Here is a 56,284-nt window from a genome sequence, read left to right as displayed (position 1 = left end):
CTCCCAATTTAAAGTCTTTTTTAATTAGCTTGTCATTACAATATAAGTCTGCCATTTAAACACCCCTAACGTCTGCTGTTGTCTTTGTAGCGTTTGCTACTTCAACTCCGGCAACTTCGGGACTAGCTGGGAGAGTCTGTTCCTGCCTCTGCTGAAATAGTAGATACAATGATACCGTCCAAACGTTCTGGTAATAGCAAGAGAGCGTCTGCAACAACACTTTCGTATGATAGTGAGTCGTTCTTAGGTTCGTGAGCAATTCCAACGAGTCCTGTTTGATCGGTTGTAAAGTTGAATGCTTGTGAGAGTGATCCACCGTTCAAATGTTGCAAAGTATAAGTTTAGGTTTTGTGAAGCTGTAACGTAAATTGTACCTGCTGGAACGTTGTTACTCATGATTAAAGTATTTACACCAAGGAAATTTTGAATGTAAGTCATACCGAATACTGTTTGAACTGTTACAGGTGCTGAACCAATGTAATCATAAAAATCAATAGGGTTGACTAATGCAACAGAGGTAACGTCCTCGGTCCTCGAATGCAACTGCGAGTTGACCCAAGCCTTTTGCAAGTGATTGTTGAAAGCTGCTCCTGTTGCCTTACCAGTTCCGTTTGCAAATTCGTCGAACAATTCTTTCTTGATATTCTTTTGAATTGCTTGAGTAGTTCGGAGTCTGTGTCTGCAACGCACCTTGAAATCCACTTGATTGAATTGCTTCCGCAGTTACATTCTTGCGCCATTTGTTAAAGGTTAATTCCTTAGTGTCTGATAGTTCTTTTTTGACTTCTGATAATGGAATAACTTCGCCTCTGCAACCTTTTCGTCTGCAAGAGTAACTGTTGACTTGTAAATCTTCACTGTTGATCCTAATGCAAGAGCTTGTTTGCGTGTGATACCGAGAACTTTCATTAATGTTGTAAGTCCCTCGTGAATTGTTCTACGAAATCAACTGATTGTGGAATTAACTGTCTTTTGTAACTGTCTTTTCGTCTACTGCCATGGTGTCCATGACCTCCTAATTATTTATATTCGGGGAATAGGTTCATATTCTCCGCAATTTTTCTTGTCGTTCTTGTGGATCAACGATTGCCATAATTTCATCACGTGTGATCGTGGAACGTTGACCCGAAATTCTTGGTGTTGCTCCCTTTGTTAGTTCCTTGGTTGTTTCGTCTTTGATTGATTGAATGAACTAACCAATTTACCAACGTGGTTTTTGTGCTGTCGGCTTGATCGGTTGTAACCAAGTCTAATGCCCTCGTCGCTTGCTGTGATCCCTTGTTCTTGAACATTGAACTAGCGGTATCACGCATTCGATAAGTTGCAAGTTCCGCCTTTGCTTTGTCTGCCTCGGCTTGTACTTGCTGTAATTGATACTTTGTTTCTCGTCGGAGTTCATTTTTGCTAACTTCTTAGCCTCGTCAACTTCGTGTTGTCGTTCTTTTCCGCTCTGTCCAACTTTTGTTGAACAATTGCGTTGACCTCCTCATCAGTGTATTTTTTCCACCGGTCTTTTCTTGATCGTCGTTGTTATCTTTGTGATCGTCTGTCTTATTTTCTTCCGGTGTTGCAACCCCTGTGTTTCGGTCTTGTTTGTTCAACTCTTCGGTTGATTGAGTATCTGTTTGGTTATCCATAAATAAATTCTCCTATCCATTAGCTTTTAACGTGGATCAATGCTTGCACATTCCATATCTTTTAAAGTGATAAATGCTTGCACTTTGCTACACCATAGCTTTTTACGTCTTCAATGCTTGGACGTACAAAAAAAGCACTCAACCGTTTTGGTTGAATGCTTAATATTTGATACTTACAAAATCATATCTTTTGGATCAGTAGGTTTGAACGGTTGTTTGTTCAAAATTGCTTTTTCCATTTCGCTACATGCTTTTTCAATGTCGTTGTCAACGGAATAATTCGACGCCTTTCGCATTGGAAATATCTACATTTAATTTATTAGAATTTGCGTCAACTTTGCTACTTGTATCATTTTTTCGTTCCTTTGGTGTTGGTGGTTCGTTCTCCTCATCATCAACAGGAACTGTCGAGCAGCGACAATTGGGATGTACAGGAATATCTGGGGCGGGATTATCTCCACCTCCCATCAATTCAAATACTTTATTGTCTAGCGGTTTGCATACAGAACATGCTGTCGGTTCCGCAATCCATTTTACTTTGTCAAAATCATTTTCCATATACAAAATACGACTGTATTGGTCCGCAACCCTGGCTGACTCAGTTCTAGCAATCCGAGAAGCAGCATAACTAGCATTCTTTACCTTATCATCAATCAGCGACCGGAGCCGTGAACTCATTGATCAGCATTCATACCCATTACCAAACTACGTGTAATGATATTGTCTAGTTCGTTTTTCAACACGTCTTGGTTCGTCCAAATTCTGTCCGAGAACTTTGCTCCGTGATATGAACTATATATCAACGTTTCCATTCTCCGTTCTGTCATCTTTGGAACCGTCTCACCAAGTATTCCCGCTTGTCGTACACGCTCGTCCTTTAATTCAGTAACAAGTCGTTCACGAAGTTTGTCGCTTAACTCGTCTGTTTCCGCCAAGAGATCAACGCCAATTTGACTTTTAAGCATTTCCAAACGATTAATTCGCATAGTCGCATTGTAAATCCTCAACCTTTCATTTGCTTCGTCAGAGAAGTCTTGCTCCTCCACCATCTTTTTTGCGGTGTCTTGAAATCCTTTAACATCAAAGTTGGAGACTCGTTTTTTTCGCTTCATCTATACTGATACCCTCTTTGTTTGCATATCGTGTATAAAATTGAGATATATCTTTATCTATTTTGTCTAATGATTTGTTATAGATTTCATCTATCTGCTTGTCAAAATCAATGTCTTGTTTTTGTTGTTGATCTATCCACTCACGCTCTCGCTTTTCCCAATATCCCATAATTATTCACCTTGTTCACTGGTTGTTGAATTGTTAAATCCGTAATCAGTTGCAGGGTTATTGTTAACTGCGTTTCTTGTTTGTTCGTTTTGTTCTTCTTGAATGCGAGTTATTTCCGCCTTAGGATCACTGACAACTGACAGCGTAGACAATGCGGTTTCAAGTGAGGTAATGCCGATCAAGTTCTTTGCTGTTTCTGCTTCCTCTGCGACGTTGTTCGGAATATTACGGGTAAATCTGAACGTTATGTCCATTGGTTCGCCATAGGGCAATTGAACTCCTAATACTGAAAACATTTCACGTAAGTTCTGTGTAAATTTACGTTCTTTGTTAACAGCAAGGTTACTCATTGATTGCATTTTGTATGCTAACGCCGTTCCCGAGGTTGAACTCCCGAATACGTCATCACTAATATTCGCAATCATACTAATTTGATAAATCATTGTCGTTAGTCGATTGAGGATATTTTCTTGATTACCGTCTGCGTCTGGTTTCTCGAGGAACTTTGCGTCAACGTCGTATTCTTCACTAGCGTTTTTAGTCACGATCAAACGGTTCTGTTTGATATTGAGTTGTTCTTCCTCCGTCAAATCAAAGTTCTTTAGGAACAAATAAGCGTGTGCAAAGTAATCAATATCATCTAGCTTGGCACTAAATGCCTTGTCGTATGCGTGAATTAATGTAATGACTGGATCAAACACTCCCATGCGTTCCTCATTATCGAAGAACTCGACCGCAGGCACTTTGCCTTTGAACACCAATAGTTTTGAGTCTGTGATCCTAATATCATCAATATAAGTGAACGAGTCGGCTCTATTTGAATAGTATGCCGTTCCTGTAATCTCGTTCTTTGCATTCTTGCCATATGTAACAAAGGCAATAGGCTTTTTGTTGATCGTGTCATCATAAATCATGAACGACTGATCCGGAGAGAGAACGGCTGTTTTTAGTTCGCTGTTCTCGTTGTTGTATGCCAACATGAACGCTTTGCCGTAGATACTCGACTGCTTGGAAACCTCTGCAAGTTTGTCAACGAATGAATTATTTCTGATCCACGCTTGTAGAACTTTGTCCTTGTCTTGATCGTCCACTTTGATAGTTGGTGGAATACCAATAAAATAACCATTCAATGTGTCAACGAGGTTCTTTGGAAAGTTGACAATCAAATGGTTGTTATCTTGCATATTTTGAGCTATCTCGTCATCAAAGGCTTTGGTTTGCCCTTTATATTCTCGTAGCTTGTCTTTGTACTGCTCTTCGTAGTTTGTTCTGTGATAGTTGATGAAACTTCGTAAATCTTCCCGAGTGAACTCTTCGTCTACTGGAAAGAGGTACTCGTCGTTATCACTGACAATTCCTCTTTGTAATAGCATTTGCTACCTCCTAAAATAATAAGTTCCTGTGGACTTTCGCTTGAACCTTTCCCTTGCCGTTGATTTCTTCGACAGCATATCTCGTTGCGTCTGCCCAATGGTTGAAAAGGTCAACAGGCTTGTTTGTGTACTCTCCTGTTTTCTTGTCCTTTTGCCATGTGTAGTTCTCTAGTCCCTCAATGACTTTTTGACAGCGGTCATCAACGATCAACTCGTACTGTTGCATGAATTGAATACCTTGAATGATTGAGTCTTTGCCTTTGTTGGACTTCCGAACACGTTCAATTCCGTTACGCCGTAGTTCATCAATACTCTTTGGTTCTGCGGCGTCGGCTGTGATTACTTCTTTTGAATATCCCATTGACTTGATTACGTCGGCTATTTGATTGTTCATCATTCCCGTTTTGCTGTATTCCTCAATGAAATACATTTTTTTGTTCTTGTCGTCCACCTTTACATGAATAAAGAACGACGGGTCATTCGTATAACCGAAATCAAGTCCGAACATGCTCGGAACGCTTTGTAGTTCGGGAGAGTCACTGTTCAAGCGACGAACTTCGTAATTAGGAAAGATTAGTTTGTCGAGTGTTGCAAACTCTCCAAGAGCATATATTCGATACCAAACGGGGTTTGTTGTTTTGAACTTCTCGATATTTCTCCGAGTTTGATCGTCAACAAACTTGTTATCTTTGTAGCTCGATTGATGAATGATCGTGTCCGGCTGTTTATTTTTGAAGAAATACTGATAAACCCAATTAGCTTTTGATACCGGGTTGAACATTAGAAATATTTGCTTGTTAGAGTGTTTCCTTTCACGTACACGCAATGTAAGTTGCTCGTAGTCCTCTTGACTGAACTCGGTTGCCTCTTCCATTACAACGTCCGACAGTCCCTTGATTGACTTAATCTTTTCTTGATCGTCCATGCCTTTGAAAAGGAACATTGCTCCATTCGGCAAAGTGATCTCGAAATTTGTCTTGTTGATCTTGCAATAAGGCAACAACTTCCATTCGGATAGTCGAATAACAACGTCCTCATAGATTGAGTCACGTAATCGACTCCCAACCTTTCGGAGGAACAATACTTTGCGAGGGTGTTTCCATTCTTTCAAGGCTTTCAATACTACCTTTTGAACAACGCCGTGTGACTTTCCACTTGCTGCTCCCCCGTACCAAACCTCTGTAAAGTGTTCATAGTCATTCAAACTGTCAAAGACTGATCGGTTGAACTCTTTTTCGGGGTGCATGAATTTAATATCAATTGTCATCTTCTGGATAATCTCCAATATCAATTTCAATATTGGTTCGGTTCGTTGTGTTGACGTTATCAGTAAACAAGGCATGTCGTTTCCCGATCAACTCCGCAGCCTTGATCCTGTCTTTTGCTGTGACAGGCACGTTCTCGTACAAACCTTTTGCGGTTGCCACCGTTTCCTTTGTCTGTCCTCGCATGGTCTTTGATAGGAACTCCATTACTTCGGTTGCGTCGGCAATGCTTTCACTGTGCATTGAGTCCACCTGCTCTTGTATAGCCGATTTAATGTCATCTTTTGTAAGCAATCTATTTGCCTGTTGTCTTGCCGATTTCTCTGCGTAACCGGCTCTTAACGCTGCCTGTGTTGCATTTAAATCTTTGATGTATTCATCAACGAATTTCTTTTGTTGTGCATTCAAACTCAACTAGCACCACCTCCTTAGTAATGAAATTGAGCAACAAAAAAACACCACTCGAATGAGTGATGTTTCTTCAAGTCGCTACTACTCTACTTTTTGACCTTGCGGTCTATGCGAGCCTCGGGAATCGAACCCGAGCATAGAAATGTGATAAGAAAAAAGGTGTTGGTATTTTTAGGAGGAAACCGCCAGTACTCGCCTAATAAAAACAGTAACCGTTATCATAAGTTACTGCGTGAAACTTGTCGTTTTTTTTAAAGGTCGTTCTGCAGTTAGAGACAGGCTGTTTTTGTGTTATAAATTATTTTCTTTCAAATTTTTCTATACTATCAATTTACCCCATTGACAAGGTTCATAAATACCCTTTTTTGTGCAATTATTTGTCTATAATTTCAGGGCTAATCAGCCCTTTCTCAATAGCTAAAAGTTCAAGCATTTTATATCTCTTGTTGTAAATGGTTCTAACAGAATAATGTAACCTATCCGCAATCTCATACCACCCTAGGTAATCACTATTGACAAATCGCATATTGTAAATCATTAACTGCTCATCACTCATCTTGTCAATAGCCCGTTCACAATCATCTTTTAAATTAAATAGGCGTTGAAGTTCTTTATCTTCGTCTTTTTTTATTGTCAAAGTTTCTTGTGGCTTTATGATGATGCTTGATCTACCACCCTCTGGATTTCCGTTACTTTCAGTCCAAGGATGTTCAATAGCAACAACTCTCACAGCAATGTTGGTATTAACTTGTTGATACTCTTTAAAGTCCTCTTCAAGCTCAAGCAATCTACTCTTACTTAATTGTTTAATGGTTATTCCCCTCGTCCTTAATGAACACACCATTTAAAGTCTTCCCTTTACGATTCTTGATCGTATCAACTGCAAGTTCCAAGCAATCTTTTAAATCGAATCCTGTTTGTTGACAGAGGATAATCATGACAACCATCACATCACCAATCGAATCCGGGAAACCTGAGTTAGCATTTGAGAAATCATGATTCTTATATGCTTCCTTTAACTCATCAATCTCTTCTTGCAGCTTATTCAATTGTTTCGCTGGGTCATTATTATCTAAGCCACGTTCTTTTGACCATTCTTGTACTGCTTTAATTAAATCGTTGTCCATTAGTCTTCTACCCTTTCTAACATTGGTTCGTATGCTGGGTTAATTGATAACCATTCCTCTTTGGTATTTTTAACCGGACGATAAAAACATAATGGAGCCCAAATTAATTTGTTGTTGATATCGTCATGGTAAATAACGCTGTTCGTATTAGTGTCATGAACAATATACAGTTTATTAGGAAAAACAGCAGTTCCCATTACCACGTTATTAATGTCGGCCATAAAATCAAACTCTTTTGTGTGCTCCATTGTCATGTACTTTGCTTGTAAACTCCCGATACCGTGAGTTTCTGGCATGAGCAACTTACCTATTGCATGTATAGGGCTATCGTAAGCTTTTCCAAGTTCTTTTAGTTCCTTTAGTTCGCCTTCCGTGTAATTTAATTTTAATTTATATTTCATCGTCTTCCTCCACTTCATCGTCTTCCACCTCTTCCATAAATGGCACAAATTTTGGATCAATAGCTGTAACTCTAATTCTCATTCGAGCTATTTCATCATCAATAGTTTGGTAATCCTCTAACTGTTGCTCTAAATATTTTAATGTTGTTTTCCTTAGCTTTTCCATATGTTACCTATCCAACCTTTTTCCCTTCAAACATATCAAGGCAGAAGTAAGTGTCTTTGAGTAGATTTCTAACTTGTTTTAAAGTTAAAAATTTATTCTCTTTCGGAATAGAAACATCATTGCAATTTGTTCCAAGAACGGGAACACCATCAATACCGTCCTTAAATAAATATATATCTTTCCCTGTTTCTTGAGTGAGAGTTGGTTTTAATTTCCAGAGGTACCGTGGATTAAAAAAAACACCGTCACCTCTCCAGTAATCAACCATATCAAAAATTATCTGTTCTGGTGTCTGTGATTGCATATATTTATCTTTCAAATACGTTTGGTTTTCTCGATCATATAAAACATCTAAAACATCATCAAAATCATTTTTTTGATTTTTTTGCCATTCAAGTTCTTCAATCTCTTCTTCGGTCCACCCTGTAATAGTTCTCATCAGTCAACCGCCTCCAATCTATCTAGTGCTAGGATATGTAACCAAAATTCTGGACGTATACAGTCCTCGGATAATTCAATCGGTCTACCAACTAATGCATAACCCGTTGTATATGGCAGTAAGTAGCCGTAAATATATCCGTCATGAAAATACGGGTCTGATTTGTCTAGCCAATACAAGTCATCTATATCTTCATCAGTTAGTTTTAATCTGTATTCTTGCGGTTTAATCATTCTTCCACCTCCAACTTTCTGCCACACATAGGACAATAATTAATAGGAGTTGTAAAGCGTTCCCAATTCATGCACTCATTTTCAACCCGATCAGTGATTATATTTTCATCTATAACCACTGAAGTGTAATTAATGTCAGATGAATCATCAGAAACAATACCAAAAGGCTTTGAGTTCATTGGGTCACAATATTCACATGCTACTGGATTTAGTTCCACGATAGCCTCATCACAAGCCTGCACGCCTCTTTTATATTCGCCACTAGTTTTCAAAAGATTCTTTGATATGACTTCACGGGCAATTTGAATTGATTTAATTGCACTATTTTCCATGTATTCGTTCCCTTCTTAATTGTTCAATTTTTTCTTGTTTCAATCTCCTTTTTTTATCGACGTATTTTTGATAGGTCTTTGCCCGCCGTACACGTTTCCAAGCAATATCATTGATCAATTTAAATCGCATAGCCTTATCAAATTCAGTTTTGTTGATTTCATACAAATCAATGATTGTACGTTTTGGCGTGCCACTGTCTAATTCTTTTTGTATGTAATCCCATCTGAAATTTTTTGCTCGTTCACTCATTTCATTTCCAATGCGATCTTCCGCCCTAATCTTCATCAATGTTGGGTGGTTTTCTGGCACGTTTCGCATGTTTCCAAATTCTTCTTCTAATTCTATTACCCATTCAACAATTTTGTTCATGAATTAACTAGAACGGCAAAATAATATCAATTATTAATTCGTTCTTTTCCCTTTCTGTGAGATGTCGTCTTGCTAATGCGAATTCATTCGGTAATTGCATCTCATGCTTTATTACATATGCAATTGTTTTTTCTATGCTGTGTTGTTGATCTTCAAAAATCCTAGACATATGTTCTTTGTAAATACTTTTAAAGTTCAAGTTGGTTTCTCCTTTCAAAGGCTTGTTCATCTCTTTTGATACGTTCCATTTGCTTGCATAATTCTTCATCGCTGATCCGTAGTGCATCAGCAATTTCAATATTCGTGTATCCATTTGCTTTCATTTGGTAAATTGCCAAGGGGATATTTTTCATATGGTTGATTTTCCTTTGTGTGGCGGTGTCAATGGTTGCATTACATTCTCAATTTCAACAATTGGAATACCTGTATCTGTTTTTAAGATGTTGTCTGTTTCATCAAAAAATATTTGTCCATCAACAACCGTTATTTTTCTAGGTAACTCATTTTTTATCTTTCTTCATGTCATTCACCTAAAACGGTAAATCATCGTCTGTGATATCAGCTTGTTGTGTGGACTCGTTTTCATATGTTCCGTTTTTATTCATGCCGTTAACTTCTTCATATGTCTTTTGTTTTGACTCGCTTCCTTGCGTTGTCCACTCGGTTGGTTTTGCTGATGGCTGTGCATTGCTTGGTTGTCGTTGCTCTTTATTTGCTGGTTGGTTATTGCTTGATTTTGGTTCAAGTAATGAAAAGTTCTCTGCTAACACCTCAGTAATAAATACTCTATTTCCTTGATCGTTCTCATAGTTCCTGGTTTGAATACGACCATCAATCCCCACTAATGAACCCTTGTGGGTAAAATTAGCAAAATTTTCCGCTGCTTTTCTCCACATAACACAATTAATAAAGTCCGCCTCACGTTCTCCGTCTGCGTTTGTATATGTTCTATTAACGGCGACGGTAAAACTTGCTACGGCGTGCCCATTTGCTGTGTAACGCAAATCTGGATCTTTCGTTAATCTTCCTGTAATCACTGCTCTATTAATCATCTGAATCACGTCCTTTTTGTATTTGGTTCGCTGTTTTTACAATCAAAGCTAATTCATCAAGTGTTATCGGTTTCCCAGTGTGTAGAAAAAAGCACTGTCGTAAACTTCTTCAATAAAACGTTGGCTTTCATCAACTGTTAATTTTTTCAATTGTTACCTCCACCCTTGGTTGTTCGTCATAATCCTTTGTTGCGTTGATCTCGACAATTTGACCATCATCAAACCATGCGCATTTGAGACCATCAAAAACCGATTTAATATAATTATCCAAGTCTGATTTAATTGCTGGCTTGACTTCGTGGCTTGCTCGCCGTTCGTGTTCTTTATTTGATATTGACTTTTGAATGCTTCTATAAAAATGCAATTCCACTTTTAAGGGTTCACCCCGTTCAAAAAGTTGCTCATTATTAAATTCTTTTCGATATTGTTCTTCGATGTTTTTTTTATATTCTGCATATTTTGGTGGGGTGTATGTTCCCCGTCTCGTGATTCTCGGCCTTTGTGCTGCGACTGGTTCACCCTCAATCGTCATTTTTAAAAACATTCTCTTTAATCTCCTTCAAAAGCCAATTCATATTGAGCAGTTCTCCATCAATTTGTTTATGCACCGTTTCAAGCTCTGAAATAGCCATAATTAAATGTTCCTCAATATCCGTATTACCTCGATAATCAGAAACATCGTTTAAAAGTTGGTGATACCGTCCATATATGACTTTTAAATATTTGATTTGACTTAGGATAGGATCGTGAATAATCAAAAGTTGATTATTTGCATAAGCAAGACTGTCTCTTTCCACGTTTTGAATTATTGGTAGCTCTGATATAAATTTTTCTGTTTCCATTTCTAAACCTCCCTCATGTCTTTACCATCAAACACAATTACGTTCTCAGGCTTTTTGGTAAGCAATCGACTTATAATCTTTCCGTTGTACATTCGTTGTAATTCACTACCTGTGTTGTTTGTTGTAATGATGTTTGCTTTGTTTTTTCGATAATCAGCAATTCGGAATAATACTTCTTGTGTAAATCTCGTTGCGGGTTGTATCTCTTTACCCGATGCAAAACTTGTTTCGCTTCCTAAATCATCAAGTACTAATACATCGCATTTTTCAATACATTTTTCGATTCGATAAACGTCATGTTTTTCAATATTGTATTTATCTGTAACGGCTTGACGTTCTAAATTGATCAACATTTCAACACTTACAAACAAACATGAAATGTCAGTTTCCAAGGACTTTAATCCGTTCAAAATGCTAACTGCCAACATGGTTTTGCCTCTTCCGGCTTTACCAGTGAATAGGTAGTTCGATGTATTGCCTTTATATATTTCATTTGCGATATTTCGAGCCTGTAAGAGTTCTTGTTCTTGCTCCGGTGTATCTGCATCAAAGTCATCAAAAACGCTTTTCAGATCATCAATATCACTAACAAGCGAACTGTTAAACATTCGATATTTCTCTTGTGCTTTATATCTTTTGGTTATGTTAATCTCGTCTTGTTTTCGTCTTTCGTCCATATCGATATTCTTCACGTTATCCCAATCAATGTTGATATCTTTTTTCTTGAGGTCTGCCAACAGTTCACTCATGATTGTTCCTAAGTTTTCCATTTCGCCCTCCTAGTATGGTAATTTGTCCGATTCATCAACAGAGTATGGTTCATTCTTTGTTTTCGGTTTTTGTTCTGCCTTTACATTGCTTAATGTGAACAAGCTATGATCAAGCCAGTTTTTTAAAATCCCATCTGCATAATTCCAAGATAGTTTATTGCTAAGGGCTGCCTTTTCAATTGCGAGTTGAACAATCTCATTGGCTTCAATTTCATTAGTTCCTTGATTAACGAAGTCATTGATTCGATATTCTATGTTTTGCTGCACTAATGGATTTAGTACCCCAATGTTTTGTTGATACACTGTAAGAGTTTTTTGAAAAGCAACAGCAGGTGGCCCTATTTCTTTACTCTGCTTTTGTTTACTTTTCTTTTCTTTCCTTTCCTTTACTTTACTTTGTGTACTAATGTCAACATTTACCCCACTTGAACTGGGGTTATTGTCAACATTAACTACGCTTGAAACTAGGTTATTGTCATCATTAACTAAATAACGTAATTTTGGTTGTTCTTTTCGTCTTTTTGTAGCTTCTAAAAACGTTGCTTGAACTCTCTTGCTTGTGAGAATTTGATACTCCTCAAATGCTTCTTCGCTGAATGTGTCGTACGAAATTAGTCTATTGATTAGTTGATCCATTTTTTCAATAGTCATTCCGTCAATTCGATTTACCAATTGCATTTGACTCAACCTATCCCACTTCAGAAAATAACCATTCCGATAGATAGCCGATAAGAGGTAAAGAAAAGCAACAACACCCTCACTTCCAAACTCCCCCATGATTGCTTCGACTTTTTCATTTGTTGGAAAATCAACGTCGAGTGGAAAGTAATCCATGCCATTTTTAATAGGTCTTGCCATCTCGTCCTCCTAATTAATAAGGTTTTCCATGCTTGTAATTTCCCCTAGTGTTGCAGTTTTTCGACAATAAGCACATTTACCACAACGTATTGGTACTTCAAATCCGCTCTTTACTTTTTCAAATCTTGGCTGAAGTGTTTCAATCTCTTCTTGGGCCTCTGCTAGTCGCTTCTTAGGAATCGAGATAACAGCCTTTGCGGGTATTTCTTGTTTACTTACTGCAATAATATAAGGTGTACACATGACTCCATATTGTTGATAAATTAATTGCTGGTATACATACATTTGCAACGGATAATTATATTCGTCCATAAATGATTGCCACATACGTTTTTCTTCGTTCCAATATTTACGGTCTATTTCCCTAGTTGTTTTTAAATCAAGAAATATTTTGCGGTCTAGGTTCAAACAATCAATTTTGCCTTTCCAATTAACGCCTTCAATTTGGCCTTTAACGATTGCCTCTTTTTTGCCCTGATAAAGATTGTTAAACATTGGATCATCAGTAAGCGTTGCAATCATTGAGTCAGCAACCTGATAATCTTTTAACAGTGTGCCCCGCTTTGTGAACATGTCACCTTCGTGTTGTTTAATGAAATTCTCGTGAGCCGTATGGCTTTCAAAGTAAGAATGCAAGTAATTGCCAACCAATAGAGCTTTTTGGTTTATATCTGGTTTGTATATATCATTTAGTTGTGCCACAGTTGCAGCTTCACATTTTTCGAAGTTCTTGAAAAATGTTGCCGATTGATAATACCTATCTGATTCAATTGAATAATATGTTTCTTTATTCAGAGTCTTTTGAATTGGTTGTTGAGTCATTGACGTTTGCCTCCGTTGCATTTCCATTGATCAGCTGACTAACATCAGTTGCGGGCTCTTGTTCTTGTGCTTCAATATCTTTGATGTCGTTTGTGCTGATTGTTGTTGCCTGCTCGTCGCTCTCGTAAGCTTTTTGCATTTCCACACTCATCGGTCCCCATTTACTGATTAAGTTTCTTAGAACCGTTTTGAGTGCCATTGCGTCAAAGTTAGTTGCCCAAACACCACTCGGTTTTGACTTTCCACTCATTTTTGAAAAATTTTGTCTGTGGTCATCAATTTGTTTACGTGTCCAGTACACAGTTTTTTCGAAGCCACTAGTTAACTCAAAGTAACCAACGTATCCAACGGGTTTTTCAGAGGAATCACGATCCTTAAAATGAGGTTCATAATCCAATTGCTCGGTTAACGGGTTGTAACTTTGAAACTCGTCTTCATACACTGCGACGGCGTTCAGATGTTTGTACTGCCCGGTTCTCTGTGCCAATTGGATATATCCTTTGTAACCCATCTGAGGTTGTGCCTTACCGCCATATGGAACTAACCACATGTATCCCAAGTCTTGATTAATTGGCAAGTCTAAACTGGCTGCCACCATAGCCGAGGCAACAACGCTCATTTGATCAACATTCTTCAAAGATTGATTACTATTCACAACATTAATAAGTGATGTAACAAATTGAGCTGATTTGTTACCTAACACAGATTCAAATTTTTCAACGATCTTTGGTTCTTTTACTAATGTCTGGATTGGTAATTTTGCTAAATTGTTTACCATTTTTTTATCCCCTTTTTCTTATTGTGTTAAAATGAACATATGATTTTTTTGAAGTATTCCTGTCCTTTGCCATTGCAGTGGCAAGGGACTTTTTTTGTTCCCAATACAAGTTGTAAATATCTTTTGTTGGTACTCTCTCAAAGCCCCAACGACCGACGTTTACAACTCTCGGGTATCTTGTTGAACAACACTTTGTAATTGCTGTGTATGCCAAGCCCGTTTTGATTGAGGCTTGTCGGCAACTCTCGAAAATTCCTTGTATAATTCCGTTCTCGTCGAACCAAACTATTGAGGTATCTTTTACCGAGTAACCAAACTCGTATGCTTTTCGTCTGCGTTGATTTTCACTTATCGTGATCCATTCCAAATTGTCTGCTCTGTTGTCTTTGGTGTTTCCGTTTAAGTGATCCACAACAAGCACTTTGTCTGTTTCCGGCTTGATGCAAAACAACTCGGCAACTAACCTGTGAACGTCAAAGGTTCTGATTTTTCCGTTGTCATCTCGAAAGGACGTTTTCAAGTAAGCAGTCCGTCGTCCGGGTTTTGACAACTTCCGAATTTGTCCGGTTACTGTACTTTTGACTCTTCCAAGGTTTGAAACCTCATATCGTTCAAAATTAGGCACTTTTTTCCATTGCTCCATATCTACCACCCGTTCTCTTCGTCGCAAGGTTCTGCACCGGGGTAATATGGTTCGCTTTCTTCCTCTGTTTGAGTTAGTGATCCGTAGGCTGTTTCATCTTGTAGCCATTCATCAAACCTGTTCATGTGTTTGCCCCTCTTTCTTGTAAATGTTTTCTCTGAAATTCTTATCTCCTGCTTTGTTTTCTGGTTCGTCGTGATCCATTCCGTAAAAATCTGTAATATTTTCAATAATTCCTTTGAACGACTTGTACTTTGTAAATAAATAAGTGATTAAACTTGATACTCCTGCGATCACAATTGCATTACTGATTAGCTGTTCGAGTGTGACTTTTATCATGTTTCCTCCTGTTGTTGTCGTTCCTGTTCCCACATTTTTTAATGATTGAGCATAAATTCGTCTAGCTCTTTTTTGTAATACCTAACAACACCTTTTACCGTGTGACTTGGTAAACCCTCCAAGATAAAACCGTCAAATGTGTTGTTTGAAACGTTCATATATTTAACTGCTTCGTATTTCTTCATATATGTTTTTGCAATCAGTCCGTTATCTCTTTTAAAATCGGCAACTGCCTTTCCAACAACTCCATATACTGATTTCATCAATTCGTGCTCTTGCTGTTCGGTCAAAGTTATTTCCATCATTCGGCCTCCTGTTGCAAGTAGTAAGTTTCCATTACCGAGATTCCAGATTTTATTTCATTGATAAGTTCCAAGCTTGTACAATCTCGCTTGCGATCCGTGTTGTATACCGGTCTTCCTGTAAACAATGCGTCCACATACTCACCTACAATCTCCTGTGCTGTCGAAAAATTCTCGTACGTCACTTTCATAATCATTCCTCCTATCTAGAAATAACTGAGTTATTTTCCAGAAACTTATTAATAAAATATTGTTGGCCCTTACCAGTAACTTTTGGAGTTTTTGTTACTACCGTGACTCCGTCTGAATTAACATGGCTTGACTCTTTAATCTTGAATAAGCCTAAGTCCATCGATTTTTGAGTTGGAGAATTATAATCTGCGCCTTTGCGTTTGATTAAGTACCCGTTATCTCTCATCCATTGGAATAAACGTCTTGCACCAGTATCAACACCATTACCTTTGATGATTTTGGCAAGATCACCAACTAAGATAGTGGTATGTGATGTTGCTACCGAATCTGCAAATATTGCCTTAGGTTTCATCACTTCTAACTGTTCCTGTTGGTCTGCCGCCAAACGTAAAGCTTCAGCCATTGTCGATGGAATTTTGAAACCACCTGTTTTGATTTGCTCTTCCATCTTGTTAAAGGCCTCAATATATTGCATCTTGAATCTAAGAGCTTTTTTGCCTGTGAATCCCATAGCTAATAATGTGAAGCCGTCTCGATTCATGTAATACATTGGGTATTGTTTTCCGCGATTTTCATGTGTAGATTTTAAAAATATTTGGCTGCTCAAAACTGAGCTGTCAGATTCCAATAGATGTTCGATGTCACGAATTATATTTTTATGTTCTTTATTAAACGTTTCTGCAACTTGTAAACTGCTAGTTACTGCTTGTTGATCTTTCATAATTACTAAATCGTTCATTTTTTATTTTTCCCTTCCTAAAACTTTTGATTCGCAATTATATTTTTCAATCAATGAATCCGTTCTTTATTGGGAACGTCCTTTGTAAAAAAAATCCCGAGCTCATCCCTTGAGAATCCAAGAATAGTGGCCATTTTAGCTAATTCATCAGCACCAATCGATACGAAACCATTTTCACGTTTTGCATAGGGTGTTCTTGTGCTCCAGCCCATGCGACTCGCCATTTGATCTTGTGTGATTCCTCTTGCAATTCGTTCTGCTTTTAATCTTCTCAAATTGATTGTCATTGTCAATCACCTCCGTTCTCTTTCGAGTACGATACTTACTATAAAGGGTATGTTCTCGTTTGTCAACACTTTTTGCTAAATTAAATACATAAAGATGTTTTATTCCTATGTATTGTATTCTTTTGGGAACGATGATATAATAGAAACATGTTAAGGAAACATAGTATTTAAATAGTTTTAGGAGAAAATTATGAGAACTAACGATGAAATTATGAATATATTAGATGATTTAAAATCAAAACAAAATTTATCTATAAGTGAAATAGCACGCAGAACCGGTATGGCTAAATCAGCTGTTTCCAGATATTTTAATAGAACAAGAGAATTCCCTTTAAATCGCGTAAATGATTTTGCCAAAGCATTTCATATAGAACCTGATTATTTATTGAATATCGATAACTCTCAATCTCCTAAGCATAAAACTGCAATGATTCCTATACTAGGCGAAATTGCATGTGGAGATCCAATAACTGCAGAAGAAAATATAGAAGGATATTTGGAGGAGCCTGAGGACTCGCTCCCAAGTGGTACCGTATTCTATCTAGTTGCTAAAGGTCATTCAATGGAGCCTACCATCCCTAATGGCTCCAATGTCTTAATTAGAGAGCAACCAGAAGTTGAGGACGATGAAATAGCTGCAGTCCTAGTTAATAGTGATACAGAAGCAACTTTGAAACGGGTTAAACATTCTGGGAACATTGTAATGCTTATGCCAGATAACAAGGACTATGATCCAATTATAGTAACCAAAGACAGCCCTGCTCGTATTCTTGGCAAAGCAATCAGATATACAACTGAACTGTAGTTTAATGTCCAAACACTGATGACAATAAAAGCTGACTATTGGGAGGAATTACAAATTATGAAAAGAGAAGAAAATAAGAAAAAACCTTTCTATAAGAAATGGTGGTTCTGGTTAATCGTTGCATTTGCAATTATTATTGTAGGAAATACAATCTCCGACAGTGGAAATAAAACAACACCTGAAAGTACAAAGACCGAAAAAACTACCCCGAAAGCTAATACAAAAGAAACAAAAGAGGCAGAAAAGAAAGTAAAAAACTTCTTTAAATCTGATGATTCTAAAAAAGAAGATAATGTACCAGCTGAATATAAATCAGCACTAAATAAAGCTAAAACATATTCGAACCTTATGTATATGTCGAAACAAGGTATTTATGACCAACTAACTTCTGAGTACGGAGATAAATTTTCTGCCGAAGCAGCACAATATGCTGTAGATAATCTAAAGGCTGACTACAATAAAAATGCACTTAAAAAAGCTAAATCTTATCAAAAAGACCAAGATATGTCATCTGAAGGCATTAGAGATCAATTAACATCAGAATATGGCGAAAAGTTTACACAATCTGAGGCGGATTACGCAGTACAGCATTTAAACGACTAGGAGCAAATAATGACAAAACTACTATGGAAGACTTTTATATTTATAATCAGCTTTATAATAATTGTTAGAGTTTTATTTGATCCATCAATGTTATTTTACACAATTCCTTTTATTATAATATTAGCAGTAATATTATTGGGATTATATAAATTTGGAAGGCCCTATTTTGATAAGATGCTTGGATTTTTAAAAGTAAAAACTCCAGAATTAACAAAAAATGTATCTCAAAAAACCACAGGATACATTAAAGAAAAAAGCACTGAAAAGAAAAATAAAAAACTGGATTTAGATAAATTAGAAGAAATGCATAAACTTGTTGAAAAAGGTGTTTTAACACAAGAAGAATTTAACAAGAAAAAAGAGGAAATGCTATAAATTCTCATTAAATAAGCCACCCTAGGCTTATTTATTTTTACTCAAATTACGTTTTTGGAGGTGTAATTATGGCTCAAATATACAAAAAGCAAGGTTCTTGGGCTTTTCACGTTTACTACAAAGATGATCAAGGAAAACGCAAATAGCCCTCTTCAAACACAAGAGGACGCAATGAACGATAAACTACTACCAAAGAAAAAAACACAAGGTGTAGTAGTGTTTGAATTAGAAAACACAAATAAAGTAACAGTTAAATTTTCTAATTCTGATTTCAAGAATATTGGATCAAAAACTTATAATGTTCAATAGCATTTAATTGTTCATGTCGTTTCTTCCCTGTTCCCACGGTGGGAGACTAAAATATGACGAAAATAAAAAAATACACAAAAAAAGACGGATCAACCGCCTACAAATTTAATATTTATTTAGGTATTGATCCGAAAACCGGAAAGAGCAAAAGAACAAATCGACATTTTGCAACTCTCAAAGAAGCAAAAGTTGAATTAAAAAAACTAGAGTATCAAGCGACACAAGGAATTATAGAACATAAAGAAACAAATATAACCTTTGAAGAGGTTTATAATGAATGGTTCGAGGGGTATGTGAATACTGTTCGTGAAAGTACGTGGTACAAAAAGAAAAAGATTTTTGAAAATCACATATTACCGGCATTTGGCAAATATCGAATTAGATCAATCACTACTGCTCAAATACAAAGTGAGCTAAACAAATGGTTTAAGTCGACTACCAACAATTTCAAACCTTGGTTTTATTACACCAGTGCTATTTTCAAATATGCTATTCAGCAACAGTACATTACTGACAACCCAGCTAAAAGAGTTATCATGCCACGAAAAACTGAACATATTGAAAAAGAACCAAACTTTTGGAATAAAGATGAGTTGAAAACCTTTTTCGATTTTATTGATTCAAAAAAAGAGTTAGAACGTTACACATTGTTTAGAATACTTGCATTCACTGGTATTAGACGTGGTGAATGTTTAGCATTAACGTGGAATGACTTTAACAACACCGAAAACATTTTGCAAATCAACAAAACACTGACGCAAGGTATTGGAGGAAAGCAGATAATTCAAGACACAAAGACAATTAAGGGAACTCGTACCATTCCCCTAGATACAACCACAATTAAATATTTAAACCTCTGGAGAATTCAGGATCGCAAGGAATTGTTGAAAATGGGTTTTAATATTGGTAAAGGTTCACAGTTAATTTTTCATAGTAATACTAATCACTTTAAATCATTAAATACTCCAAAGAAATGGTTAGATTTAATAATGAAACGTGTGAACAGTGAACAAACTTTATTACACCCAATAACCATACATGGTTTTAGACATTCCTACGCAAGTGCATTGTTTGCCTCAGGAGCAACTATTAAAGAGGCTCAAACATTGTTAGGACATGAGGACGCTCAAACAACATTAAACATATACACTCACGTAACAGCAGATCAAAACAAAGAAGCAACGGAAAAACTGGTTAAGTTCCTGAACTTCTAAATGGTACTCAAAATGGTACCTAAGCGAAAAAACAGCCCTTGAGAAGCCTTGTAACTACTGATATATCGGGAGTTATTAAAATTAGTATCCGATTCCCCTCATCTCCATATTTATATTAAAAGACAGTAATCAAGAAATTTTGATTACTGTCTTTTTTTCGGTTATTTACACTATATTTGACGTAATTTCTTCTTAGGATGGTTAGTCCTATCAAACACGTGTAAGACGTGTTATATTAAATTTGAGGAGAATTACTCATGCCAATGAACCAAAGGCAGATGATAAAGATACTCCGACGTAATGGTTGGTTGCTTATCAAAAATGCTGGAAAAGGATCCCATGCAAAATTACAAAAAGCTGGTAATAGGCCAATTATCGTTCCCCATGGAGAAATAGATAAATACACTGAACAAAATATTATTAAAGCGGCTGGGTTGAAAAATGAACTTGGCTAATACAGAAAGGAAAATCATTATGAGAGTAAGTTATCCAGCTATGTTTTTTTTCATTCCAAATGAGACAATCCCATATTATATTCATTTTCCTGATTTTAATACATCAGGCACACAAGGCAGAGATGTTAATGATGCATTATATATGGCTGAAGATTGGCTTGGAATTCAGGTGGCAGATGATATTGAAAACGGAAATGAATCACCATCACCATCGTTTATTAATTCATTATCATTAAACAATCCAAAAGGGTTGGTGGATGATCCTCCAAAATACAATGCAGATAAGTCATTTATCTCAATGGTTTCAGTGGAACTTGATGACTACTTAGATTCAAAATCTGTGATCAAGAAAACCCTAACCATCCCGTCATGGGCAAATGAACTTGGACATAAATATCAAATCAATTTTTCAAAGACTTTAACAGATTCAATTGCCAAATTAGCGGTAAATCAAAAAGGTTTTGAAGACTTCAACTGAAGAAAAGACGGGTACTGAAAAAATCAGTACCTGTCTTTTTTTGCATTAATGGATGTGTACGTCCATTAATTTTATAAATACTTTTTCTGACAAAAAGAAAAGGCCCCACATCATCTGGATGTGAGACCCCGGACAGCTATGCAACGGATCTTGGAATGTGCTAGCTGCCACTTTTAAATCACAGGTAGGCTACCTGCACTAAGTATCATACAGACATTTTTGCGTAATTACTAGTGTTTTCAGTTAAAACTAGTAATTTATTGTTCTGATACTACTGTCTGAGTAATTAACCAATTTGTGAAAGCACCTCGTTAATTGGAGTTAATAGAATTAATTTAGGCTTGTGAAGGAATACTTTTTCTTCGTCACAAATATTCTTATTCAAATCCATGTTTCGATTAAATTTGTGGGCAAAGGACTTGAGACATCTAATTCTTATCTCATCTAAATATGATATTTTAACCAACTTAACATCCCCATCCGTACCACTATTTCTCATACAAACGACCACTTCAATTGAACCTATTAATTTACAATTTATGGTAAATACAGCCTTTTTCTCTTGAAAAAAACGATTTACAATTACATTCTCAACAACTGAATAGGAGGCAATATCAAATTTGATAATAGGCGAAACCTTATTCAAATACTCATCAAATAAAATCTTACTTTGTCTAATTTGACGTTGTTGATTTATCTTGGCATTTGCCCTTTTTCGAGCTTTATTCACTTCAGAATCTAATTTTTGTTGTCGTGTACGATTAATTATCTTTTTTTTGCGTAAACCATGATGAGCTTGATCATTGATAAATCTGAAGTTTTTTGAATTTGGAACTTTGGCAAAATCATAGTCGTCAACTTCTTTTGTATGGCTTTCTTCCATATTGGATAACCCTGTATTGTAATAATGAACAAGTTTTTTTATTACTGTGAATCTAAGGTCATATGTATCAAATTCTTTTGCAACAAAAACATCTATGTAATTACTTGCGGTTTCCTTTGCAAAATGGTTCCTCAGAGCAATTACAACCGGATTGTCGAAATATTGTAAATACAGATAGCAATAAATAGAATCTGTCGTATGTGATTGTTTATAATAATATCTTTTTACAAAGAAAGTATTATCCATCAATTTACTAATAGCTTGCTCAATACGCTGAGAATACGCATCATTTGTGTGACCTTTTCTTCTATTCCAATGGATATACTCCCCGTTAATTTCCATTTATCTCTCCCCATATGTTATCTGAATATTAAAGTCAATTTGATTGATAAATTAAATATCATGACATTATTTTACCAAACATATGTTCGATAGAAAACAAATTTGACTCGCTTAATTTTTTCAAACAAATCTAGACTAAATTATAATAATAAGATTATAATGATAGTAAATTAGAAATAATTTAATTTAAGAGGACTGTTTTATATGAAAATGGAACACATTGAGGAACCGGCTCCCGAGCTACAAAGGAGTCTAAAGGGTCGCCAAGTCGAAATGATCGCGATTGGTGGTGCTATTGGTACTGGACTATTCTTAGGTGCTGGTAAATCTATCAACTTCGCTGGGCCTGCGATCCTTCTTGCATATCTACTGACAGGTATTATTTGTTACTGGATCATGCGTGCTTTAGGGGAACTATTACTTTCAAATTTAAACTATCATTCATTTGTTGAAGCAATTTATGATTATTCTGGAAAACGTTCAGCTTTCGTAATTGGCTGGGCATACTGGGCTAGTTGGATAACAATTGCCATGGCCGAATTAACCGCCATTGGTGTTTATATCAAGCTGTGGATACCTGCTCTGCCACAGTGGGTTCCCGGTTTAATTACCCTAGTGATTTTGCTTTGTGTCAATCTAATAACCGTCAAAGCCTTTGGTGAAGTCGAATTCTGGTTCGCCTTGGTAAAAGTTGTCGCCATCATCGCTTTGATTGTCGTCGGAATTGTCTTAATGGTCATTCAATACAAAACAGATGCTGGTGTTGCTTCACCTGTTAACTTAGTAAGTCATGGCGGATTCTTTGCCAAGGGTTGGAAAGGTTTCTTGCTTTCACTCCCAATGGTTGTTTTCGCCTTTGCAGGAATTGAAATGATTGGTATGACAGCTGCAGAAACTGAGAATCCAGAAAAAGTTTTGCCACGTGCTATCAACAGCTTGCCAATCAGAATCATTATTTTCTATATTGGTTCACTTGCAGTTATCATGAGTATTTTCCCATGGAATCAACTTGATCCAAATGCCAGTCCATTCGTTATGGTATTTAAAGGCATGGGTATTAAAGGTGCTGCCAATATCATCAACTTCGTTGTTATCACAGCCGCTGCATCTTCATGTAATAGTGCTTTGTTCACAACTGGTAGAATGCTATCTGAATTGACCAGTCAATATGATAAACCATTAGTTCATCAAATCAGTAAATTATCAAGCCATCACGTTCCTTCTTTAGCCATTCTTTTATCAGCAGCATTAATTGCATTATCAGCTGTTATTAATGCAGTTATGCCCGGCAACGTGTTCACATTGATTTCCGGTGTTGCAACAACCAGTTTTCTATTCATCTGGGGAGCAATCATTCGAGCACATTTGAAATTCAAAAAATCTAATCCTAAAAATGATAAATTCAAAATGCCACTATCACCTATTTCTGACTACTTAGTTCTGATATTCTTCGCAATAGTAGCCATTATGATGTTGTTCCAAGTCAGCACATTAATCTCATTAATCTTCGATTTGATTTGGTTCGCAATCTTAGTATTCTTGAGTAAACGTCACAGTCCTGACGAGAATTTACCAATTTAAATATTAATTTAAGCAATATCCTGAATTGGATGTTGCTTTTTATTTGGTCAAATTAATTGTATGATGAAGAAAATTGTACTTAATATGGTGATTATTATGACTGAAGATAAACGACTCAAAAAAATATTTGATAGTGCATGCAACCTTTTCATTAACAAAGGTTATGCTGAAACCAAGATGAAGGATATTGCAAAAAAAGCGAGCATCTCTGTTGGATCGATGTACGATTTATTTAAGAATAAAGAGGCACTATTAAATTTTGTATTTATCGCAACTTTAGACAATGACACCTTGTTTCAGGATCATAATTTCCCGATTGAAAACGACAATCAGTCATCAATTCAACGCAAAATTGAAACCACCTATCAACGTGAGACCAGTGTAATTAACCATAATCTTCTTGAGATGTCATCTGAATATTCTCTTTCAAGTTTAGTAAATGATTTGTTTAAGATATTTAATCATTATGGACAATACTTTTTAATACTTGAGAAAAACCCAAGTTTGAATCCAATTCTGATTGAATCTTATAAAAGTTATCGCAGTGAGTTATATACAAATATTGCCGTTTTTTTGAAAAATTCCATTGTTAATAAGAAACTTCGAGATCTGGATAATCCTGAGTATGTTGCGATGATGATTGTTGATTTAATTTTTTGGTGGTCCACACATAAGAAATACGATTCATTTGAAAATGGCAAGAACGACTACTCAGTTACTAAGATGCAGTCGTCAATTACTGATCTGCTAGTAAAGAGTTATTCAAAGTCCTAATACCTTATTCTTGAACATCAAATTATATGGTGTTATCTTCTCAATGAACGAACGGTTCGTTCAAATTAAAATGAAACGAAGCGAGAAGAATGTTTACCTCAGAATGGAAATATATATTAAAAGAAAATCGTTCACAGATTCGTATTCTATTGGGGATACTTCTAATTCCAACTTTTTATGCAGTAATCTTTTTATCGTCCCTTTGGAATCCGTATCAGCAGACCAATCACTTACCGGTGGCAGTGGTCAATGAAGATCAGGGAGTGCCAGATCCAATGACAAACCATAAGTTCAATTTTGGCAACACTATCACACACAATTTAAAATCTAATAAATCGCTGAAATTTAAATTTCTATCCAACTCAAAAGCTCAAAGCCAACTAAACTCCGGCAAAGTCTACATGGTAATTGTTATTCCAAAAAAATTTTCCCACAATATTCAGCAATTAGAGAATCACGATGCTCCCAAGGTCCCATTAAAATACTCTACTAGTGCCGGTCACGGCTTTGTTGCCATGAAAATGAGCACAACAGCAATGGACAAGATTAAAGAATCACTGAATAAACAAATCACTACCGACTACCTTCGTGAATACTCTGGCAATAGTAAAAAGTTAATGGCAGTTTTGGAAAAATCGATTTCTAATCCACAAGAGACTGTCGCTCTACTTTCTGCAGCTAGTAAACAATCACTTAATACAAATATTGCATCCCCTATTCGACTAGCTCACTATGATAAAACCACCGTTAAAACTAACGGAACAGGCATGGCACCATATTTAATGTCCGTAGCCCTGTTTGTTGGTTGTATTACGCTTAATATTATTTACGATACTTCAAAGCCCCACTTCAAACCGAACAATGGAATTTCATGGTGGGCATCAAAAATGTCATTCTTATACAGCTTTATCTTAGTAGCGGCGTCACTAATGTTCATACTTCTGACAAAAGTAAATGGATTATCGATGCTAAATACTTGGCACACATATTTGTTCGTATTACTGACCGCAGCAACGTTCTTGAGTATCGTTACCTTTTTCAACATAATTTTTGGGATGACCGGGGCATGGCTGATGCTCCTCTTCATGATAATACAATTGGGCGGTTCAGCTGGGACCTATCCAATCCAACTGTCTAATACTTTTTTCCAAACAATTCATCCATATCTTCCAATGTCTATTTCAATCGATGCATTCAGAAGTACGATATCTATTGGAAACAGCATTCATCCCGAAATAATGATTTTTGCAATTACCTTCATCATCTTCAATTTATTGATAATCTCATTCTTTGAAACCAAATCAAATCGGAAGGTAATTTGGTAATTAGCTAGATTTTGGAAAAAGGATTATAATTTCCAAAAAGAATTAAATTATCCGGGGGCATATCATGATTCATTATTCCGCAAAAACTTTCAATGAACTTACCACAAAAAAATTATGGTCAATCTATCAATTACGGGTTGAAGTATTTGTTGTCGAACAAGAATGTTACTACCAAGAAGTCGATGAAGATGATTTGAAAGCTGTTCATCTCATGGGTACTGATGATGATGGAAAATTAGTGACATATTCACGATTAATTCCAGAAGATGATCACGTTCGAATTGGCCGAGTTCTGGTTGAAAAGTCAGCTCGAGGAAACGGAACTGGTCGACAACTCGTGACACAATCCATTATTTCAGCTCAAGACATCTTTCAAAATGCCACACAGATTGATATTCAAGCTCAAGCATACTTACAGGAGTTTTATGAGTCTCTCGGATTTACAGCGGTAAGTGATACTTATCTTGAGACTGGTATTCCACATCTAGACATGGTTTTACCTGTTAATAAGGGTTAAAAAACTATGAAAGTATATTTGATAAGGCATTCCGAGCCTGATTACTCCCAAGTAGACTCAGCAAATCTTGTCGGTCACGGACGTGACCTCAGCCATTTGTCCGAAAGAGGAATTGCTCTCGCAGAAACAACATCCCACAATCCAATTTTTGAAAAAGTTCAAATCATTGTAAGTTCTCCATATACGAGGGCACTTCAAACTGCAGCAGAATTAATCAAAAATAATCACATTCCACTTCAAGTGGAGTTAGGATTGATGGAATGGCAACCGGATAAATCTGGAAAATTACTCAAATCTGCTTCTGATGCGGAACTTGCTCATCGCGAGTTTTTAAAAAATAATGGCAAATCAAATCCGAATTATCCATTACCTTATGAATCGAGATCAGAAATAATTGAAAGAGTGAATGCGATTTTTGCAGAATACAGTAGAAATTATTCTTGTATTGCTTGTGTCACCCACGGAGTCGTTATCCGTCAATTCTTGAATTTAGAAAACATTAATTATTGTGAAATACATGAATACGAATATATAAAGTAAAAAGACATTGAGAAAATTTCTCAATGTCTTTTTAGATTGAATCTTTTAGTGTCCAGGTAATTTGCCAACTGTATGAACCTGGAATTGTGCTTGCGTTAGAACGCAAAAGAACACCACTATTTTTCTTCCATGAGTCAACAATATTAGTTAATATTCCTAACTGATTTTCTTTTGCAATTGGAATATTAGTTGAAGGATAAGTGTTTTCCAAATCTTTCACATTACCGTCGCTGTCCTTATACACAATATTCAACCCACTATTAGTATTTGGCTTGTTGTTAACTGCACTGGCCTCAACTCTCCAAGGATTGATGTTTTGTTTATTCTTCCGATCATCGACTACCTCAATCAACCAATCATTTTTTCGAGAAATCAAATCACCATATTTCGTTACAGAGTTGATATTTTGAAACGATGATGTTGGATTTACATTACCAAATTTCACAGTACCTTCACCGACTTCGTGAGGATTAATTATGAATTGTGGAGTTTCAGTATCTAATATTAAATACGTGCTTTTGAACTTTACAACAGAATTGCCCACTGTTGTTGGCTTACCAACGGGTGATGCTACAGAATTAATCTCAACTGTTGCCTTGTTATTCTCCAATGACAATGGTTCCTTAATATCTAATTTCAACTGCGACTTATCTTTATCATAGGTCACTTCTGGAGATTCAGTGTGACCATTGGCATAAATGATTTTTGCCGATTGATACTCAACCTGCTTTGGTAAATCAATATAGGCTACGTTGTTAATCCAGTCTTTAATCCCATCTTCATAAATCAACGAATAATTGAATTTCAAGTCGTCACCGGCATCAACTGCATCATTCTTATTGATAGATTTTTTCTTAGTTTGATTATAGATGTTTGACTCTACATCCCCTGTCACGTATGGAGGAATTGATTCAAAAATAGCTAGGTTATTTTCTGAATTATCACCAGTTGAACTAGTAAAACCCCAACGTAGTTTATTACTTCCATCCATGTCAAAATGTGAAATATCAATATTAGTTGACCCTGAAACGTAAGGATCGGGATTATAGTCCACATAGTTGCTATTTTTTTTGTCATTGAATTCATAAATTAATTTTGCTTTGTCATCATGATCCGCATTCAACCACGTAATCGTAACATGATGCCATTTACCATTTGTTAATGAATGCGGTAAATAACTCCAACTGAAATCTTTTGTAACATCTTTGGGATGATCCATAACAAAGACTTTTTTAGTTCCAACATAATCTTCATGATATGTCGAAGCATTGTCCGGATAATTCATGGAAATATGTTGATTATGGTACTCATTGTCGAAGTTACTCCCGTTGCCATCCTCACTAATTTCATTTGGTTGAGAAGCATGGTTTCCAAATGTATCAAATTCAACCGCAAAGCTTTTTTGAATAGCAGTCTTTGCTATTGAATCCGAATCAATGGATTTATCGAAATGGTTTACATCATCTCCCCAAACACCTAAGGATTCTCCAGTTCCAACAACATCTGTTTTCTTATCGCCTATCATTTTTGAATAAGAAGAAATTGCATGATTTTCTCTTTCATCATTTTGAAAAACCAAAGCCATACCATCCCCAACGGAACCTGAAGTTATTCCATACCCACCTAAATATACCCACATGGATAATACCTGATTTCTGTTAACATCAATGTAATTTCCGGCATCGATATTACTCCAAATTGCCCCAATTTCCTTTGGTGCATCTGTAACCCTGGCAATACTAGTATTATTGGTTCTCAAACTTGTTGACTTGAGTAATTCAGCACTGTTGTCGAATCCCTGGATACTAGTTCCCTGACTATTTTCAAAATAGTTGTTATCAGTAAAAAGTGTGTCAACTGCCAAACCTGAAGGTGCAGTTTTCAATGCATGATTAAAATCAGCTTCACTTGGAGTGCTTCGAGTCAGACCACTTAAAGATGATATATATGGGAATACTGTGGGATTTTGATTGCTAGAATTGTTGTCAGCACTGGTTCTTCCCGTACTTGAAAGATTAGTAAGAACCAACATTAATAATATGAAACAAGTCATAGACAAAGTGGTTGATTTTACCTTATTAAATATTTTCATAATCAATCACCCCTAAAATAGTATCGTTGTAAACAATATTATAGACTAATTAATTATCAAAATATGAATTTAAATATTTGTATTTAATATTACAAATTCAGTAAACCAACAAAAATTTTGTTAATCCCTGTTATTCATTTCACATTTGTTTTAGCTCAAAACGCTCACTTATGTCTATTGATAATACCAGTGGCTTTCAAACCAAAAAAAGGAGACAAGGAGAAATATATCCTTGTTCCCTTTAATTAATGCTATCCGTTAAGCACCAGTCGATTTTTCCGTGATAATGACCTGGATTATTCTTACCATGAAGTTTGAGCAATATCCCTCGATTAGGGCTCCATAATTTTTGTATATCCATGCTTTGAACTTCACTAGTTACACTGGGTCCGGCTTTTATTTGCTGGTATCCTTTTAAACTGTGCGAAATACCTGCATCGTCAATAAACACCAATTCTCCATTTAAGTCACTATCACCACTGTGTTCATTTTTCAGGCCGGTTGCTTGTGCCAATAGAGTCCAATGATTTCCACTTTGTCTACTATCAACAACTTCAATTTCCCAATCCTTATTACGATGAACCAATTGACCTTGTTCCCCACCGTTAACGGGCTTAAATGAAACAAGTTTATTAAATACTAATTTCAAATCATCTTTTTGCTCTTTAACATAATATTTTAAAACTTTTTTTGGTGATCTTTGTGAACTAGCATTTTCAACCGCATAAACTTCAAATGTGTTTTCACCTGGATGAAATTTATTTTTATCCAGAACAATCTTGTAAGGAACGCCTTTTCTAAGATTGCTAATATCTATATTATCGATTTTCCCATTAAAGTTTACGACCAAATGTGATTTTGGCATCCAAGTATTATTGTCCTTGTCTACAAAAACTTTAATTTGGTTTGAGTCATCAATTGATTGAATACTATCGAATGTTTTTCCTTCAGAAGGCTCAGTTCTGATGTGTATTGAATTATATTTAATGTTAAATGACTCAGTATCTGTGTCCAATATTAGATAAGGACTTTCAAACTTTGCATGTGCGGGTCCCACATGCAGATCCTTGTACACATTGTTTGACTCGGTGCGAATAACAATAGTTGCAGAACTATTTTGTAAATTAAGCTCATTTTGAAGTGTATAAGTTAATTTTGATGCATTTTCATCGAAGGCACCTGCAGGAATAATTTCACGGGCTCCGTCAGAATATATTACTTCAGCAGATTTGTATTTAACCTCCCTGGGAATATCAATTGTGGCCATATTCTTGTTCCAACTGTTTTGTCCACTCAAATATTTAAGTTCATATTTGAAAGATAATTGGTCGCCCACAAACGTTTGATTATCATTCGACGTTACTTCCTTTTGTTGCGTATCGTCGTAAATACTTGGTGAGACATTCCCATTTAACATAGATGGAACAGATTCGAAAACAATTAAGTTATTTTCCGTTTCCTGACCCGTTGATCCAGTGAATCCCCATCTGAGTTTTCTTACAACATTTTTAGAATCGAGATGAGGTAAATCAAAATGATTAATATCCACATCCATAGATGCAGATACAATCTCTCCAGATTTATTCACTGACCTAGTTACTATATTCTTATCATTAAATTCATACGATAACGTCCCGGTATTTTCATCCTTATTATGCCAATGGATAGTCATATGGTGCCAAGTTTTATCACTCAACATACGCTTGGTATTATTCATTCCAATTTGTCTCAATTGCTCATGTTCCATTCGAAAGTGATTATTCATCCCAGAAATTGGGGTATAAGTCGAAGGGGCATCTGGATAGTTCATAGCAATATGTTCCCGTGTAATCTCCTCATGTTTGTCATCCCCGCTGTCGAAACTGTTCCCCTTATCGAGATCGATAACATTACCATTATTGAGAAATGTATCAAATTCTATTGCAAAGCTATTTTGAATAGCAGTCTTTGCAATATCCTCTCTATTAAGTTTTTTTCTTGCATTATAATCATAACCCCAAACTCCTAATGTTTGGCCAGTACCAACTGTTCCATTATTTCGTTTCGAAATTGCCTTAACTCCTTTCTTGTCATTTTGCAATACAAAGGCCATTCCATCGCCTGTGTAAGAAATCACTCCACCGTTATTCCCCAAATATAACCACATTGACAAAGTTTGATCCTTATCAACATCAATATAATTATCTTTAGATACGTTACTCCAGATTGCACCAGTTTGATAAGTATTACTCGTTACTTTTAAAATACTGAATTCAAGTCCATTGTCTTGATAAGGTTTAATAACCTTCGCTGTATTAGAAGGATATTCTCCCTTTTCAAATAAAGTATCTATTGCTAATCCATGAGGCGCTTTTTCACGTGCTTGTCTAAAGTCATTTGGTTGTGCACTATCTTGGGCATCCGCATCATATTCACTATCTTTTTTTACAAAAACTGCTGGCTCTGTGTTAGTTACTCTGCCTGGTGTTCTTTTAGCATCAGATGTGTTGGAAATAAGTGCATAACAAAAAAAACTAAGCACTGCGATAATTCCAACTATTAGGAAAGCTTGGTTGATTTGGTCTTTTTTTGTAGGTCTAATTATTATTCACTCCCGGATTCGAATGATTTAATTAGTTAAAATTATAGCCTACATTTTAACTACAAAGTGAATTTAAATTATTATATAAAATAAATATTTATGTATTATTTCTTATTAATTTCTGAATAGGAATAAAAAAATAGAGCCCTTCCGGACTCTAAATTTGTTATTTATAAAATGTATCTCGAACCGCATTGGTTACGGCAATTTGAACATGTGCATATGACAATCCACCTTGAATATATAGTGAATATGGTGGACGGATTGGACCATCACTCGATAACTCGATGGTTGAGCCTTCGGTAAAACTACCTGATGCCATGATTACTTCGTCTTCGTATCCGTCTTGGTGACTTGGAATTGGATCGACGAATGAATTCATTGGTGAATAATGTTGGATGGCAGCACAGAACTTGATCATTGGTTCTGGGTCTCCGAATGATACTGTTTGGACGATGTCGGTTCTTGGTGCATCCCATTTTGGAGAGACGTTCATTCCCATTTCTTCACACAATGCTGCTGTGAAGACTGTTCCTTTGAGTGCTTCTCCGGTTGTGTGTGGTGCTAGGAAGAATCCTTGGTAGAAGTCTCGTAAGTAACCCCAAGTTGCTCCTTCACCCTTACCTGCTCCGGGAACGGTCAATCTTGAGCCTGCTCCATCAATCAAATCTGAACGTCCAACGATGTATGCTCCACTTTTGACGATTCCGGCACCTGCATTTTTATACAAAGATCCGGCCATGATATCTGCACCGTAAAAGGTTGGCTCTTCCATTTCAGAAAATTCGCCATAACAGTTATCGACAAAGATAATTGCGTTTGGAATGAGTCCCTTGATGAATTTAATCATGTGGGCAATTTTTTCAACTGTGAAACTATCACGAACGGCGTATCCACGTGAACGTTGAATAGCGACTACTTTAATTGAGTCATCAGCTTTGATGTCCTTTTCTGCTGTCGCGTAATCAACTGAACCGTCTTCTAACAACTCGGTTGCCTTAAAGTTGATTCCATAATCCTTCATTGTTCCTTGGTTATCACCTGCAATACCAATAACTTCTTGGATCGTGTCATAAGGTGTCCCGGTCAAATAATACAACGTGTCGCCTGGTCTGAGCATACTGAATAATGCTGTGGAAATGGCATGTGTTCCTGAAGCAAATTGTGGACGGACTAATGCATCGTCTGTCTTAAAGTAACCTGCATAAATTTTTTCAATCTTATCACGGCCGATGTCATCATATCCGTATCCGGTTGAAGGAACTAAATCTTCCTCACCAACTTGGTTTTCTCTGAACAAGTTCAACACACGTTGTTGTGTATATAAAACCTGTTCGTCGATTTCGGCAATTTTAGGTTGAATCATTTCTTCAACCTTAGCAATTTTTTGGCTTAAATCCTCTGGTAAATCTTGTTTCCATGACAATGCCATGAATAAATCCCCCTTTTGGTAAACGTACATAAAATTATATCATTGATTATTTTTTTAATACTTCGGCTTGTACTGAAATCTTGCCATCTTCTTTTTTGTTCCAATAAACACCTTGAATCTCTGGAACAAATCCTGGAAATCTTTCGATTGCTTCAACTAAATCTTCGAAATATTCTTGGTCAATCTCTTGCCATTTTTCTCCTGGTGCCACGATAAATACTCCCGGTGGATATGGTAATGCACCCTCCATAGCAACTCGACCGACGATATCTGACAAGTCGACTAACTCACTTTCACCACGCATAAACTGTGTATCAGCCTTCTTTGGTAGCATTGAATATTCTTGCATAGCAGTCTTAGCAAAAAGCTTTTTTTGCAAAGTAAATGTCTCGTGATCCCAATAATATTCATGCATTTCCTGACACAATTGCTTGAGTGTATAACCTTCGTATCTGTCACCGAACTGCTTCGTTAAGTCTGGCAAAACTTTTGAAAGTGGTGCGTTATTCAAGTAATAGTGTTCAAATTCCAATAACGCATTCAAAAGTTGATCTAGCTCAGCCTGCGTATCTCCCGGTGTCAACAAGAATAGCAGTGAATTCAAATCATCTTTTGCTCGAATGATGTGGTTTTCCATCAAGTATTCTGCTACCACTGGTCCTGGTATTCCTTCATTCTGATATTCAGCATCTTTAATATCGATTCCAGGCGTCGTAATAGTAATTTTTAGCGGATCAATCATTGCTTGACCATCTGCAATTTTGTTGAATCCATGCCACTTATCCTGAGAATTAAGTGTCCAATATTTACTATCGGTAGCCAAATCATCAGTACTTATTTTGGCAAAATTATCCGGAACGAATGGCTTGAACAATGTTGACTGTTTAAGCAACTTCTTTCGCCAATCGATACCCATGCGTAAGGTATCATCCCACCATTGTCTATTTCCTTGGCCGGCAGTCAAATAAGCATTGACTGTTAATGAAGCATATATTGGATAGGAATAACTAGATGTGACAAATTTCAAATAAGCATTATTGAAATGTTTGTGGTCAACATATCTTTTTTGCCCCTTAAGATGCTTATCTTTTTTCAAAATTTGTGAAGTTTGGGCCAACCCTGCTTGCTGTTTATGGAGAGATTGGGTTACCAATATTCCAGGATCATCTGGCCCATAATCTAATCCTAATGGTGATAGGTGATTCATAATAGGAACAAACTGTTCAAAACCACCCCATGCACAATCAAATAAAATGTAGTCACACAACTTTCCAATTTTATCGATAATCCATTGAGCATCATAAAACACACCGTCATAAGTTTCCGCCTGCAAAATTGCTAGTCTGAAAGGACGAGGCTGTTTCGCCTTCTCTGGATCAACTTTGGCAATTTCAGCTCGAATTTTAGCTTCATCTAAGAATGCTGGATCCATTTCACCAATTAATCCCAAAGAATTTCGATCAGTTGGAATATAAACAGGCTTAGCACCAGTCATTACCAACGCACTGTTATAGAGTGATTTATGATTATTTCTATCAAACAAAACCAAGTCATCGTCAGTTAATAAAGCACTGGCACAAATTGAATTAGCACTGGTAGTTCCGTTTGTACAAAAGTAAACCTTGTCAGCATTGTAGGTCTCCGCGGCCTTTTGCTCGGCAGTTAATGGTGTTCCTTCGTGAGTCATGGTGTCACCGAGTTGAGCGACTGTATCACTTGTGTCAGCGAACATTAAATTTTTCCCGAAGAATCGGTTAAACACAACTCCCGCAGGATGTTTCTCGTAATATTGACCATTGTGATGACCTGGGGTTGTAAAACTAACCGGCTTGTTTTCTGCAAAATCAATTAAGTCAGTCAAAAAGCCCGGTACCATTTGCGATTGATATTTATTTATTTGATTAATGATTTCTTGTTTAACGTTATTTATATCAGTATCTTTATCAACTTGTATAATGGGAATCCCTAAACCTGATACTTTTTGAAGATCATGAGCTTGTTTAATAGTTGTCGAATCATGACTATCAATTACAATTGCAGCTAGTTCAGATGCTTCAATATTTTCAGAAAATGGTTCCACATTCCATCCATTGGGAAGGAAATTTTGTGTATCACCACTGTATGCAATTTTCAGAAAATTCATCTTTTTCTCCCATTTAATATATTTTTTTCAAAATAATCTATGCAAAACACCATTAATTCTCTACAATTATGAAGGATTAATATTATTTTTTTAAAACATGATTATTTTCAAAACAACATTACAGTTTTGATTATATATATCTGTAGAGGTAGTACACAAGTGAAAATCAATAGTTCTTTGCTTACATTGAAACCTCCTAATATAAAAGTCTGATATAACAAGACTTTTATATATTTCGGGGGAAAATAAATTGGAGACTTTAGAACCAAAAAAGCATTATCTAAAGTGGCAAGTCATCGCTTTGATCGACTTTGTTACTATTATTAGTTTTGAAAACATCTTCTATCCGTTTCAAAACCAAGGATTATCAGTTGTAATTTCATGGATTTTCTTATTATTCGCGTATGTTATTCCGTACGAACTAATTGTCAGTCAACTCAGTTTAACTTTTGACAATCAAAGTGGTGGGCTTGCTTCTTGGGTTCGTCGCAGTTCTAACGACCGTTTAGGTTATTGGACTTCATGGATGTACTGGGTACAAAGTGTTCCTTACATCGTCGATGTATCTAACTCAGTTATCGTTTCATTCAGTTGGATGTTCTTAGGAAACAACACGCTTGATAAAAGAATGTCGACATTCTGGTTCGGAATGTTAACTTTCGCAATTATTTTGATCTTTATCCTTTTAGAGAATGTTTTCAAAAATTCTCTAGAAATCCTGTCACTTATCGGTGGTGGGGCAATGTTTATCATGTCAGTCTTATTCGTGCTACTGGCTGGATATTCAGTAATGAACGGAACTCACATCGCTACACAACCTTTCAACTGGGGAGCATTCATGCCGAACTTTAGTTTGAAATACTTCTCAACTACCGGACTTTTGATTTTCGCGATGTCCGGTGCCGAATTAGCAGCACCATACATTGTTCAAATGCGTGATCCAAAACATGAATTTCCAAAAGCAATGTGGTTGCTTGCTTTGATGACAGCCTTCTTGACCATCTTCGGAACGCTAGCACTGGCAATGTTCTTCAATGCCAACCACATTCCACACGATTTCAAGATGAACGGCCCATACTACGCCTTTAGTTTGTTAGGCCAAAGTTTAGGACTGGGAAAAATCTTGATGTACATCTTTGCAGTCGTTCAAGCAATCTTCATGATGGCCCAATTGGCAGTCTTGCTTGATGCATCTAGTCGTGTATTTGCTGGTGATGTCGCAGACAGTTTCATGCCAAAATGGATGACCAAGAAGAATAAGAATGGACGCCCTATCCACAGTTACATGATGACTTCTGGGTTAAGTTTGTTCCTCCTGTTATTGACTGGAACACTCCCAAACATCAATACCATTTATAATTGGTTACTAAACATTAACGGTATCATTTCACCTTATAAGACTGCTTGGGTTTTCTTCGCATTTGTCGCGGTTCGTTGGCAAACAAAGAAATTTAAATCAGATTATGTCTTCATTAATAACCGACCAGCAGCACTATTAGTCGGTGGCTGGTGTCTAGTTTTCACCTTTGTCTGTGCTACCTTAGGGTTCATCCCTCAAGAAGCAAGTTATGGTACAGCAGCCTTCAATCATCAATTATTACTTAACTTTATTACCGTAATCGTATTATTCGGATTAGGTTTCGTAATGCCTATGATTAGAAGACATGAAATGAAAAAAGAAATTCAAGAACTCAATTAAAAAAAGTCTATCCTCTCGGATAGGCTTTTTGTTTTAGCTATCGAAATACATCTAAATTTACAAAACCTGTATCGTCAACATCGATATGATTAATAATATCCTGTCCAGAAAATAAGTTGCGTGTTTCTACCCCAATTTCAGTATCTTCAATAGTAATAAGATCATAATTTGTTGAATCATAAACTAGATGCTTATGTATATTGTCGCAATTGATATGGTACGCAGACGAATCTGCTGTATGAACTAACATCTTACCTCTACAAAATGAAGTTGAAAAATGAACGTGTCCCGAAAATATTGCTCGAACATTCTGTTCTTTAATTATTTCCATTAATTCAGTGCTTTCTTGCAAAATACTATATCGCATGTGATGAAGTGCCGGACCATCCAGTGGATGATGCATGAAAATAATTGCTTCCTTATTGGGATTCTCAGCTAAATTTTCACGCAACCAAATAAGTTGATCTTGACCAAGATAACCTGGCTCATAGTTATGAAATTTCGTATCTAAAAAATAAAAATCGATATTAGGTGTTGGAATAGAGTAATAATATTTTTCTCGCAGTGGCTGCTTTAAAAAACCTTCGAAAAACGCGGGTGTATTATCGTGATTTCCCAAAACAACATTAATAGGAATATTTAATTTATCCATATGATGACTTAAAACTTTAGCCAACTTGGAATAGTCTTCAGAACTGCCACCATGAATCAAGTCCCCGGTAATCGATATCATATGTGGACGTTCGTTCATCAAACGAATATCTCTAAAAATGGTGTTTAATTTTAAATACGGATCAATCTTTTGATGTTGTGCCGGATGTGACCCGTCAGGTGTTAAGTGCATGTCTGTAATTTGAGCAATCTTAAACTTACTCATGATCAACAATTCCCCAATTGTTAACGAATATCAATAACATAAAATCCCCCTATTAATGGCTAGAAGATAATCATATCTAATTAATGTAAATAATTGGTATAGACAATGTAAAGTTTGTGTATAGTTTGGTTGGGGGTTGGTTCTGGGATGCCGTCTCCAGAGCTGAGAAATATTCTTCGGCTGTGCGGGACGGTCCGAGCCTCAGTGCGGTCTCGGGCCTCGGTTCCTACGATTAGTCAAGTAGGATATCTAAAAATGAGTGTATAACAAATAGTACTTCATAACTTGCATTTTAAATTATGGAGGTAAGTGTTAATATTCAATTTAGAGATATCAGTTTATCTCTGTGGACTTCGAGTCCGTATATGCGTAAGCATATTTCTCTCTATGTTCGATCATAGAGAATAGACATTTCAGTGTCTTGTTCATACAAGCTACTGTGGCAACCTTATCCTTCTTGGGAACGGGTTGCTTTTTTAGTTTGTAATAGTAATCCACAATATGATTAGGTGCCGCTGATTGTTGTTTGATCATGTTTCTTACTGCGATGAATAGTAGTTCTCGTGCTTTAGGATTCCCTCGTTTGTTTATATGATCCTTTCGCAAATACTGACCTGATTGATATCTAATAAGATCTATCCCTACGTATGCATTCAGTTGATTCGCATTATCGAATCTAGTGAAGTCACCTATCTCACCCAATAACATAGCGGCTGTCATCTGGCCGATACCTGGCATTGAAGAAATAATCTCAAAGTCAGGAAGTTTCTTTGCCATCTCAATCATTTGCTTTTTCAACTTGTTCTTTTGGATAGTCAAATTGATTAATAGACGCGAATAATATTGAACTTCTTGCACTTGAATATCGTCTACATGTACTGCAGGGGAACTGTTCTTAGCAAGACGTAATAATTTATCTGCATATTTTAAAGCATTGTCTTTTGATATGAACTTATTGGTCTCGCCTATTAAAGCATTCTTTAGTTTTGTCCTTGAAAGCCCTGAAATCAAATCGGGATGAGGAAATGTATTTATTGTATTCAGTGCTAGAAACGATGTTTTCTTGGCAAAGAAATGCTCTATCTCCGGGAAAGTCTGCTGGATTTCATTATGTAATTGTAAATTATACAACTTACGAGAATTCTCAACTTTCTCATAGAACCGACTCAGTTCTCTTAGTTTTAAATATTTTTCATCTTGAAATTGAACCAACCGATAGTGATTATTAAAAGCACTCAATGCAATTTTATGTGCATCTTTATCATCGGTTTTAACCCGACGTAAATTCTCGGTTTTAAGATGTAGCTCAAGAGGATTTAGAAGGGCATATGGAATTTTGTTCTCTCTGCAGAATCTCTCAATGGGACGGGAATATATACCTGTCGCCTCAAAGTAGAATGTTGGATTGGTTGCACATTTAACGGTGGCACATAATCTATCAAAGCCTAACTTGTTGTGTTGAAAATTAAATTCAGTAACACAGCTATCATTACGGTAATAGACACAATAGCTGTGTCCTTTGGAAACATCTAAAGCAATTATATCTGACATGATTATCACCTTTCTAAAGCTGTCCGTATCAACACTTCTGATCTCATTTCCTATACACGGACTCGAAGTCCCACAGCCTAAAACCTGATTAGAGAAATGAAGATAACGGAGACCATTTTTGAATGCGGACTATTATGTCCCGAGGCCCATGATCGGTCTTAGCTTTACCTTCAGTGTACAAAAAAGTTCTGAGTAAAGAATATTTACTCAGAACTAATCTTAGGTTGTTTTGGTGCCTTGCGGAGTTCTCGCAAGTCTCCAAACTCGCCCTGTGAAGTAATGGCTTTCGCCATTTCTTCACTTTCACTGCCTTCGAATATTTCTCAGCTCTTCCGACTAATTTCAGCAATAACAAGTTTGCAATTTGTGCGTAGTCTTTAGTAAATAAATTGTTGGATTTTCATTTTCATCAAAATCCCATCCTACTGCCTAAAAATCCAAGTGAACTAATCAGTGACAAATGTTCACAAATATTTTTTCATTATTATTATTGTGTTAGAATTTTAGATATAATCATTTATGAGTATTACCGTTTAAATAAAAATGTTTCCTTTAGTATTTATTTGCTGTATACTCACTAATCAGACACTACAAAAGAGGGTCTAGTACTTAATTAAATTTAACGACTACTTCTATCACCGTCTTACGGTGGTATTTTTTTTGAGGTCGTCACTCATGAGGGGGGGGAAATATGGAGCATAGGAAATCTATTTATATTTTAGTATTTAGTAACTTTTTGATTTGTCTTGGAATTGGGTTGGTGATTCCGGTCACCCCGTTTATTAAAAATGAATTTCATTACACAACTTCTGATATGGGAGTCATGACTTCACTTTTTGCCTTTGCGCAATTCATTGCATCCCCTATTGTCGGACGCATTTCAGATAAAATTGGTCGTAAACCTGTTATTGTTGTTGGTTTAGCAACTTATATGGTTTCGGAGATCATTTTCGCACTGGCAACTACTTTGCCACTATTCAATATTTCCAGAATCATCGGTGGTTTGTCTGCCGCTATGGTTGTTCCAACTTCAATGGCTTTAGCATCAGATCTTACAACTCTTAAAGAGCGTGCCAAAGTTATCGGTTGGCTTTCTGCAGCATTTAGTGGTGGATTGATATTAGGTCCTGGTATTGGTGGAATGCTCGCAGGAATTAGTTACAAGACACCATTTTGGTTTGCTGCTGCATTAGGCCTTGTTTCAGCAATATTTACTCAAGTATTGTTACATGATGCCGACAAAACTGTGCTTGAAGCTGATGTCGAAAAGGCTCAATCTAAAAAATCGGGTTCATATCTTTCAATTTTGACAGCACCGCTAATAATTTTATTCACGATGATTTTAGTATCATCATTTGGTCTCCAAGGATTCGAAAGTATCTACAGTATTTATGTTAATCAAGTGTTCAACTTTGGAATCGGAACAATTGCAACCGTGTTAATTTTAAACGGGATAATTTCCATGATCCTACAAGTAAGTATGTTCAATTGGTTGGTTAACAAACTTGGTGAGGTCAAACTTATTGGTTACTGTTTCTTACTAAGTGCAATTTCTGTAGTTTGGATATTATTCGCTAAATCAACTATTGAAGTAATCATCGCAACTTTGATTGTGTTCTCTTCATTCGATTTGCTCAGACCGGCAATCACTACCTTGTTAACAAAAGCAGGCAGAGCTGATCAACAAGGTTTAATCAACGGTATGAATATGTCACTAACATCAATTGGTAACATCGTTGGACCATTGATTTCAGGTGCATTAATGGACTGGAATCCACATTCACCATACACAGTCGTAGCCGTAATTCTAACCTTGTCATTCTTCTTCACATTCATTGTTAGGAAGTTTCCAATCACAGTTAGTGAAAATTAAATATTACATATGATATAATTAAATAAATTTATATACACCGCCGGGTGTCAAATTTAAAAAGAGTACTTCTAATAATTCCGTTAGGCCAAAGTAGGAATTATCAGGGGCACTCTATTTTTTTTGGAGGAAATTATTATGAATTGGATTTATTTAATAACAGCGGGATTGTTCGAAGTTGTGTGGGCAACTTTTATGAAATTAAGCCACGGATTTTCAAAGTTAGACTACACAATTTTTACAATACTAGGAATGATTGTCAGTTTCATATTACTGGCAAAAGCAACAAAATCATTACCTTTATCAATTGCCTATCCCATTTGGACTGGCATTGGAGCAGTTGGCTCAATCATTGTTGGTGTTACCTTTTTCGGAGACAAAATTGGTGGATTAACCTGGGTATTTATCGCACTTCTGCTCGTCAGCATCGTCGGTATCAAGATTACAACTAGTTGATACACTAGTATTTATAAATGTTATGAAATTTATTATTGAAAATAACTTTCATAAAGCCTAATATTTTCATCAATTACTATTTGGTGGGTGATTTTATGACGCAAGCACGTGCTAACAGAAATCTGTTATTAGTTGCTTTTATGTGGGGAACTAGCTATACATTTATCAAAATGGCAATTGCTGGAAATATGCCTCCCTCTGTAATCAATGGTTTGCGGGGACTTATTTCAGCAATCTTAGTCTATATATTTTTTCATAATGTTGTAAATGACATGACCTTAGAAGAGCTTAAACTAGGATCCATTGCAGGTTTATTAAATTTTGTCGTCGTACAACTCCAATCAACAGGATTAGAGTTCACAACTTCGAGCAATAGTTCCTTCATAACCGCAACTTACGTGATATTTTTACCCTTCATCACTTGGATATTCTTTGGAAAAGCTCCACCTAGAAAAATATATTTATCAATAGTAATTTGCATGGTTGGAATGTTATTTTTAACAAGAATAGTCTCTAATGGTTTCGAACTTCACATCGGTGATACGTTAACTATCCTTACTGCAATAGTATTTGCCGGACAGTTAGCTTATTACAGCTTTGCAATGAAAAAAGTTCGTCCACAAAATATTGCATTTTTACTTGGGGCAGCCCAAGCAGTATTTGCCCTATTCTATTCATTCACAATCGACTTACACAAATTACCCCAAATAAATTGGCAACAATCCATCGTACCAGTAATTATTCTAGGAGTAGTAGCAACCTTCGCTGCCCAAACATTACAAGTATATAGTCAAAAATACACCGACACAGTAACTGCCGGACTAATATTAATGACTGAATCATTATTTGCCAGCGTAATTTCAGTAATATTCGGCCTCGAACCGTTAACAAGGCAACTAATAATAGGTGGAACCCTAATAATAATAGCAACATTAATAGCACAATTTGACCTAAGAGGAATAATAACAAGATATGTAGTAACCCAAAAAAGAGTCCATTTCAAAAAACTGAAATGAACTCTTTTTCTTTTGTATTAGCATAATATTTTTGTCCAAAACTATAGCGAGTGTCATAAAAAACATTCAATCGAATAACTCGGAAATGTCAGCACACCACCATTAGAACAGAACTAGTCTGGAGGTGGAGTACTGCGGGGAGCCAGCCGTGACTTCCTTGATTGTTCGTTGGCGGAGCCAACACCTAAACTGTTGCGCACAAGCTTCAGCTTGTACGTTCATTTTTCACTTAGCTCGGCCATAAGCCGAGGTTTAGTGAAATGTTGTAAAAAAAGACCGCACTTTGGCTTTTTTTCAACCCATAGCGTTCCGCCCCCGCAGTACGGAACCTCCAGACGGCAGTTAAAAGCGCTATACCAAACCTTGTGCCAACATTGCTTTTGCGACTTTTTCGAAGCCAGCAATGTTTGCACCGGCTTGATAATCCTTCTCTAAGCCGTACTCTTTATCAGCATCATCAGACATCTTGTAGATGTTTTCCATGATGTCCTTTAAACGACTGTCAACATCATCAAATGACCATGATAGACGTTCAGAGTTTTGACTCATTTCAAGAGCTGAAACTGCAACGCCACCGGCATTGGCAGCTTTGGCAGGTCCATAAATTACGTTGTTGTCTTTGTATGCTGCAATTGCATCAGAATCACTAGGCATGTTAGCCCCTTCGGCAACATACTTAACACCATCTTTGATTGCTAGTGCAGCTTGTTTGCCGTCAATTTCATTTTGAGTTGCACATGGCAAAGCAATATCATAATCGATGTCTAAGTCCCAAACTGAGCCTTCTGAATACTTGGCTGTTGAAATTTTGTCTGCATATTCTTTGATACGTCCACGTTCTACTTCCTTGATTTGTTGAACTGTCTTCAAATCAATTCCGTTTTCATCATATACATAACCGTTTGAATCTGAAACCGTCACAACTTTAGCACCATTTTCTGTAGCTTTTTTAAGTGCATAAATGGCAACATTACCGGAGCCAGAAATCTTAACCTTCTTGCCCTTCAATGAGTCGCCTTGACCTTTGATCAATGCGTCTAAGTAATAAATTAGACCAAATCCAGTAGCTTCAGTTCTTGCTAAACTACCACCATATTCAAGGCCTTTACCAGTTAAGATTCCATTTTGTGAACCATTGAGACGTTTATATTGACCATACAAGTAACCAATTTCACGTCCACCAACACCAATATCACCAGCTGGAACATCCAGATCTGGTCCGATATGACGTTGTAATTCTGTCATAAAGCTTTGACAAAATCTCATAATTTCTGAGTCTGACTTACCCTTAGGGTTGAAATCAGATCCACCTTTACCACCACCAATAGGTAGTCCGGTTAAACTATTTTTTAAAATTTGTTCGAATCCCAGGAATTTTACAATACTTAAATTAACACTTGGGTGTAAACGCAATCCACCTTTATAAGGTCCGATTGCTGAATTGAATTGCACACGGAAACCACGGTTGACGTGATAGGCCCCGTCATCTGATTGCCATGGAACTCTAAATTGGATTGCACGCTCTGGCTCGACTAATGAACCCAAGATATTGGCTTTTACGTATTCTGGATGCTTAACCAATACTGGTTTTAATGTATCCAATACTGTAAATACTGCTTCTTGAAATTCAGGTTGATTAGGATCTCGTTGTGAAATTGTTTCCTTTAAGTTCTTAATATAAGCTTCAACGTCTTCTGCCATATAAAAATACCTACCTTTGAAAAATCAAAATTTTACCTATTGTTTGTTTATTTAAACAAATAGATTAATGACATTATACCACCATATTAAAATGCATGACTTTATATTAGAAAAAAACTAATGTTTAAATATGTTGACACAGTGTCACCTTTTATTTATAGTGTGATTAATGACACAGTGTCACACCTAGGAGGTCATCATGGTATCAACAACTTTTGAAAATTTAAACGAAGATAAAAAAGATAAAATCACAGCTGCACTACTCAAGGAATTTTCCACACATCCCCTTTCTGGTAGTAAAGTTTCAAGGATTGTCGAAGGCTCTGGAATCGCACGGGGAGCATTTTATAAATACTTTACCGACTTAACTGATGCATACGATTATATTTACAAAATTGCTATTAAAAATGTTCATGCAGATTTTTCACACGATCCAAATGTCCATTACACACCTAAGGATTATATGAAATCTGTTTCAAATTTTGTTAATCAAGCTGGTGATAGTGATTACTACAACTTAATAAGAATGCACGTCACTACAAATGAGGCATTATTGGAGCATCTTAAACGTGAACAATTTAGTGAGATCACATTAAAGGCGCATCTGGATGCAAATACATGGGCGAATGCAGTTTTAACACATGAAACTATCAAACTAGCCTTAATCTATCCCGAGTCAAAAGACGAAATTCTTAAAAGATACTTCGACGCATTAACAATATTAGACGCACAGGAGATGAGCTAAATGTACTTAGCACTTAAAGAAATCAAACACGAAAAATTAAGATATGGATTAATTATTGCAATGATTGTTTTGATTAGTTATTTGATATTTGTTTTAACCAGCTTGGCATTAGGTTTAGCAAACGAAAATACTGAAGCAATTGATTCTTGGGATGCAAACAGTGTTGTGTTAAACAAGGATTCTAATATAAGTTTAGGTCAATCATTTATATCTAATGATGAAGCGGACAAAATTGACATGACTAATAAAGATGCATACCTGGGACAAGCTTCTGTTGTCGCCAAGGCAAGTGGTCACGAGCAAATTTCTTCTAGTTATTTAGGAATTAATAAAAGTCAATTTATCTTTAAAGGTTTAAAACTTTCCAGTGGACACAAAGCTACTAAAAATTTCGAAGTCGTTGCTGATGAGCAGTTCAAAAATGACGGATATAAGCTCGGTGATAAAGTAAAATTAAATTCTTATGTTCATAAATTTACTATTGTCGGATTCACCAAGGGTGCAAAACTCAATGTTGCTCCGGTCCTCTACGGAAACATGAATGGTTGGACTGAGCTTAAAAATGCAGGAAATACATTCAAGGCAAGTGCTATTGTTTCGAAGAAAAATAAAGTCAATGTTGGTGACACTAACTTAAAGAGTTACACCATGAAAACTTTTATCAATAAATTACCTGGCTACTCAGCTCAAAACCAGACGTTTACATTCATGATTGCATTCTTAATGATTATTTCGTTAATTGTAATCGCAGTGTTCTTATACATCTTAACTATTCAAAAATTGCCTAACTATGCAGTCTTGCGTGCTCAGGGAATTCCTGCAAAGGTATTGGTCCAGACAACCATCTCCCAATCGGTTATTTTAGTGATTTCCGGATTAATTATCGGAACTATCTTAACGGTGGCAACGGCATTACTAATTCCAACTAGTGTGCCTATGAACTTCAACTTCCCTATTCTTTCGCTTGTAGCGGTGGGGCTGGTATTAACGAGTGTCCTTGGAGCTATTATTCCTGTTCGAACTATCTTAAAAGTCGATCCAGTGACTGTAATCGGAGGTTAAATTATGAGTACAATTGAATTAACAAATATAAATAAAGAATTTGGCAGTGGTTTAAGCCGTGTAAAAGTATTGAACGATGTGAATTTCAAGGCTAACAAAGGCGAGCTTGTGCTAGTTCTTGGTCCTTCTGGCTCTGGTAAAAGTACCTTTTTAACAATTACTGGAGGGCTGCAAACTCCCACTTCAGGAAATGTTGAACTCAGTGACAAAAACATTGAAACTATTGCAAAGAAGGATATGGAAAATCTTCGTCTAAAAAAGATTGGCTTTGTACTTCAAGCCTATAATCTTGTACCCTATTTAACAGTCAAAGAGCAATTCACATTAGTTGATAAGGTTAAGAAAGACGGTAATCTCACCAATGATCAATTGATGGAATTACTAAAAAAGCTAGAAATCGATGAGATCATCAATAAATATCCTGCTGAGCTTTCTGGTGGTCAAAACCAACGTGTGGCAATCGCCCGCGCACTCTATGCCGATCCAGAAATAATTTTAGCAGATGAACCAACTGCGTCACTTGATACTGGTCGTGTTGATGAGGTTGGTGAACTCTTACAATCTTTGGCAAAGGCACAAAATAAAGCTGTTGTAGTTGTGACTCATGATCTTCGTTTAGAAAATTATGCAGATAGAATTTATGAAATAATGGATGGTCATATGACTGAGAAAATAGATTAAATTTTGGGAACGACATTAATTTGTCGTTCTTTTTTATTAGATTTTAGTGGACAAAGTCCATTAATTGATTATAATGGACTTTATCCACTAAATTAGGAGCCAATATGCTATCACTTAAAGAAATCGCAACCATCCGTTCTTTTAATAGAAGATACACAACTGTGTTGGGTTTATTAAACAAACAAGTTTTTGATACCACGCTCAGTTTTACTGAAGCCAGAGTCATGCAGAAAATTGCTGAAATTAGTAACATTACCCCAAAAAATATTGCAACATCATTAAACTTAGACCCCAGCTACACTAGTAGAATTTTGAAAAAGTTAAATAAGTTGGGATTGATAATCATCACCCAATCAACCATCGATGCCAGATCAAAAATACTAACCCTATCATCGAATGGGAAAAAACAAGTTAAGGTTTTAGATGATGATTCAAACATTCAAATTCAAGATTTGATAGCTAAACTGAATGCAGATGAACAACAACGGTTATACCAGTCATTCTCAACTATTCAAAAACTATTATTTAAAGAGGAAAAGTAAATTATGTGGGAACTTAAACAATTCAAAGATATGTCAAAAGAGGAAGTATTTAAAATGTACAAGCTAAGATCGGAAGTATTTGTTGTTGAACAAACTCGAATCTATCAAGATGTCGATGACACCGATTTAACAGCCTGGCACCTACTCAATTTTGACGAGGACAATCTACTTTCGTATGCCAGAATTTTTCCAGAGGCTGAACACATTTCTTTTGGCCGTGTCGTAGTTGCAAAACAAAATCGTGGTAATGGAAATGGTGCTAAACTTGTTCAACAAATTCTCGATACAATCAAAACTAAATTTCCTGGTAAAAATATCGAGATTCACGCTGAAGATTATGTCCAACATTTTTATGAAAAATTTGGTTTTGAACGAGTTGGTGATGTGATAACTTTCAATAATTCTCCACATGTCAAAATGATTCTTAATAATTAGCACGCTTACAAATGTTGATGTGTCGACTTTTTAATTTCCAGATTGTAATGATTCTTACATATTAATCATTAATACCTATTGAATATTTCACAAAAAGCTTTATGATTAAATATAGATACTCGAAAGGAGAATATTTATGTTTATTAACAAAGAAATACCTGACTTTAATGTCAAGGGTTACCAAAATGGTGAAATCAATGATTATACTAAGCAAGATTTAATGGGGAAATGGTCAATCATTTTCTTCTATCCTGCTGATTTCTCATTCGTATGCCCTACTGAATTGAGTGAATTACAAGATGATTATGAAGAATTCAAGAAGAACAATGCTGAAGTTTATTCAGTTTCTGTTGATAGTGAATTCTCACATAAAGCATGGGCTGACGCTACTGATACTATCAAGAAGATTCAATACCCAATGCTTTCTGATCAAACTCATCAACTTTCAAACTACTTCGACTTGTTGGACAGCGAAAGCGGTCAAGCATATCGTGGTGTCTTCATCGTTAATCCCGAGGGTATCATCAAATCATATACAATTAACGCAATGGGAATTGGTAGAAATGCTGATGAAATTCTCAGAACATTGCAAGCAGCTCAATTTGTTGCCGAAAATGGTGACAATGTATGTCCTGCCAACTGGCATCCAGGGGAAAAGACAATCAAGCCTTCAACCGATTTAGTTGGTAAAATTTAGTCCGTTGTAAAATTGTATGTTGTATACAAAACATCATTTACGTCATTTATTAATAATCAGTATTGCTGTTATCATGCAGTGATACTGATTTTTATTTTATTTCAAAAAGGCGACTATCGATTGATAGTCGCCTTTTGTATACACTATTTTGTTAGTTTAAAACTAGTTTCAACCAAACTTAATAATTCTTTTTCAGATTCTATTTCTTCAACATCAACAGTCAACCAATGTATCTTGTCAAAATGCTTACCTGGTAAAATATATGGTTCTGCTTCAATTAACTCCGATGCAACCGCTGGATTGGATTTTAAATCAACGTATAGCTTTTCATCTTTATGATAAATTAAGGCAAAAATCTTTTTGTTATCTTTGCGATGAATTGCATAAAAAATCATCTTGCTGTGCGTGAAATTATTGAATGGTTCATCCACCACAACATCCCTATTCAAACTAATTAATTTGATCAAATCTTCTCTCGTTAATTGCATCTTTTGCCAGCTCCTCAAACATCACTTAGATTCAGTCTAACCCAGTGACAATTGAGTATTCAAGCTTTCCTAATTTAGTTGCACCAACTTTGTTGTGGTCATCACCAAAATCCATTTGCCATAAATGGTTGTCTGTTTGAATCTTATTTTTGGAGCAATATGAATTCAAGATTTCCAGTCCATGGACTATGCCATCACCGGTATTCTCAACATAAATAGATAAATAGTTTCCGCTATCCTTTTTCATAACCGGAATAAAGACTTGCTTCGAATCGACAATGGTCTCTTTCAAAATTCTAAAGCCAGCATCTGCATAACCTTGTGGGTTTGTTACTGGTAAATCCGTCAGAAAACCGGAGTCACCTGTGTACATGACAGCCAGTGAATCTAATTGCTTATAAAACTCTGAAAACAACTCGGCAATTTCTTCCTCAGTACACGAGACTGTTTGACGTGAACACCAGAAAAATTTGTCAAAGCCTTTTTCAACTGAGGGTTGATATAAAGTAACATTTTTATCGATCGGCTTTTGTTCGATACGCTGATCGATGACAGTCTGAATATGTTCTAACTCATGTATTTTACTATTAACTCTAGCTTGAGCGTGCAGCAATTTTTCTGAAGTCGTACCTTCAGTATTCTTGATCTCCCTAATCTCATCGACTGACATTCCCAATTTTCTGAGTCCGAGAATAAACATCAAATCATAAAGTTGATTGTACTCATAATATCGATAACCAGCATCTGTTTTCCCAGCAGGAGAAAAGACGTTTTGTTCATCGTAATAAATTAGTGTTCTTCGAGTAGTACTAGCTAGCTTAGCCATCTCACTTATCTTTAACATTTATTTACTCCTCTCAAATCCAGCTAGTCATTTGAAACAATTACTTGTCCTAAAGGACGATTCTTTTCCATAACATAACTTTGTGCGTCTTGAATCTCATCGAGTTTGAATACCTTAGCAATCGGAATTTCCAAATGATTCTTATTAATTAAATTGAACATTTCTTTGACCAATTTTTTATCAACAGCGGTTGAATCATAAACTGTAGCAAATTTTCCGGCAAGGTTTGTAAATGGATCGAATTCTTTCCAAATCCACTGACCAGTTACCATGCCGACTAAGCTGTAAAATCCACCTTGCTTAACGTGTGACAAGGTATCAATGGACGTTGTTACACCAATCAAGTCGATTGCATTATCAAATGTCTTATCAGTTTGCAATTTTCCATCTTGATCCAAAATTACATCTGTTGCGCCAAGTTTAGTAAGTTCTGGTTCACGAGCAGCTTGTCTAGTAGTGCTTCCCACGGTCAATCACATGGCTTTTGCTAAAACTAAAGCTGCCATACCAACTCCAGTTGTTCCTCCACGAACTAACAATGATTGTCCTTCTGCTATGTTTATTGATTTCAAAGCACCAAATGCTGTGTAAAATGTTTCGGGAATACTTGCCAATTCAGTCCATGATCCATCAAAATCAACCGGATAAACTAAATTGTCAGGAATTAATGCATATTCTTGGTAGCTTCCATCAAAGGCACGTCCAAGTCCACCATTGAATGAAACAATTTTTTGACCCTTTTTCAACTCACTATTTTCTGCGGGTTGATAAACCTCACCAACAGCTTCAACACCAATTACTCTTGGAAACTTAACTGATGGAGAACCACCTTCACGTGTCAAAACTTCATATCTATGTACAGTGAATGCATGAATTTTGATGACTGTCTCATCTTTAGTAGCTTCGGGAATTGGGCGTTCCTTAATGTCTAAAACTTCTGGTCCAACGGCTTTTTCAATTACAACTGATTTCATAATATTTGCTCCCTTTTGATTTATTAACTAAATACACTATAAACCGTACCGTCACGTGACAGTCAAATTTTATTATAAAACTTATTGTTGACTGTACTGTCACGTGACAGTTTACAATTATTACTGTGATGATATTGGAATAATATTATTTTTCCAATGTTAAAATGAAGTTAACTTTAAATAATAAGAAGGTACATTATGGGAATCAGGCATAAAAACTATATTCCGGATAACATCGAAGTCCGTGGTGCGAATGCCAATAACTTAAAGAACCTCGACATTGACATCCCACTTAACTCATTCGTAGCGATTACAGGTGTCTCTGGATCTGGTAAATCTTCGTTAGCAATGGATACCATCTACTCTGAGGGAGCAAGAAAGTATCTTAACGCCCTATCAACTTATACACGTCGTCGGATTGCCCAAGTCGGTCGTTCCGATGTTCGTGAAATCAAAAATCTACCATCAACGATTGCTTTGAGACAGCGCCCAACTGTCCCTGGAGTTCGTTCAACAGTTGGTACAATGACTGAGAGCTTGAATATTTTGAGATTAATGTTTTCTCGTCTTGCCTCAGTTGAATGTCCAAATGGACATCGTCTCGATCCTACTTTAAAAATTTCTGAAGTCATGGATCTATCACCATCAGATGATGGCATGGGAGTGATGACTTGCCCTACTTGTGGCGTTAAATTCATGGTTTTCGGTGCTGAAGACTTTGCCTTCAACTCAACTGGCGCATGTCCTACTTGTGAGGGTACCGGTGTTACCAAAGAATTGGAACAATCGAAAATTATTCCAGACGAAAATCTGTCTATTAAAGATGGAGCAATTCGTTCATGGCGTTTACCTGGTCGTTCACTCCAACAACCACTGGCTGAAAAGCTTGGCGTAAGACTAGACGTTCCATTTAAGGATCTAACCGCCAAAGAAAAAGACATCATTCTTCATGGAAAAGGTGTCAAACGTGAATTGATCGTACCCACCTCAAGTGGTAAGGCATTCAAATTAAACTCACTATACGAAAACGCTTTTGCGGCCGTTGAACACAGTTTAAAGAGTGCCAAAAACGAAAATACCTTGAAACGTCTTTCTAGATTTTATGACGTTAAACCTTGTCCAACATGCCACGGTAGCCGCTTTGATCCAAAACTATTTACTAACCAATTGGTTGGTAAAAATATTGCTGAAGTTAGTGAATTCACTATTAGTGAGCTACAAAAATTCGCCCAGCAAATACTTGATTGGCTACCTGAAGAAATGCAGTCGCTTGGCAAGAATTTAGTTAACGAGCTGCTCGACTTATTGACACCAATTGATGATCTTGGTCTAAACTATCTCTCATTGACTCGTGCAGGAAATTCACTGTCGACTGGTGAGTTGCAACGTATTCAGCTGGCCCGGACAATTCGTAATCAGATGACTGGTGTGCTCTACGTTCTTGATGAGCCAAGTGTTGGGCTTCACGCTGCCAACGTTAATGGGCTAATTAAGATTCTCAAGGAGCTTGTTCGTCTGGGTAATTCGCTGATTGTGGTTGACCACGATACTAGTATTATTGCTGCTGCTGACTACGTAATCGAGATTGGTCCAGACTCTGGTGCAGATGGTGGTAATGTGATTACTCAAGGTACTGTTGATGAAATCAAGCAGAATTCTGACTCTGTTATCGAACCATACCTCACTGGTACTGGTGATATTATTAGTTACCATCCCTCGAAAGATATTTTTGAAAAGGGCGAAATTAGTGTCGGTATCAACGACCGTTTCAACATTCATAATATGAAAGCTAAATTTGCGAAGGAACGGCTCAATCTTGTGTCTGGTATGTCTGGTTCAGGTAAGACTACTTTGATTTTTGACAGTTTGATTCCTGCCTTGAAACATGAAATCGACGGCGACCCACTACCAAGTTATGTAAACGAAATTGACTCTGGGAATATCAAGAACGTTGTCACAGTTGACTCCGTGCCTATTGGTAAAAATGTTCGTTCAACTGTTGGTACTTACACAAAAGTTTTTGATGAAATAAGAAAGCTATTTGCTAAGACTGATGCAGCAAAGGCTAAGCATTACACAGCAAGCCACTTCTCTTACAACAACAAGGAAGGTGCCTGCCCTAACTGTGGTGGTACTGGTGTAATTACCTTGGATATTCAATACTTGCCTGACATGGTTGAAACTTGTCCTGTCTGTGGTGGTAAACGATTCAAGCCTGAGATTCTTGAAATCAAATGGAACGGTAAAAATTTAGCGGAGATTCTCGACATGTCAGTCAAAGAGGCTCTACCATTTTTCAAAGATGATTCCCGTATCCATAATATTCTTGAAGTACTCGACAATATTGGACTCAGCTATTTGAAGCTTGGTGAAAGTACCCCTACTCTTTCTGGTGGTGAGGCTCAGCGACTCAAGCTCGTAACTTATATGAAGAAAAATCAAAAGAACCAACTATTTATCTTTGATGAGCCAAGTGTCGGCCTCCATCCAAAAGACGTCTCAGTATTGATAGACGTTATGGATCAGCTTATCGAAAATCATGCGACTGTGATTGTTATTGAACATGATCTCGACTTAATTTCTAATGCAGATTATATTAATGATTTGGGACCTGAGGGTGGAATTAATGGCGGAAAAATAATTGCCACTGGTACTCCAAAAGATATTTGTTACAATAAAGAAAGCGTTACCGGAAAATATTTGAAACAACATTTGAATCTTTTCGGTTTGCTATAAATTTTGTTTTAAGGGGAGAGTATCGATGAAAATTAACACAAAAATGGCTATTGTTTCTACCGCATTAGCACTATTTAGTTTGGGGATTGCAACTAATAATGCATCTGCTGCACCAAAGGCTAAAAATATGGTATCAGTTGAAAAAGAAATCAAGAAAGCTACACCAAAGCATCCGATTATTTTTTCACACCGCGGTAGCCCATATAACAGTCCTGAACACAGTTTCACTGGCTATGACCACGCTATTAAAGATGGTAGTCAATTTATTGAACAAGACGTTTGGCTCAGTAAAGACGGTAAACTCTACGTCACGCACGACGATAATTTGAAACGTACAACTGGAAAAGATATCAATGTTTCCACTTCTAACTCAAAACAATTAAACAAAGTTAAATTACGCAACGGTGAGCCACTTCACCAACTCAAAGATGTATTTTCACACTATAAAAATAATGTTCACTACATAATTGAAGCTAAGAAAAATGACGGTGACAATACTGATACTGAAAAAGCTTTAGCTACTCAATTAAATGATTCTAAGATGAACAAAAACGTTATTATCCAAGATACTGATGTAAATGGTATCGAATTACTTCACAGTTTCAAGAAACAACACAATGTTCCTTTCCTATGGTTGATGGAAGCATCAGGCGAAGATCAATATTTGGAAGAAATTAAGTCAGCACCTACTTATATCAAGTTCTTGTCTCTTGATGCTGAACAAGCTACTCCTAAGATTATGAAGGCTATTAATAACAAGGGCATGCTTTCTGATTTGTGGACTATTAATACTTACAACGATACTTATAATGCTGTTAAGGTTGAGAAGACTGATAGCTTGTTCACTAATAATACTAAAGAAACTAAGCAGTTGGTTGATGATTGGAAGTAGGGGTTAGTGGTTAACTGCCGCCTGGAGGTTCCGTACGATGGGCGGCGGAACGCCATGGGCGAATCCATAAGCCAAAGTGCGGTCTTATGGATTGCCTTGCTGTAAGGCCGGCCGATGCCGACCCAACAGCAATTTCACGGCTGGCTCGCCCATCGTACTCCACCTCCAGGCTAGATATCGATGAACTGAACAATCTGGTTTTGCTTCGTTGATATCTGCATTCCTGCAGTCGTGTCATTACTTAGTAATCAATACTCAGTCACATTACTCATTAACGATTATTGATAACAAATAGATTGATTTTTGGTCAGTTCTTCTTTTGAGGACTGGCTATTTTTTACCAAAAAGCTCTAAACATGGATGCACGATCATTCCTTGTTTAGGGCTTTTCTAAATTGATTATTCATTGTTGTTATCGTTTCTATTAAATTTATTACGGTTCTTCTCAAAGAAGTCTGCGTAAACTTTTACTTCTGGTAACTCATACCAATTCTTTGTGGTTACTGGTACTGAATCCAAATCATAGATTTTTGCATAATCTAACGATAGTAGGAATGGTGAGTGGGTTGCAATTATAAACTGACAATTGAAAAATCTTGCACTGTCATTTAGAAATTTTACTAGTTCTTGTTGTTTTGCTGGTGATAAGGAATTCTCGGGTTCGTCTAATAGATAGAGTTGATTATCTTTTATTCTTTCGGTAAAGAAATGCATTGCGCTTTCTCCGTTGGATCTCTCTGTTACATTTTTTTGAAGGTGTTCACGAACATATCTTGATTGTGTTTTCCTGCGCATTTCGATGGTCTTTTTCAACTCATCGTAATCGCTTAGATCATGGTACTTGAAGTCACCGAATTTATGACTCAAATAATCCTCAAACATTTCTTCACGATTATTATCTATCCCCTGGTTCAATGCGCGTAGGTTCAACATGTAATTGAAGATCTCATCGCTTGTGATTATTGAAGAATTCTCGGGCAATAATTTGTGTGAAGTATAAGAACACATGCTCAAATACTTCTTAAAAAATCGAGCACGATTATATAAGGTGCCCCGTTGTAATCGAAGTTTTTCAGCGATAATGTTCAACAATGTTGATTTACCAGAACCATTGTCTCCATATATTATCGTAACGGGTTCAAATGTGAAGTGACTAATCTCTTTATTGGGAAATGTTTGAAATGGATAAAAGTAACTGGAGGCACGGCTTTTTAGTTCTTTGAAAAAATGACATTCCATATTTTCATCAAGCAAAGTAAAATCCTCTAAGTGAACTACTCGGCACTTAAGTGCCAAGCTTCTAGGAACACATGACTTGCCGTTGGACATTTCAGCCCTTCAGTATTGGTCATCGCTATTTTACTAGGGCTTGTTCCAAGCCTTTTAACAGTATATTCTTGCTTGCATTAATATCTCTGTCATTATTTATTTTACAGTTTGGACACGTCCATTGCCTTACTTTCAACTCATGTTTACCGTCATCATATCCACACTCAGCACAGAACTGACTTGTTTTAAACGGATCAACAATTATCAATTCTTTTCCGTACCATTCACATTTGTACTCAAGCATTTGCCTAACCATGCGCCATGATTGATTAGCAATTGCCCGAGAAAGTTTATGGTTTTTGAGTAGGTTTTTAGTTTTTAAATCTTCAATTGTAATAACGTCGTAGTCTTTTACAAGTTGAGTTGTAATCTTATGAAGATAGTCTTTCCGTTGATTGGCAATCTTTTCTGAATATTTGGCGACCATAATTCTAGCCTTACGAACATTCTTGTAATCATTCAAGTCCTTGGGCTCAACAAGGCCAAATTTCTTTGTCTTGGCTCGATCCTTGATTGCAAGAAGTCTTCTTCTAGCAAGTTTCCGTTCCCAAAAGCGTTTCTTTTTAGCTAGGATCTTATCA

Annotated in this window: 70 protein-coding genes and 1 pseudogene (1 of these 71 only partly in view); 24 read left to right on the top strand and 47 right to left on the bottom strand. The window is 36.4% G+C overall.

The window, feature by feature from the left end:
- Positions 1-243 precede the first annotated feature (243 nt).
- From ABM34_RS13435 to ABM34_RS12720, 33 genes and pseudogenes are all read right to left on the bottom strand, one after another.
- The gene (locus tag ABM34_RS13435; protein WP_048706266.1) at positions 244-690 is read right to left on the bottom strand and encodes a hypothetical protein; all 447 of its coding nucleotides are present in this window, start codon (positions 688-690) and stop codon (positions 244-246) included.
- A gap of 60 nt (positions 691-750) precedes the next feature.
- Entirely contained in the window at positions 751-909 is a 159-nt protein-coding gene (locus tag ABM34_RS13430; RefSeq protein WP_232298600.1) for a hypothetical protein, read from the bottom strand.
- 191 nt (positions 910-1,100) lie between these two features.
- Positions 1,101-1,373 (bottom strand): annotated as a pseudogene (locus tag ABM34_RS13610) (hypothetical protein); the annotation flags it as partial.
- 48 nt (positions 1,374-1,421) lie between these two features.
- Positions 1,422-1,637: a hypothetical protein gene (locus ABM34_RS12860; RefSeq protein ID WP_048706265.1), complete on the bottom strand. Its 216-nt coding sequence runs from the start codon at positions 1,635-1,637 to the stop codon at positions 1,422-1,424.
- A gap of 173 nt (positions 1,638-1,810) precedes the next feature.
- The gene (locus tag ABM34_RS13510; RefSeq protein ID WP_257719938.1) at positions 1,811-1,933 is read right to left on the bottom strand and encodes a hypothetical protein; all 123 of its coding nucleotides are present in this window, start codon (positions 1,931-1,933) and stop codon (positions 1,811-1,813) included.
- On the bottom strand, positions 1,905-2,315 hold the full coding sequence (locus ABM34_RS12855; protein WP_048706262.1) for a minor capsid protein: 411 nt from the start codon (positions 2,313-2,315) through the stop codon (positions 1,905-1,907). The genes ABM34_RS13510 and ABM34_RS12855 overlap by 29 nt, the downstream gene beginning before the upstream one ends.
- The gene (locus ABM34_RS12850) at positions 2,312-2,749 is read right to left on the bottom strand and encodes a hypothetical protein (protein ID WP_048706260.1); all 438 of its coding nucleotides are present in this window, start codon (positions 2,747-2,749) and stop codon (positions 2,312-2,314) included. The genes ABM34_RS12855 and ABM34_RS12850 overlap by 4 nt, the downstream gene beginning before the upstream one ends.
- A complete protein-coding gene (locus tag ABM34_RS12845; RefSeq protein WP_048706259.1) occupies positions 2,718-2,918 on the bottom strand; it encodes a hypothetical protein in 201 nt (66 codons plus the stop codon). Before ABM34_RS12845 ends, ABM34_RS12850 begins: the two co-directional genes overlap by 32 nt.
- 2 nt (positions 2,919-2,920) lie before the next feature.
- Complete coding sequence (locus tag ABM34_RS12840) at positions 2,921-4,291, bottom strand: phage portal protein (protein WP_048702378.1); 1,371 nt, start codon at positions 4,289-4,291, stop codon at positions 2,921-2,923.
- A gap of 10 nt (positions 4,292-4,301) precedes the next feature.
- On the bottom strand, positions 4,302-5,558 hold the full coding sequence (locus ABM34_RS12835) for a PBSX family phage terminase large subunit (protein ID WP_048702376.1): 1,257 nt from the start codon (positions 5,556-5,558) through the stop codon (positions 4,302-4,304).
- Complete coding sequence (locus tag ABM34_RS12830) at positions 5,548-5,970, bottom strand: terminase small subunit (protein ID WP_048702375.1); 423 nt, start codon at positions 5,968-5,970, stop codon at positions 5,548-5,550. The genes ABM34_RS12835 and ABM34_RS12830 overlap by 11 nt, the downstream gene beginning before the upstream one ends.
- 370 nt (positions 5,971-6,340) lie before the next feature.
- Positions 6,341-6,811, bottom strand: a complete 471-nt coding sequence (locus tag ABM34_RS12825) for a hypothetical protein (RefSeq protein ID WP_083988322.1) — start codon at positions 6,809-6,811, stop codon at positions 6,341-6,343.
- Entirely contained in the window at positions 6,774-7,094 is a 321-nt protein-coding gene (locus ABM34_RS12820; protein ID WP_048706257.1) for a MazG-like family protein, read from the bottom strand. Before ABM34_RS12820 ends, ABM34_RS12825 begins: the two co-directional genes overlap by 38 nt.
- Complete coding sequence (locus tag ABM34_RS12815) at positions 7,094-7,513, bottom strand: hypothetical protein (protein ID WP_198141153.1); 420 nt, start codon at positions 7,511-7,513, stop codon at positions 7,094-7,096. Before ABM34_RS12815 ends, ABM34_RS12820 begins: the two co-directional genes overlap by 1 nt.
- Entirely contained in the window at positions 7,485-7,661 is a 177-nt protein-coding gene (locus tag ABM34_RS13320) for a hypothetical protein (RefSeq protein WP_157023164.1), read from the bottom strand. Before ABM34_RS13320 ends, ABM34_RS12815 begins: the two co-directional genes overlap by 29 nt.
- A gap of 7 nt (positions 7,662-7,668) precedes the next feature.
- Positions 7,669-8,100, bottom strand: a complete 432-nt coding sequence (locus tag ABM34_RS12810; RefSeq protein ID WP_048702371.1) for a hypothetical protein — start codon at positions 8,098-8,100, stop codon at positions 7,669-7,671.
- Positions 8,100-8,333 carry a hypothetical protein gene (locus tag ABM34_RS12805; protein ID WP_048702370.1) on the bottom strand — a complete coding sequence of 78 codons (234 nt, stop codon included), beginning with the start codon at positions 8,331-8,333 and terminating at the stop codon, positions 8,100-8,102. The genes ABM34_RS12810 and ABM34_RS12805 overlap by 1 nt, the downstream gene beginning before the upstream one ends.
- Positions 8,330-8,665 carry a hypothetical protein gene (locus ABM34_RS12800; protein WP_048702369.1) on the bottom strand — a complete coding sequence of 112 codons (336 nt, stop codon included), beginning with the start codon at positions 8,663-8,665 and terminating at the stop codon, positions 8,330-8,332. The genes ABM34_RS12805 and ABM34_RS12800 overlap by 4 nt, the downstream gene beginning before the upstream one ends.
- The gene (locus ABM34_RS12795; RefSeq protein ID WP_157023162.1) at positions 8,655-9,035 is read right to left on the bottom strand and encodes a hypothetical protein; all 381 of its coding nucleotides are present in this window, start codon (positions 9,033-9,035) and stop codon (positions 8,655-8,657) included. Before ABM34_RS12795 ends, ABM34_RS12800 begins: the two co-directional genes overlap by 11 nt.
- 188 nt (positions 9,036-9,223) lie before the next feature.
- Positions 9,224-9,388, bottom strand: coding sequence for a hypothetical protein (locus ABM34_RS13315; protein ID WP_157023159.1), 165 nt, complete (start codon positions 9,386-9,388; stop codon positions 9,224-9,226).
- Positions 9,389-9,565: 177 nt separating this feature from the next.
- Positions 9,566-10,087, bottom strand: coding sequence for a single-stranded DNA-binding protein (gene ssb / locus ABM34_RS12780; protein ID WP_048702365.1), 522 nt, complete (start codon positions 10,085-10,087; stop codon positions 9,566-9,568).
- 130 nt (positions 10,088-10,217) lie between these two features.
- Positions 10,218-10,631 carry a RusA family crossover junction endodeoxyribonuclease gene (locus ABM34_RS12775; protein WP_048702364.1) on the bottom strand — a complete coding sequence of 138 codons (414 nt, stop codon included), beginning with the start codon at positions 10,629-10,631 and terminating at the stop codon, positions 10,218-10,220.
- Positions 10,609-10,929, bottom strand: coding sequence for a hypothetical protein (locus ABM34_RS12770; RefSeq protein WP_048702363.1), 321 nt, complete (start codon positions 10,927-10,929; stop codon positions 10,609-10,611). The genes ABM34_RS12775 and ABM34_RS12770 overlap by 23 nt, the downstream gene beginning before the upstream one ends.
- Positions 10,930-10,931: 2 nt before the next feature.
- Positions 10,932-11,699, bottom strand: a complete 768-nt coding sequence (locus ABM34_RS12765) for an ATP-binding protein (protein WP_048702362.1) — start codon at positions 11,697-11,699, stop codon at positions 10,932-10,934.
- A gap of 9 nt (positions 11,700-11,708) precedes the next feature.
- Positions 11,709-12,557 carry a Lin1244/Lin1753 domain-containing protein gene (locus ABM34_RS13310; protein WP_053084433.1) on the bottom strand — a complete coding sequence of 283 codons (849 nt, stop codon included), beginning with the start codon at positions 12,555-12,557 and terminating at the stop codon, positions 11,709-11,711.
- A gap of 9 nt (positions 12,558-12,566) precedes the next feature.
- The gene (locus ABM34_RS12755; RefSeq protein WP_083988226.1) at positions 12,567-13,379 is read right to left on the bottom strand and encodes a PD-(D/E)XK nuclease-like domain-containing protein; all 813 of its coding nucleotides are present in this window, start codon (positions 13,377-13,379) and stop codon (positions 12,567-12,569) included.
- Complete coding sequence (locus ABM34_RS12750) at positions 13,345-14,157, bottom strand: recombinase RecT (RefSeq protein WP_048702360.1); 813 nt, start codon at positions 14,155-14,157, stop codon at positions 13,345-13,347. Before ABM34_RS12750 ends, ABM34_RS12755 begins: the two co-directional genes overlap by 35 nt.
- A gap of 4 nt (positions 14,158-14,161) precedes the next feature.
- On the bottom strand, positions 14,162-14,800 hold the full coding sequence (locus ABM34_RS12970; RefSeq protein WP_053084432.1) for an NUMOD4 motif-containing HNH endonuclease: 639 nt from the start codon (positions 14,798-14,800) through the stop codon (positions 14,162-14,164).
- 2 nt (positions 14,801-14,802) lie between these two features.
- A complete protein-coding gene (locus tag ABM34_RS13505) occupies positions 14,803-14,925 on the bottom strand; it encodes a hypothetical protein (RefSeq protein WP_257719937.1) in 123 nt (40 codons plus the stop codon).
- Positions 14,912-15,139: a hypothetical protein gene (locus ABM34_RS12740; protein WP_048702359.1), complete on the bottom strand. Its 228-nt coding sequence runs from the start codon at positions 15,137-15,139 to the stop codon at positions 14,912-14,914. Before ABM34_RS12740 ends, ABM34_RS13505 begins: the two co-directional genes overlap by 14 nt.
- 38 nt (positions 15,140-15,177) lie before the next feature.
- Positions 15,178-15,444 (bottom strand): hypothetical protein, encoded by a 267-nt coding sequence (locus ABM34_RS12735; RefSeq protein WP_157023157.1) that lies wholly within the window; start codon positions 15,442-15,444, stop codon positions 15,178-15,180.
- A 199-nt stretch (positions 15,445-15,643) separates the two neighbouring features.
- Positions 15,644-16,372: a phage antirepressor KilAC domain-containing protein gene (locus ABM34_RS12725; RefSeq protein ID WP_048702354.1), complete on the bottom strand. Its 729-nt coding sequence runs from the start codon at positions 16,370-16,372 to the stop codon at positions 15,644-15,646.
- A gap of 50 nt (positions 16,373-16,422) precedes the next feature.
- Positions 16,423-16,659, bottom strand: a complete 237-nt coding sequence (locus tag ABM34_RS12720; protein WP_048702353.1) for a helix-turn-helix domain-containing protein — start codon at positions 16,657-16,659, stop codon at positions 16,423-16,425.
- Between the two features lie 190 nt (positions 16,660-16,849).
- On the opposite strand from ABM34_RS12720, the gene ABM34_RS12715 reads away from it, so the two are divergent.
- The 7 genes from ABM34_RS12715 (at position 16,850) to ABM34_RS12690 (ending at position 20,898) form a co-directional block, all read left to right on the top strand.
- Positions 16,850-17,464 carry a LexA family protein gene (locus ABM34_RS12715; protein WP_048702352.1) on the top strand — a complete coding sequence of 205 codons (615 nt, stop codon included), beginning with the start codon at positions 16,850-16,852 and terminating at the stop codon, positions 17,462-17,464.
- 57 nt (positions 17,465-17,521) lie between these two features.
- Entirely contained in the window at positions 17,522-18,067 is a 546-nt protein-coding gene (locus ABM34_RS12710; RefSeq protein ID WP_048702351.1) for an Ltp family lipoprotein, read from the top strand.
- A gap of 9 nt (positions 18,068-18,076) precedes the next feature.
- Positions 18,077-18,442, top strand: coding sequence for an SHOCT domain-containing protein (locus ABM34_RS12705; RefSeq protein ID WP_048702350.1), 366 nt, complete (start codon positions 18,077-18,079; stop codon positions 18,440-18,442).
- 123 nt (positions 18,443-18,565) lie between these two features.
- The gene (locus tag ABM34_RS13305) at positions 18,566-18,751 is read left to right on the top strand and encodes a DUF5067 domain-containing protein (RefSeq protein WP_470290494.1); all 186 of its coding nucleotides are present in this window, start codon (positions 18,566-18,568) and stop codon (positions 18,749-18,751) included.
- Between the two features lie 53 nt (positions 18,752-18,804).
- The gene (locus ABM34_RS12700) at positions 18,805-19,965 is read left to right on the top strand and encodes a tyrosine-type recombinase/integrase (RefSeq protein ID WP_048702349.1); all 1,161 of its coding nucleotides are present in this window, start codon (positions 18,805-18,807) and stop codon (positions 19,963-19,965) included.
- Between the two features lie 257 nt (positions 19,966-20,222).
- Positions 20,223-20,420 carry a type II toxin-antitoxin system HicA family toxin gene (locus ABM34_RS12695; protein WP_048706256.1) on the top strand — a complete coding sequence of 66 codons (198 nt, stop codon included), beginning with the start codon at positions 20,223-20,225 and terminating at the stop codon, positions 20,418-20,420.
- A 19-nt stretch (positions 20,421-20,439) separates the two neighbouring features.
- Positions 20,440-20,898, top strand: coding sequence for a type II toxin-antitoxin system HicB family antitoxin (locus ABM34_RS12690; protein ID WP_048706254.1), 459 nt, complete (start codon positions 20,440-20,442; stop codon positions 20,896-20,898).
- A 286-nt stretch (positions 20,899-21,184) separates the two neighbouring features.
- Here ABM34_RS12690 and ABM34_RS12685 read toward each other — a convergent pair whose 3' ends face one another.
- Complete coding sequence (locus ABM34_RS12685; RefSeq protein ID WP_048706252.1) at positions 21,185-22,123, bottom strand: hypothetical protein; 939 nt, start codon at positions 22,121-22,123, stop codon at positions 21,185-21,187.
- Positions 22,124-22,327: 204 nt separating this feature from the next.
- Here ABM34_RS12685 and ABM34_RS12680 point away from each other — a divergent pair, with 204 nt between their 5' ends.
- The 5 genes from ABM34_RS12680 to ABM34_RS12660 all read left to right on the top strand — a co-directional run bounded on the left by ABM34_RS12680 (position 22,328) and on the right by ABM34_RS12660 (position 26,860).
- Positions 22,328-23,704: an amino acid permease gene (locus ABM34_RS12680; RefSeq protein WP_048706250.1), complete on the top strand. Its 1,377-nt coding sequence runs from the start codon at positions 22,328-22,330 to the stop codon at positions 23,702-23,704.
- Positions 23,705-23,800: 96 nt separating this feature from the next.
- Positions 23,801-24,478, top strand: coding sequence for a TetR/AcrR family transcriptional regulator (locus ABM34_RS12675; RefSeq protein ID WP_048706249.1), 678 nt, complete (start codon positions 23,801-23,803; stop codon positions 24,476-24,478).
- Positions 24,479-24,567: 89 nt separating this feature from the next.
- The gene (locus ABM34_RS12670; protein WP_064505424.1) at positions 24,568-25,803 is read left to right on the top strand and encodes a YhgE/Pip domain-containing protein; all 1,236 of its coding nucleotides are present in this window, start codon (positions 24,568-24,570) and stop codon (positions 25,801-25,803) included.
- Positions 25,804-25,867: 64 nt separating this feature from the next.
- Positions 25,868-26,320, top strand: a complete 453-nt coding sequence (locus ABM34_RS12665) for a GNAT family N-acetyltransferase (protein ID WP_048706246.1) — start codon at positions 25,868-25,870, stop codon at positions 26,318-26,320.
- A gap of 6 nt (positions 26,321-26,326) precedes the next feature.
- Positions 26,327-26,860 (top strand): histidine phosphatase family protein, encoded by a 534-nt coding sequence (locus tag ABM34_RS12660; RefSeq protein WP_048706244.1) that lies wholly within the window; start codon positions 26,327-26,329, stop codon positions 26,858-26,860.
- 31 nt (positions 26,861-26,891) lie between these two features.
- Here the strand turns inward: ABM34_RS12660 and ABM34_RS12655 are convergent, their stop codons facing one another.
- The 4 genes from ABM34_RS12655 to ABM34_RS12640 all read right to left on the bottom strand — a co-directional run bounded on the left by ABM34_RS12655 (position 26,892) and on the right by ABM34_RS12640 (position 35,108).
- Positions 26,892-28,952, bottom strand: coding sequence for an L-type lectin family protein (locus ABM34_RS12655; protein ID WP_048706243.1), 2,061 nt, complete (start codon positions 28,950-28,952; stop codon positions 26,892-26,894).
- A gap of 241 nt (positions 28,953-29,193) precedes the next feature.
- Positions 29,194-31,473, bottom strand: a complete 2,280-nt coding sequence (locus tag ABM34_RS12650; protein WP_048706241.1) for a lectin-like domain-containing protein — start codon at positions 31,471-31,473, stop codon at positions 29,194-29,196.
- Between the two features lie 226 nt (positions 31,474-31,699).
- Positions 31,700-32,965, bottom strand: coding sequence for a methionine gamma-lyase family protein (locus ABM34_RS12645; protein WP_048706239.1), 1,266 nt, complete (start codon positions 32,963-32,965; stop codon positions 31,700-31,702).
- A gap of 46 nt (positions 32,966-33,011) precedes the next feature.
- Positions 33,012-35,108, bottom strand: a complete 2,097-nt coding sequence (locus ABM34_RS12640; RefSeq protein WP_048706237.1) for a putative ornithine decarboxylase — start codon at positions 35,106-35,108, stop codon at positions 33,012-33,014.
- Positions 35,109-35,358: 250 nt separating this feature from the next.
- On the opposite strand from ABM34_RS12640, the gene ABM34_RS12635 reads away from it, so the two are divergent.
- Complete coding sequence (locus ABM34_RS12635) at positions 35,359-36,807, top strand: APC family permease (RefSeq protein WP_157023347.1); 1,449 nt, start codon at positions 35,359-35,361, stop codon at positions 36,805-36,807.
- A 37-nt stretch (positions 36,808-36,844) separates the two neighbouring features.
- On the opposite strand, the gene ABM34_RS12630 is transcribed toward ABM34_RS12635, so the two are convergent.
- Entirely contained in the window at positions 36,845-37,684 is an 840-nt protein-coding gene (locus ABM34_RS12630) for a metallophosphoesterase family protein (RefSeq protein ID WP_048706233.1), read from the bottom strand.
- Positions 37,685-38,017: 333 nt separating this feature from the next.
- Entirely contained in the window at positions 38,018-39,235 is a 1,218-nt protein-coding gene (locus tag ABM34_RS12625; RefSeq protein WP_048706231.1) for an IS110 family RNA-guided transposase, read from the bottom strand.
- A gap of 691 nt (positions 39,236-39,926) precedes the next feature.
- On the opposite strand from ABM34_RS12625, the gene ABM34_RS12620 reads away from it, so the two are divergent.
- From ABM34_RS12620 to ABM34_RS12610, 3 genes are all read left to right on the top strand, one after another.
- On the top strand, positions 39,927-41,108 hold the full coding sequence (locus tag ABM34_RS12620) for an MFS transporter (RefSeq protein ID WP_048706230.1): 1,182 nt from the start codon (positions 39,927-39,929) through the stop codon (positions 41,106-41,108).
- A gap of 135 nt (positions 41,109-41,243) precedes the next feature.
- On the top strand, positions 41,244-41,561 hold the full coding sequence (locus ABM34_RS12615) for a DMT family transporter (protein ID WP_048706228.1): 318 nt from the start codon (positions 41,244-41,246) through the stop codon (positions 41,559-41,561).
- Between the two features lie 95 nt (positions 41,562-41,656).
- Positions 41,657-42,577, top strand: a complete 921-nt coding sequence (locus ABM34_RS12610) for a DMT family transporter (RefSeq protein WP_048706227.1) — start codon at positions 41,657-41,659, stop codon at positions 42,575-42,577.
- A gap of 351 nt (positions 42,578-42,928) precedes the next feature.
- Here ABM34_RS12610 and gdhA read toward each other — a convergent pair whose 3' ends face one another.
- Positions 42,929-44,278 carry an NADP-specific glutamate dehydrogenase gene (gene gdhA, locus ABM34_RS12605; protein ID WP_048706225.1) on the bottom strand — a complete coding sequence of 450 codons (1,350 nt, stop codon included), beginning with the start codon at positions 44,276-44,278 and terminating at the stop codon, positions 42,929-42,931.
- Between the two features lie 199 nt (positions 44,279-44,477).
- On the opposite strand from gdhA, the gene ABM34_RS12600 reads away from it, so the two are divergent.
- From ABM34_RS12600 to ABM34_RS12575, 6 genes are all read left to right on the top strand, one after another.
- Positions 44,478-45,023: a TetR/AcrR family transcriptional regulator gene (locus tag ABM34_RS12600; RefSeq protein WP_064505423.1), complete on the top strand. Its 546-nt coding sequence runs from the start codon at positions 44,478-44,480 to the stop codon at positions 45,021-45,023.
- A complete protein-coding gene (locus ABM34_RS12595; protein ID WP_048706224.1) occupies positions 45,024-46,085 on the top strand; it encodes an ABC transporter permease in 1,062 nt (353 codons plus the stop codon).
- Between the two features lie 3 nt (positions 46,086-46,088).
- A complete protein-coding gene (locus tag ABM34_RS12590) occupies positions 46,089-46,766 on the top strand; it encodes an ABC transporter ATP-binding protein (RefSeq protein ID WP_048706222.1) in 678 nt (225 codons plus the stop codon).
- A gap of 104 nt (positions 46,767-46,870) precedes the next feature.
- Positions 46,871-47,308, top strand: coding sequence for a MarR family winged helix-turn-helix transcriptional regulator (locus ABM34_RS12585; protein ID WP_048706221.1), 438 nt, complete (start codon positions 46,871-46,873; stop codon positions 47,306-47,308).
- Positions 47,309-47,311: 3 nt separating this feature from the next.
- The gene (locus ABM34_RS12580; RefSeq protein WP_048706219.1) at positions 47,312-47,743 is read left to right on the top strand and encodes a GNAT family N-acetyltransferase; all 432 of its coding nucleotides are present in this window, start codon (positions 47,312-47,314) and stop codon (positions 47,741-47,743) included.
- A 136-nt stretch (positions 47,744-47,879) separates the two neighbouring features.
- Positions 47,880-48,440, top strand: coding sequence for a peroxiredoxin (locus tag ABM34_RS12575; protein ID WP_048706218.1), 561 nt, complete (start codon positions 47,880-47,882; stop codon positions 48,438-48,440).
- Positions 48,441-48,583: 143 nt separating this feature from the next.
- On the opposite strand, the gene ABM34_RS12570 is transcribed toward ABM34_RS12575, so the two are convergent.
- Genes ABM34_RS12570 through ABM34_RS13420 form a run of 4 tightly spaced genes read right to left on the bottom strand, consistent with a single transcriptional unit; the run spans position 48,584 to position 50,746 of the window.
- Positions 48,584-48,928, bottom strand: coding sequence for an MmcQ/YjbR family DNA-binding protein (locus ABM34_RS12570; RefSeq protein ID WP_048706215.1), 345 nt, complete (start codon positions 48,926-48,928; stop codon positions 48,584-48,586).
- Between the two features lie 31 nt (positions 48,929-48,959).
- Entirely contained in the window at positions 48,960-49,772 is an 813-nt protein-coding gene (locus ABM34_RS12565; RefSeq protein WP_048706213.1) for a MerR family transcriptional regulator, read from the bottom strand.
- 23 nt (positions 49,773-49,795) lie between these two features.
- On the bottom strand, positions 49,796-50,239 hold the full coding sequence (locus tag ABM34_RS13425; RefSeq protein ID WP_232298599.1) for a zinc-binding dehydrogenase: 444 nt from the start codon (positions 50,237-50,239) through the stop codon (positions 49,796-49,798).
- Between the two features lie 6 nt (positions 50,240-50,245).
- Positions 50,246-50,746, bottom strand: a complete 501-nt coding sequence (locus ABM34_RS13420) for an alcohol dehydrogenase catalytic domain-containing protein (RefSeq protein ID WP_232298598.1) — start codon at positions 50,744-50,746, stop codon at positions 50,246-50,248.
- Positions 50,747-50,944: 198 nt separating this feature from the next.
- Between ABM34_RS13420 and ABM34_RS12555 the strand changes: the two genes are divergently transcribed.
- Positions 50,945-53,482, top strand: coding sequence for an ATP-binding cassette domain-containing protein (locus ABM34_RS12555; protein WP_048706212.1), 2,538 nt, complete (start codon positions 50,945-50,947; stop codon positions 53,480-53,482).
- 25 nt (positions 53,483-53,507) lie between these two features.
- Positions 53,508-54,374: a glycerophosphodiester phosphodiesterase gene (locus tag ABM34_RS12550; protein ID WP_048706210.1), complete on the top strand. Its 867-nt coding sequence runs from the start codon at positions 53,508-53,510 to the stop codon at positions 54,372-54,374.
- A gap of 399 nt (positions 54,375-54,773) precedes the next feature.
- Here the strand turns inward: ABM34_RS12550 and ABM34_RS12545 are convergent, their stop codons facing one another.
- Both ABM34_RS12545 and ABM34_RS12540 read right to left on the bottom strand, forming a co-directional pair.
- Positions 54,774-55,703 (bottom strand): AAA family ATPase, encoded by a 930-nt coding sequence (locus ABM34_RS12545; RefSeq protein ID WP_048706209.1) that lies wholly within the window; start codon positions 55,701-55,703, stop codon positions 54,774-54,776.
- 25 nt (positions 55,704-55,728) lie between these two features.
- A protein-coding gene (locus ABM34_RS12540; RefSeq protein WP_048706208.1) for an RNA-guided endonuclease TnpB family protein crosses the window boundary here: on the bottom strand, positions 55,729-56,284 show its final stretch. 614 nt of this gene lie beyond the right edge of the window; only the last 556 of its 1,170 coding nucleotides appear in the window; its start codon lies off the right edge, out of view; the stop codon is at positions 55,729-55,731.

The sequence above is a fragment of the Companilactobacillus ginsenosidimutans genome (assembly GCF_001050475.1).
GTDB lineage: Bacteria > Bacillota > Bacilli > Lactobacillales > Lactobacillaceae > Companilactobacillus > Companilactobacillus ginsenosidimutans.
This window is presented reverse-complemented; position numbering and strand designations above follow the sequence as displayed.

Bases quoted from the DNA above. Each gene is read 5' to 3' on its own strand.
- ABM34_RS13430 (WP_232298600.1), bottom strand. From the start codon at position 909: ATGAAAGTTCTCGGTATCACACGCAAACAAGCTCTTGCATTAGGATCA.
- ABM34_RS12860 (WP_048706265.1), bottom strand. From the start codon at position 1,637: ATGGATAACCAAACAGATACTCAATCAACCGAAGAGTTGAACAAACAA.
- ABM34_RS13510 (WP_257719938.1), bottom strand. From the start codon at position 1,933: ATGCGAAAGGCGTCGAATTATTCCGTTGACAACGACATTGAAAAAGCA.
- ABM34_RS12855 (WP_048706262.1), bottom strand. From the start codon at position 2,315: ATGAGTTCACGGCTCCGGTCGCTGATTGATGATAAGGTAAAGAATGCT.
- ABM34_RS12850 (WP_048706260.1), bottom strand. From the start codon at position 2,749: ATGAAGCGAAAAAAACGAGTCTCCAACTTTGATGTTAAAGGATTTCAA.
- ABM34_RS12845 (WP_048706259.1), bottom strand. From the start codon at position 2,918: ATGGGATATTGGGAAAAGCGAGAGCGTGAGTGGATAGATCAACAACAA.
- ABM34_RS12840 (WP_048702378.1), bottom strand. From the start codon at position 4,291: ATGCTATTACAAAGAGGAATTGTCAGTGATAACGACGAGTACCTCTTT.
- ABM34_RS12835 (WP_048702376.1), bottom strand. From the start codon at position 5,558: ATGACAATTGATATTAAATTCATGCACCCCGAAAAAGAGTTCAACCGA.
- ABM34_RS12825 (WP_083988322.1), bottom strand. From the start codon at position 6,811: ATGGTGTGTTCATTAAGGACGAGGGGAATAACCATTAAACAATTAAGT.
- ABM34_RS12820 (WP_048706257.1), bottom strand. From the start codon at position 7,094: ATGGACAACGATTTAATTAAAGCAGTACAAGAATGGTCAAAAGAACGT.
- ABM34_RS12815 (WP_198141153.1), bottom strand. From the start codon at position 7,513: ATGAAGTGGAGGAAGACGATGAAATATAAATTAAAATTAAATTACACG.
- ABM34_RS13320 (WP_157023164.1), bottom strand. From the start codon at position 7,661: ATGGAAAAGCTAAGGAAAACAACATTAAAATATTTAGAGCAACAGTTA.
- ABM34_RS12810 (WP_048702371.1), bottom strand. From the start codon at position 8,100: ATGAGAACTATTACAGGGTGGACCGAAGAAGAGATTGAAGAACTTGAA.
- ABM34_RS12805 (WP_048702370.1), bottom strand. From the start codon at position 8,333: ATGATTAAACCGCAAGAATACAGATTAAAACTAACTGATGAAGATATA.
- ABM34_RS12800 (WP_048702369.1), bottom strand. From the start codon at position 8,665: ATGGAAAATAGTGCAATTAAATCAATTCAAATTGCCCGTGAAGTCATA.
- ABM34_RS12795 (WP_157023162.1), bottom strand. From the start codon at position 9,035: ATGAACAAAATTGTTGAATGGGTAATAGAATTAGAAGAAGAATTTGGA.
- ABM34_RS13315 (WP_157023159.1), bottom strand. From the start codon at position 9,388: ATGAAAAATATCCCCTTGGCAATTTACCAAATGAAAGCAAATGGATAC.
- ssb (WP_048702365.1), bottom strand. From the start codon at position 10,087: ATGATTAATAGAGCAGTGATTACAGGAAGATTAACGAAAGATCCAGAT.
- ABM34_RS12775 (WP_048702364.1), bottom strand. From the start codon at position 10,631: ATGTTTTTAAAAATGACGATTGAGGGTGAACCAGTCGCAGCACAAAGG.
- ABM34_RS12770 (WP_048702363.1), bottom strand. From the start codon at position 10,929: ATGGAAACAGAAAAATTTATATCAGAGCTACCAATAATTCAAAACGTG.
- ABM34_RS12765 (WP_048702362.1), bottom strand. From the start codon at position 11,699: ATGGAAAACTTAGGAACAATCATGAGTGAACTGTTGGCAGACCTCAAG.
- ABM34_RS13310 (WP_053084433.1), bottom strand. From the start codon at position 12,557: ATGGCAAGACCTATTAAAAATGGCATGGATTACTTTCCACTCGACGTT.
- ABM34_RS12755 (WP_083988226.1), bottom strand. From the start codon at position 13,379: ATGACTCAACAACCAATTCAAAAGACTCTGAATAAAGAAACATATTAT.
- ABM34_RS12750 (WP_048702360.1), bottom strand. From the start codon at position 14,157: ATGGTAAACAATTTAGCAAAATTACCAATCCAGACATTAGTAAAAGAA.
- ABM34_RS12970 (WP_053084432.1), bottom strand. From the start codon at position 14,800: ATGGAGCAATGGAAAAAAGTGCCTAATTTTGAACGATATGAGGTTTCA.
- ABM34_RS13505 (WP_257719937.1), bottom strand. From the start codon at position 14,925: ATGAACAGGTTTGATGAATGGCTACAAGATGAAACAGCCTACGGATCA.
- ABM34_RS12740 (WP_048702359.1), bottom strand. From the start codon at position 15,139: ATGATAAAAGTCACACTCGAACAGCTAATCAGTAATGCAATTGTGATC.
- ABM34_RS12735 (WP_157023157.1), bottom strand. From the start codon at position 15,444: ATGATGGAAATAACTTTGACCGAACAGCAAGAGCACGAATTGATGAAA.
- ABM34_RS12725 (WP_048702354.1), bottom strand. From the start codon at position 16,372: ATGAACGATTTAGTAATTATGAAAGATCAACAAGCAGTAACTAGCAGT.
- ABM34_RS12720 (WP_048702353.1), bottom strand. From the start codon at position 16,659: ATGACAATCAATTTGAGAAGATTAAAAGCAGAACGAATTGCAAGAGGA.
- ABM34_RS12715 (WP_048702352.1), top strand. From the start codon at position 16,850: ATGAGAACTAACGATGAAATTATGAATATATTAGATGATTTAAAATCA.
- ABM34_RS12710 (WP_048702351.1), top strand. From the start codon at position 17,522: ATGAAAAGAGAAGAAAATAAGAAAAAACCTTTCTATAAGAAATGGTGG.
- ABM34_RS12705 (WP_048702350.1), top strand. From the start codon at position 18,077: ATGACAAAACTACTATGGAAGACTTTTATATTTATAATCAGCTTTATA.
- ABM34_RS13305 (WP_470290494.1), top strand. From the start codon at position 18,566: ATGATCAAGGAAAACGCAAATAGCCCTCTTCAAACACAAGAGGACGCA.
- ABM34_RS12700 (WP_048702349.1), top strand. From the start codon at position 18,805: ATGACGAAAATAAAAAAATACACAAAAAAAGACGGATCAACCGCCTAC.
- ABM34_RS12695 (WP_048706256.1), top strand. From the start codon at position 20,223: ATGCCAATGAACCAAAGGCAGATGATAAAGATACTCCGACGTAATGGT.
- ABM34_RS12690 (WP_048706254.1), top strand. From the start codon at position 20,440: ATGAGAGTAAGTTATCCAGCTATGTTTTTTTTCATTCCAAATGAGACA.
- ABM34_RS12685 (WP_048706252.1), bottom strand. From the start codon at position 22,123: ATGGAAATTAACGGGGAGTATATCCATTGGAATAGAAGAAAAGGTCAC.
- ABM34_RS12680 (WP_048706250.1), top strand. From the start codon at position 22,328: ATGAAAATGGAACACATTGAGGAACCGGCTCCCGAGCTACAAAGGAGT.
- ABM34_RS12675 (WP_048706249.1), top strand. From the start codon at position 23,801: ATGACTGAAGATAAACGACTCAAAAAAATATTTGATAGTGCATGCAAC.
- ABM34_RS12670 (WP_064505424.1), top strand. From the start codon at position 24,568: ATGTTTACCTCAGAATGGAAATATATATTAAAAGAAAATCGTTCACAG.
- ABM34_RS12665 (WP_048706246.1), top strand. From the start codon at position 25,868: ATGATTCATTATTCCGCAAAAACTTTCAATGAACTTACCACAAAAAAA.
- ABM34_RS12660 (WP_048706244.1), top strand. From the start codon at position 26,327: ATGAAAGTATATTTGATAAGGCATTCCGAGCCTGATTACTCCCAAGTA.
- ABM34_RS12655 (WP_048706243.1), bottom strand. From the start codon at position 28,952: ATGAAAATATTTAATAAGGTAAAATCAACCACTTTGTCTATGACTTGT.
- ABM34_RS12645 (WP_048706239.1), bottom strand. From the start codon at position 32,965: ATGGCATTGTCATGGAAACAAGATTTACCAGAGGATTTAAGCCAAAAA.
- ABM34_RS12640 (WP_048706237.1), bottom strand. From the start codon at position 35,108: ATGAATTTTCTGAAAATTGCATACAGTGGTGATACACAAAATTTCCTT.
- ABM34_RS12630 (WP_048706233.1), bottom strand. From the start codon at position 37,684: ATGAGTAAGTTTAAGATTGCTCAAATTACAGACATGCACTTAACACCT.
- ABM34_RS12625 (WP_048706231.1), bottom strand. From the start codon at position 39,235: ATGTCAGATATAATTGCTTTAGATGTTTCCAAAGGACACAGCTATTGT.
- ABM34_RS12620 (WP_048706230.1), top strand. From the start codon at position 39,927: ATGGAGCATAGGAAATCTATTTATATTTTAGTATTTAGTAACTTTTTG.
- ABM34_RS12615 (WP_048706228.1), top strand. From the start codon at position 41,244: ATGAATTGGATTTATTTAATAACAGCGGGATTGTTCGAAGTTGTGTGG.
- ABM34_RS12610 (WP_048706227.1), top strand. From the start codon at position 41,657: ATGACGCAAGCACGTGCTAACAGAAATCTGTTATTAGTTGCTTTTATG.
- gdhA (WP_048706225.1), bottom strand. From the start codon at position 44,278: ATGGCAGAAGACGTTGAAGCTTATATTAAGAACTTAAAGGAAACAATT.
- ABM34_RS12600 (WP_064505423.1), top strand. From the start codon at position 44,478: ATGGTATCAACAACTTTTGAAAATTTAAACGAAGATAAAAAAGATAAA.
- ABM34_RS12595 (WP_048706224.1), top strand. From the start codon at position 45,024: ATGTACTTAGCACTTAAAGAAATCAAACACGAAAAATTAAGATATGGA.
- ABM34_RS12590 (WP_048706222.1), top strand. From the start codon at position 46,089: ATGAGTACAATTGAATTAACAAATATAAATAAAGAATTTGGCAGTGGT.
- ABM34_RS12585 (WP_048706221.1), top strand. From the start codon at position 46,871: ATGCTATCACTTAAAGAAATCGCAACCATCCGTTCTTTTAATAGAAGA.
- ABM34_RS12580 (WP_048706219.1), top strand. From the start codon at position 47,312: ATGTGGGAACTTAAACAATTCAAAGATATGTCAAAAGAGGAAGTATTT.
- ABM34_RS12575 (WP_048706218.1), top strand. From the start codon at position 47,880: ATGTTTATTAACAAAGAAATACCTGACTTTAATGTCAAGGGTTACCAA.
- ABM34_RS12570 (WP_048706215.1), bottom strand. From the start codon at position 48,928: ATGCAATTAACGAGAGAAGATTTGATCAAATTAATTAGTTTGAATAGG.
- ABM34_RS12565 (WP_048706213.1), bottom strand. From the start codon at position 49,772: ATGTTAAAGATAAGTGAGATGGCTAAGCTAGCTAGTACTACTCGAAGA.
- ABM34_RS13420 (WP_232298598.1), bottom strand. From the start codon at position 50,746: ATGAAATCAGTTGTAATTGAAAAAGCCGTTGGACCAGAAGTTTTAGAC.
- ABM34_RS12555 (WP_048706212.1), top strand. From the start codon at position 50,945: ATGGGAATCAGGCATAAAAACTATATTCCGGATAACATCGAAGTCCGT.
- ABM34_RS12550 (WP_048706210.1), top strand. From the start codon at position 53,508: ATGAAAATTAACACAAAAATGGCTATTGTTTCTACCGCATTAGCACTA.
- ABM34_RS12545 (WP_048706209.1), bottom strand. From the start codon at position 55,703: ATGTCCAACGGCAAGTCATGTGTTCCTAGAAGCTTGGCACTTAAGTGC.